General features: G+C 44.8%; 53 protein-coding genes and 1 other annotated feature (1 of these 54 running past the window's edge). Of the genes, 39 read left to right on the forward strand and 14 right to left on the reverse strand.

What is annotated here, in order from left to right; genetic code table 11:
• Positions 1–355: 355 nt before the first annotated feature.
• From MZO41_RS06305 to MZO41_RS06315, 3 genes are all read right to left on the reverse strand, one after another.
• Positions 356–1672 (reverse strand): MFS transporter, encoded by a 1317-nt coding sequence (locus MZO41_RS06305; protein ID WP_003643745.1) that lies wholly within the window; start codon positions 1670–1672, stop codon positions 356–358.
• 169 nt (positions 1673–1841) lie between these two features.
• Positions 1842–2744, reverse strand: coding sequence for an SPFH domain-containing protein (locus MZO41_RS06310; protein WP_003643746.1), 903 nt, complete (start codon positions 2742–2744; stop codon positions 1842–1844).
• A 12-nt stretch (positions 2745–2756) separates the two neighbouring features.
• Positions 2757–2957: a hypothetical protein gene (locus MZO41_RS06315; protein WP_013355164.1), complete on the reverse strand. Its 201-nt coding sequence runs from the start codon at positions 2955–2957 to the stop codon at positions 2757–2759.
• Between the two features lie 682 nt (positions 2958–3639).
• Here MZO41_RS06315 and MZO41_RS06320 point away from each other — a divergent pair.
• The 6 genes from MZO41_RS06320 (at position 3640) to MZO41_RS06345 (ending at position 8711) form a co-directional block, all read left to right on the forward strand.
• Positions 3640–5052 carry a C69 family dipeptidase gene (locus tag MZO41_RS06320; RefSeq protein WP_013355165.1) on the forward strand — a complete coding sequence of 471 codons (1413 nt, stop codon included), beginning with the start codon at positions 3640–3642 and terminating at the stop codon, positions 5050–5052.
• 65 nt (positions 5053–5117) lie between these two features.
• Entirely contained in the window at positions 5118–5363 is a 246-nt protein-coding gene (locus tag MZO41_RS06325) for a hypothetical protein (protein ID WP_003641910.1), read from the forward strand.
• Positions 5364–5491: 128 nt separating this feature from the next.
• On the forward strand, positions 5492–6055 hold the full coding sequence (locus tag MZO41_RS06330) for a biotin transporter BioY (protein WP_003643749.1): 564 nt from the start codon (positions 5492–5494) through the stop codon (positions 6053–6055).
• Between the two features lie 37 nt (positions 6056–6092).
• Complete coding sequence (locus tag MZO41_RS06335; RefSeq protein WP_013355166.1) at positions 6093–7064, forward strand: biotin--[acetyl-CoA-carboxylase] ligase; 972 nt, start codon at positions 6093–6095, stop codon at positions 7062–7064.
• Positions 7061–7375 (forward strand): CHY zinc finger protein, encoded by a 315-nt coding sequence (locus tag MZO41_RS06340; protein WP_027821525.1) that lies wholly within the window; start codon positions 7061–7063, stop codon positions 7373–7375. The genes MZO41_RS06335 and MZO41_RS06340 overlap by 4 nt, the downstream gene beginning before the upstream one ends.
• A 160-nt stretch (positions 7376–7535) precedes the next feature.
• The gene (locus tag MZO41_RS06345; protein WP_013355168.1) at positions 7536–8711 is read left to right on the forward strand and encodes a pyridoxal phosphate-dependent aminotransferase; all 1176 of its coding nucleotides are present in this window, start codon (positions 7536–7538) and stop codon (positions 8709–8711) included.
• 175 nt (positions 8712–8886) lie between these two features.
• Here MZO41_RS06345 and MZO41_RS06350 read toward each other — a convergent pair whose 3' ends face one another.
• Entirely contained in the window at positions 8887–10053 is a 1167-nt protein-coding gene (locus tag MZO41_RS06350) for a hypothetical protein (protein WP_011100969.1), read from the reverse strand.
• Between the two features lie 594 nt (positions 10054–10647).
• Between MZO41_RS06350 and MZO41_RS06355 the strand changes: the two genes are divergently transcribed.
• From MZO41_RS06355 to MZO41_RS06375, 5 genes are all read left to right on the forward strand, one after another.
• Positions 10648–11463 carry an ABC transporter permease gene (locus tag MZO41_RS06355; protein ID WP_003641920.1) on the forward strand — a complete coding sequence of 272 codons (816 nt, stop codon included), beginning with the start codon at positions 10648–10650 and terminating at the stop codon, positions 11461–11463.
• Between the two features lie 12 nt (positions 11464–11475).
• The gene (locus MZO41_RS06360; RefSeq protein ID WP_003641921.1) at positions 11476–12567 is read left to right on the forward strand and encodes an ABC transporter ATP-binding protein; all 1092 of its coding nucleotides are present in this window, start codon (positions 11476–11478) and stop codon (positions 12565–12567) included.
• Between the two features lie 378 nt (positions 12568–12945).
• Positions 12946–13218 (forward strand): hypothetical protein, encoded by a 273-nt coding sequence (locus tag MZO41_RS06365; RefSeq protein ID WP_003641922.1) that lies wholly within the window; start codon positions 12946–12948, stop codon positions 13216–13218.
• A gap of 226 nt (positions 13219–13444) precedes the next feature.
• Positions 13445–13987 (forward strand): PadR family transcriptional regulator, encoded by a 543-nt coding sequence (locus MZO41_RS06370; protein WP_011100970.1) that lies wholly within the window; start codon positions 13445–13447, stop codon positions 13985–13987.
• A complete protein-coding gene (locus MZO41_RS06375; RefSeq protein ID WP_252129653.1) occupies positions 13984–15429 on the forward strand; it encodes an MFS transporter in 1446 nt (481 codons plus the stop codon). Before MZO41_RS06370 ends, MZO41_RS06375 begins: the two co-directional genes overlap by 4 nt.
• A 329-nt stretch (positions 15430–15758) precedes the next feature.
• On the opposite strand, the gene MZO41_RS06380 is transcribed toward MZO41_RS06375, so the two are convergent.
• On the reverse strand, positions 15759–17075 hold the full coding sequence (locus tag MZO41_RS06380) for an ammonium transporter (protein WP_011100972.1): 1317 nt from the start codon (positions 17073–17075) through the stop codon (positions 15759–15761).
• 494 nt (positions 17076–17569) lie between these two features.
• Here MZO41_RS06380 and MZO41_RS06385 point away from each other — a divergent pair, with 494 nt between their 5' ends.
• A complete protein-coding gene (locus MZO41_RS06385) occupies positions 17570–18529 on the forward strand; it encodes an L-lactate dehydrogenase (protein WP_011100973.1) in 960 nt (319 codons plus the stop codon).
• 102 nt (positions 18530–18631) lie between these two features.
• Positions 18632–18901, forward strand: a complete 270-nt coding sequence (locus MZO41_RS06390) for a hypothetical protein (RefSeq protein ID WP_003641927.1) — start codon at positions 18632–18634, stop codon at positions 18899–18901.
• Positions 18902–19131: 230 nt separating this feature from the next.
• Here MZO41_RS06390 and MZO41_RS06395 read toward each other — a convergent pair whose 3' ends face one another.
• Complete coding sequence (locus MZO41_RS06395; RefSeq protein WP_003643762.1) at positions 19132–19695, reverse strand: M57 family metalloprotease; 564 nt, start codon at positions 19693–19695, stop codon at positions 19132–19134.
• A gap of 193 nt (positions 19696–19888) precedes the next feature.
• Here MZO41_RS06395 and rpiA point away from each other — a divergent pair, with 193 nt between their 5' ends.
• The 3 genes from rpiA to MZO41_RS06410 all read left to right on the forward strand — a co-directional run bounded on the left by rpiA (position 19889) and on the right by MZO41_RS06410 (position 22853).
• Positions 19889–20557 carry a ribose 5-phosphate isomerase A gene (rpiA, locus tag MZO41_RS06400; RefSeq protein ID WP_013355171.1) on the forward strand — a complete coding sequence of 223 codons (669 nt, stop codon included), beginning with the start codon at positions 19889–19891 and terminating at the stop codon, positions 20555–20557.
• A gap of 157 nt (positions 20558–20714) precedes the next feature.
• Positions 20715–22220 (forward strand): multicopper oxidase family protein, encoded by a 1506-nt coding sequence (locus tag MZO41_RS06405; protein ID WP_013355172.1) that lies wholly within the window; start codon positions 20715–20717, stop codon positions 22218–22220.
• A 264-nt stretch (positions 22221–22484) separates the two neighbouring features.
• On the forward strand, positions 22485–22853 hold the full coding sequence (locus tag MZO41_RS06410) for a DUF1304 domain-containing protein (RefSeq protein ID WP_013355173.1): 369 nt from the start codon (positions 22485–22487) through the stop codon (positions 22851–22853).
• Between the two features lie 112 nt (positions 22854–22965).
• Here the strand turns inward: MZO41_RS06410 and MZO41_RS06415 are convergent, their stop codons facing one another.
• Together MZO41_RS06415 and MZO41_RS06420 are read right to left on the reverse strand one after the other, a co-directional pair.
• Complete coding sequence (locus tag MZO41_RS06415; protein WP_003641932.1) at positions 22966–23475, reverse strand: YbhB/YbcL family Raf kinase inhibitor-like protein; 510 nt, start codon at positions 23473–23475, stop codon at positions 22966–22968.
• A gap of 30 nt (positions 23476–23505) precedes the next feature.
• On the reverse strand, positions 23506–24702 hold the full coding sequence (locus tag MZO41_RS06420) for a DUF2075 domain-containing protein (RefSeq protein WP_013355174.1): 1197 nt from the start codon (positions 24700–24702) through the stop codon (positions 23506–23508).
• Between the two features lie 109 nt (positions 24703–24811).
• Here MZO41_RS06420 and MZO41_RS06425 point away from each other — a divergent pair, with 109 nt between their 5' ends.
• From MZO41_RS06425 to MZO41_RS06435, 3 genes are all read left to right on the forward strand, one after another.
• Positions 24812–25282 carry an RrF2 family transcriptional regulator gene (locus MZO41_RS06425; RefSeq protein WP_003646440.1) on the forward strand — a complete coding sequence of 157 codons (471 nt, stop codon included), beginning with the start codon at positions 24812–24814 and terminating at the stop codon, positions 25280–25282.
• Positions 25283–25435: 153 nt separating this feature from the next.
• Positions 25436–25756, forward strand: coding sequence for a hypothetical protein (locus tag MZO41_RS06430; RefSeq protein WP_225867872.1), 321 nt, complete (start codon positions 25436–25438; stop codon positions 25754–25756).
• Between the two features lie 103 nt (positions 25757–25859).
• Positions 25860–26432, forward strand: coding sequence for an acetyl-CoA carboxylase biotin carboxyl carrier protein (locus MZO41_RS06435; RefSeq protein ID WP_013355176.1), 573 nt, complete (start codon positions 25860–25862; stop codon positions 26430–26432).
• 165 nt (positions 26433–26597) lie between these two features.
• Here MZO41_RS06435 and rihC read toward each other — a convergent pair whose 3' ends face one another.
• Positions 26598–27518, reverse strand: coding sequence for a ribonucleoside hydrolase RihC (gene rihC, locus MZO41_RS06440; RefSeq protein ID WP_013355177.1), 921 nt, complete (start codon positions 27516–27518; stop codon positions 26598–26600).
• Between the two features lie 136 nt (positions 27519–27654).
• On the opposite strand from rihC, the gene MZO41_RS06445 reads away from it, so the two are divergent.
• Positions 27655–28566: an oxidoreductase gene (locus tag MZO41_RS06445; RefSeq protein WP_013355178.1), complete on the forward strand. Its 912-nt coding sequence runs from the start codon at positions 27655–27657 to the stop codon at positions 28564–28566.
• 746 nt (positions 28567–29312) lie between these two features.
• Here the strand turns inward: MZO41_RS06445 and MZO41_RS06450 are convergent.
• Complete coding sequence (locus MZO41_RS06450; RefSeq protein ID WP_003646442.1) at positions 29313–29759, reverse strand: ribonuclease H; 447 nt, start codon at positions 29757–29759, stop codon at positions 29313–29315.
• A 237-nt stretch (positions 29760–29996) separates the two neighbouring features.
• On the opposite strand from MZO41_RS06450, the gene MZO41_RS06455 reads away from it, so the two are divergent.
• The 16 genes from MZO41_RS06455 to MZO41_RS06525 all read left to right on the forward strand — a co-directional run bounded on the left by MZO41_RS06455 (position 29997) and on the right by MZO41_RS06525 (position 49932).
• Positions 29997–31523: an ABC transporter permease/substrate-binding protein gene (locus tag MZO41_RS06455; protein ID WP_003641940.1), complete on the forward strand. Its 1527-nt coding sequence runs from the start codon at positions 29997–29999 to the stop codon at positions 31521–31523.
• Positions 31524–32495, forward strand: coding sequence for an ABC transporter ATP-binding protein (locus tag MZO41_RS06460; protein WP_003641941.1), 972 nt, complete (start codon positions 31524–31526; stop codon positions 32493–32495).
• A gap of 77 nt (positions 32496–32572) precedes the next feature.
• Positions 32573–33904, forward strand: coding sequence for a dihydrolipoyl dehydrogenase family protein (locus MZO41_RS06465; protein WP_003646444.1), 1332 nt, complete (start codon positions 32573–32575; stop codon positions 33902–33904).
• A gap of 465 nt (positions 33905–34369) precedes the next feature.
• Positions 34370–35887, forward strand: a complete 1518-nt coding sequence (glpK, locus tag MZO41_RS06470) for a glycerol kinase GlpK (protein WP_003643773.1) — start codon at positions 34370–34372, stop codon at positions 35885–35887.
• 14 nt (positions 35888–35901) lie between these two features.
• Positions 35902–37731 carry a type 1 glycerol-3-phosphate oxidase gene (gene glpO, locus MZO41_RS06475; RefSeq protein ID WP_003641944.1) on the forward strand — a complete coding sequence of 610 codons (1830 nt, stop codon included), beginning with the start codon at positions 35902–35904 and terminating at the stop codon, positions 37729–37731.
• A gap of 14 nt (positions 37732–37745) precedes the next feature.
• Positions 37746–38468 carry an MIP/aquaporin family protein gene (locus MZO41_RS06480; protein ID WP_003641945.1) on the forward strand — a complete coding sequence of 241 codons (723 nt, stop codon included), beginning with the start codon at positions 37746–37748 and terminating at the stop codon, positions 38466–38468.
• A 582-nt stretch (positions 38469–39050) separates the two neighbouring features.
• On the forward strand, positions 39051–42734 hold the full coding sequence (locus MZO41_RS06485) for a MucBP domain-containing protein (protein WP_003641946.1): 3684 nt from the start codon (positions 39051–39053) through the stop codon (positions 42732–42734).
• A 1-nt stretch (position 42735) separates the two neighbouring features.
• Positions 42736–44535, forward strand: coding sequence for a pre-toxin TG domain-containing protein (locus MZO41_RS06490; RefSeq protein ID WP_041161944.1), 1800 nt, complete (start codon positions 42736–42738; stop codon positions 44533–44535).
• The gene (locus tag MZO41_RS06495) at positions 44532–45449 is read left to right on the forward strand and encodes a hypothetical protein (RefSeq protein WP_003641948.1); all 918 of its coding nucleotides are present in this window, start codon (positions 44532–44534) and stop codon (positions 45447–45449) included. The genes MZO41_RS06490 and MZO41_RS06495 overlap by 4 nt, the downstream gene beginning before the upstream one ends.
• A gap of 43 nt (positions 45450–45492) precedes the next feature.
• Positions 45493–45756: a hypothetical protein gene (locus MZO41_RS06500; protein ID WP_003641949.1), complete on the forward strand. Its 264-nt coding sequence runs from the start codon at positions 45493–45495 to the stop codon at positions 45754–45756.
• 111 nt (positions 45757–45867) lie between these two features.
• Positions 45868–46146 (forward strand): hypothetical protein, encoded by a 279-nt coding sequence (locus tag MZO41_RS06505; protein WP_003641950.1) that lies wholly within the window; start codon positions 45868–45870, stop codon positions 46144–46146.
• Between the two features lie 379 nt (positions 46147–46525).
• A complete protein-coding gene (locus MZO41_RS06510; RefSeq protein WP_003641952.1) occupies positions 46526–46912 on the forward strand; it encodes a hypothetical protein in 387 nt (128 codons plus the stop codon).
• 407 nt (positions 46913–47319) lie between these two features.
• Entirely contained in the window at positions 47320–47553 is a 234-nt protein-coding gene (locus MZO41_RS06515) for a hypothetical protein (RefSeq protein ID WP_134795243.1), read from the forward strand.
• A 202-nt stretch (positions 47554–47755) separates the two neighbouring features.
• Complete coding sequence (locus tag MZO41_RS16975; protein WP_114071742.1) at positions 47756–47902, forward strand: glycohydrolase toxin TNT-related protein; 147 nt, start codon at positions 47756–47758, stop codon at positions 47900–47902.
• Positions 47903–47978: 76 nt separating this feature from the next.
• The gene (locus MZO41_RS06520; protein ID WP_003641956.1) at positions 47979–48386 is read left to right on the forward strand and encodes an immunity 63 family protein; all 408 of its coding nucleotides are present in this window, start codon (positions 47979–47981) and stop codon (positions 48384–48386) included.
• Positions 48387–49656: 1270 nt separating this feature from the next.
• Complete coding sequence (locus MZO41_RS06525) at positions 49657–49932, forward strand: hypothetical protein (protein WP_003641960.1); 276 nt, start codon at positions 49657–49659, stop codon at positions 49930–49932.
• Positions 49933–50313: 381 nt separating this feature from the next.
• Here the strand turns inward: MZO41_RS06525 and MZO41_RS06530 are convergent, their stop codons facing one another.
• From MZO41_RS06530 to MZO41_RS06545, 4 genes are all read right to left on the reverse strand, one after another.
• On the reverse strand, positions 50314–50931 hold the full coding sequence (locus tag MZO41_RS06530; protein ID WP_003641962.1) for a sugar O-acetyltransferase: 618 nt from the start codon (positions 50929–50931) through the stop codon (positions 50314–50316).
• Between the two features lie 3 nt (positions 50932–50934).
• Positions 50935–52089, reverse strand: coding sequence for an MFS transporter (locus MZO41_RS06535; RefSeq protein ID WP_003641963.1), 1155 nt, complete (start codon positions 52087–52089; stop codon positions 50935–50937).
• Between the two features lie 3 nt (positions 52090–52092).
• The gene (locus MZO41_RS06540; RefSeq protein WP_011100993.1) at positions 52093–52884 is read right to left on the reverse strand and encodes a Cof-type HAD-IIB family hydrolase; all 792 of its coding nucleotides are present in this window, start codon (positions 52882–52884) and stop codon (positions 52093–52095) included.
• 70 nt (positions 52885–52954) lie between these two features.
• On the reverse strand, positions 52955–53827 hold the full coding sequence (locus MZO41_RS06545) for a helix-turn-helix domain-containing protein (protein WP_058906758.1): 873 nt from the start codon (positions 53825–53827) through the stop codon (positions 52955–52957).
• A gap of 159 nt (positions 53828–53986) precedes the next feature.
• Between MZO41_RS06545 and MZO41_RS06550 the strand changes: the two genes are divergently transcribed.
• From MZO41_RS06550 to MZO41_RS06560, 3 genes are all read left to right on the forward strand, one after another.
• Positions 53987–54802: a Cof-type HAD-IIB family hydrolase gene (locus MZO41_RS06550; RefSeq protein ID WP_003641966.1), complete on the forward strand. Its 816-nt coding sequence runs from the start codon at positions 53987–53989 to the stop codon at positions 54800–54802.
• 80 nt (positions 54803–54882) lie between these two features.
• Positions 54883–55162: a binding site (T-box leader), on the forward strand.
• A gap of 165 nt (positions 55163–55327) precedes the next feature.
• The gene (gene brnQ, locus MZO41_RS06555) at positions 55328–56704 is read left to right on the forward strand and encodes a branched-chain amino acid transport system II carrier protein (protein WP_011100994.1); all 1377 of its coding nucleotides are present in this window, start codon (positions 55328–55330) and stop codon (positions 56702–56704) included.
• 44 nt (positions 56705–56748) lie between these two features.
• On the forward strand, positions 56749–57671 hold the 5' portion of the coding sequence (locus MZO41_RS06560) for a cation:proton antiporter (protein WP_011100995.1). The gene runs 262 nt beyond the window's last position; only the first 923 of its 1185 coding nucleotides appear in the window; its start codon is at positions 56749–56751; the stop codon falls past the right edge of the window.

Genomic DNA, 57671 nt, shown 5'->3' on the forward strand with positions numbered 1-57671 from the left:
AAAACTTTATTTATCGAATTCAAATTGAGTTCAAAATCAAAATCGAAAAAAAGAACCCAATTCGTAAATGAATTGGATTCTAAATATAACTTCATCAACACCGGTTGACAGAGACCCCTTTTTTGGGGAACTTGGGACTGACTTACCACCTGGGAGTGCCAGTGTTAGTGTGCCCTTTTCTGGTTGCTATTATCGGGGAACCGATTATAGCGTGATTTTTAATTTTGCGGTTTGTTAAAATAATCGTAACTTAATGGGATGCTGTTGGTATCCAATTGAATGAAGGAAAAAATGAGGTCAGTGATTCTCGCATGCCGAGGGTCACTGACCTCATTTTGGTGTTAAGAACGGATAACTAAACATTAATCGCGTCTTGCAATTGCTGCTCATTGTAAAAAATTAATACGATAAACATCACCACGTAAAGTAATAATGGTAACCACGCATAGTTCAGGGTAATCATATGCTGAGTGGCGATATTTTGCGCATGATTGGCGGTGTAGCCACTTAGATGAAAGAGTCCGGCGGTGACTAGGCCACCAAGTCCTAAGCCGACATTGACGCCGAAGTCATCAGTAGAGGCTAAAATACCTTCAGCTTGAATGCCAAGCGCCGTGCCATAACGGATCGTATCAGCAATCATAATTGAGACCAAACCAATGATGAGACCGTTACCGACAGCGTTGATCAACGTACCACCGAAGACGAAGGCCAGTTGATTGATGGCTGTCCCGAGACCGAGGATCAGTTGTCCCACAGCGGCGATTGCGATACCCGCCAACATGGTATTCTTTTTCCCGTGGTGGTTGGCTAAGCGGACAATCAAAATGACACCAATCAGTGACGCAAACGTAAAGCCGTTAACGACTGGCACTAAGTCCTCACGCTGAATCAAATATTTAAAGTAGTAGATGGTCGTTTGATTCTTGATGGCGGTTGTTAGCCAATACAGTAAAATCACGCTGGATAAAATAAACCATGGCTGGTTTTGCTTGAGCATGCCCCACACCGCACTGAGTGATTGGTGCGGACGCTCAGGTTGACTAAAGCGTTCCTTGACTTGGAAGAAGGTGTTGAGGATCAGTACCAACGAAATAATGCCAAATAGAACGATTGTCAGTAAAAACCCTCGTTGCTGATCACCCTGACCAAATAAAGCAACTAGTGGCAAGGTGAAGACAGCGACGATAATTTGAACGCTACTACCGAAGAATTGACGAATCACGCCTAGTAAGGTTAATTCACGTTCATTCTGGGAGAGTGCTGGTAAAATCGATGTGATTGGTAGGTTGACGGCGGTATAGAAGAATCCTAACCCTAAATAGGTCACATAAGCCCAGACGAGTTTACCAGTTGCTCCGAAATTCGGGGTCACAAAGGTCAAAACGGCGAACAAGACGTAGGGTAACGCGTACCATAAGAAAAACGGGCGGCTTTTACCGAAGCGCGAATGGGTATGGTCAATCATGACGCCGATAATCAGACTTTCAACGACATCGGCTAAGCGCGCAACGACAAATAAAATCGCCGCTGCACTCGTGGATAGGCCGTAAACATCGGTATAGAAGAATAATAAGTATGTGGTCATCATCTGAAAGACTAAGTTATCCGCGGCATCACTGAGCCCATAACTAATTCGTTCCGGCCAAGCTGTTTGCCAAGGTTGTTTCAATATTAACACCTCTAAGTATGGTTTTGCACAATCTAATTCTAACCTAGTTGCACGCTTAAACCTAACGGAAAGGTTTACAAAATTGATTAGGTCTTAGATTGATCAGAAAAAAGCCTGCAGGTGGCGTTCGTCAACCTGCAGGCTGTGCATTGTTTGTCCTGATTAAAAGCTACTTAGTTGTTAATTTGCTGACCTTGGTGAGTGCTGGGATTAAGCCCAAGCTATCTAACGTTTGGTTTGGTAAAACAACGGTGTTGGCATTGCCGTCCGCTAAGGCTTTGACAGCTTCCGTGTTTTGGAAGATAAAGTAGTTTTCGGATGATTGTGCCAAGGCTTCGTTTAAGATCCGCGTACGGTAAGCATCAGCATCTGCTTCAGTTTGAACGGCTGTTGCTTTCGCCTTTGCACTATTCACTAAAGCTTCGTTTTGGGCTTTATTGGTGGCTAATAAGGCCCGGTTATTGGCTTCATTTTCCAGTGTGATTGACTTACTCTTACCTTCAGCAGTTGCGATGGTGGCATCCCGTTCCCGCGTAGCTTGCAGGAGTTTATTCATGGAAGCCTGAATATCTGCCGAAGGGTTAACGGAATCAATATTGACCCGGTCAACGTTTAAACCGTAGCCCGCCGTAACGGAGGAGATCTCCTTGAAGAGGGCGGCATTGATTTCTTGCGTCCCATTCAGGACTTCGTTTAATTCTTTGTTCCCAATGATACCACGTAGTGCCGCGCGGGTATCTTGAATCATACTACGAACGGAGTCTTCGTTTTTAAAAACGAAGTCTTCAATATTAGTGACGTGGTACTTAAGCGAAATCTTAACTGAGATTTCAGCGTTATCTTTGGTGATAACGACTTGTTGATTAAGATCAACGGGTGTCTGAGCCGTGTTAACGGTGATGACACGTGAGATGAACGGTTTAATAAAGTGAAAGCCGGAACTAATGACGCGCTCGAACTTTCCAAATGTTAAGACGACACCTTGGTTCGGTTGGGTGATGATGCGGATGGAAGCGATTAGGACTAAAACGACCAGTAGAATGACAATAATTGCAACGATGATACCTACCATAATAATTTCCCCCTATTGTTGTGGTGCGATAATCGTTACCGTTAGACCATGAGCACTGACGGCCGTGATTTCAACGGTATCGCCGGTGTGCAATGGTGTTGCGGCGTGCAAATGGTACAAGATGCCATAGAATGCGACGCCGTCAGTTAGATCGGTCGGTTTGATAATTAAGCGCTGACCGATTAAGCGCTGATCTAAGTATCCCTCTTGCATAGATGACCCACCTTTAATGTGATAATAATTAAATTATATGCTGTTTTTGGTTAGATTGATAGGGCCGTTATAAAATAGTGGGTGAGTTTTGGATTGTTGATAAAGTATGGCGATAAATGGTGAATTCATGCTGCATATCGCTCAGTAACTATTTGGATAAGCTCGTTTTAGAGGGCGGTTCAGTAATACGGAGTTAAAGGAGCGCTTGAAGTATTTAAGCCGACAAAAAAACCTTCGTACGGGAATACGAAGGTCAAAAGGAGTAGGTCAGCATATGACGGGGAATCATATGCTGATAACTTGATGAGCGTTTATTCATATAAGCGGGGGGACGTTCACATGCCGCTCATCAAGCTGTCAAAGTTGTTACGCTTTGACGGATTTCATTACTTTGGAGGAGTAAATGAAAAGAATGTTAATTATTATAGTAGCAATCTTGGAGGGGGATCCTTAATTGCTATAGATACATATTAACAACGAATTGTGAAGAAAATGTGACGATGATTTTTCAAATTTAAGAATTATTGATTAGATTACGAAAAGATTTATGACTATTGATAAATTTATCGGCAATTAAAATTGCGTAAGAATTATCTGTCAGCGCTTTCGCAATGGTGGCTTTTTAAATTAGAGCGTGTATCATTAATAATGATCACGGAAATTAAAGACAGGAGATGCTTGCATGTACGAACAAGCTTGTACCACAATTTTAGTTGGGAAGAAGGCGACCGTTGATGGTTCAACGATGATTGCCCGCAATGATGATACGTTTATGCCGATTACACCGCAAAAATTTATCGTCCATCCCGCCGTTCATGGTCGCAACGAAACGTTAACTTCTGGGAAGAATGGCTTTACCGCACCACTTCCAGCGGATGGCTACCGTTACCAAGCTGTACCAAACATTGAAGTCGCTGAAAAGGGTGTTTTTGAAGAAAATGGCTTTAACGAAAAAAACGTTGGTGTTTCTTCAACTGAAAGTGTTTATGGTAATGAACATACGCTGACTTTTGATCCCTTCGTGCCGAATGGGCTCGCAGAAGATTCATTGCCAACCATGCTCACGCCGTTCATTGATTCTGCCCGTGGTGGGGTTAAATACTTGGGCCAGTTGATCGCTAAATATGGTTCGCCAGAAGGTAACGGTGTTTTGTTCAATGATAAAGATGATGTGTGGTACATGGAGATCGTCACTGGTCACCACTGGGTTGCACAACGGATTCCGGATGATGCTTACGCGGTGGCTGCCAACCAAGTTGCGATTCAATGGGTTGATTTTGATGATCCCGATAACTTTATGTGGTCTGATGGTATTCAAGAATTTGTTGCGGAACACCATTTGAACCCTGACAAGGAAGGTTTTAACTTCCGTCATATCTTCGGTACTGATAATGAAAAAGACCGGCATTATAATACTCCCCGGGTCTGGTACGGCCAACGTTATTTCAATCCAGAGATCGAACAAGATCCACAGTCGAGTGAGCTACCGTTCATTTGTCACGCAGCCAAGAAGATTTCAGTTGCCGACGTTGAATTTGTACTGGGTTCTCATTATAACGAAACGAAGTACGATCCCTTCTTGAATACACCAGAAGCTAAAAAGTTTCGGCCAATTTCAATGAATCGGACGCAGAATTCACACGTTATGCAAGTGCGGAATGACGTACCAGCAGAACAAAGCGCGATTATGTGGATGACATTTGGGGTACCAGCTTTTGCGCCATACCTCCCATTCCATGCGAACGTTTCTGAAACTGATCCTAGTTTTGCGAACACACCACTAAAACATGATATGAATAGTGCTTACTGGCTCTACCGGACACTATCAATGATTGTTGAATCACACTATGCTGATTTCGTTCAGGATGATATTGATTATTTGAAAGAATGTCGAATCGAACTGGGTCAATTTGTGGCTGCGACCGATGAACAAGCGGCGAAGTTATCTGGTGACGAGTTAACGGCTTTCTTGACTGAACAAGATAAAGTGATGGTCGCAAAGATGCGTGATAAAGCCCAAGCTTTGATTGGTCAATTAGTCACCAAAGGTTTAACGCTCTCGAAACTAACCTATAATGTTGATATCAATCTTTAAACTTTCGTTATGACGGTATCAGCGTGTATAATTAAGTTATTAAGAGGACAAGGAGCTGATGGCAAATGGATGAAAATGTCTTATTTAATCCTGGTGACGCAATTTCAGAATCGCATGACTACAATGAAGCGCTCCGTAGTGCGGATATTTATAATGCGCGTCACGGACGTAAGCGCGGACTCATGATTGCGCGGCCGCTAGAACAGGATCACGGTTATTCGGTTTTTTACGCGGATGACTTACTGACAGCCGATACGCCAAGACCAGAAGCACGTCAATATCACGTTGAAAAGCGTATTCCAAAAGAATAGTGCAATCATCCCATGATCAGTAACAAGGGTCATGGGATTTTTTATTTTCTAAACAGTAACCCATGATATTGATATTGGGTTACTGTTGTTTTATAATAGCGTTTAAATTGATTAACAGGGGTGCGATGATGACGAATCGACAGACGATTAAACACCTGACCCAGACGGCGATGGTGACCGCTTTGATTATTGTATTAGGTTTCTTTCCGGGAATTCCAGTGGGCTTTATTCCCGTCCCGATTGTGTTGCAGAATATGGGCATCTTTTTAGCCGCCGAGTTACTTGGCCGCAAATATGGGACGATCGCAGTTGGATTGTTCTTAGGATTAGTGGCACTGGGACTACCCCTATTATCTGGGGGGCGTGGGGGTGCCGCGATTTTTCTCGGGCCAACGGGTGGCTATCTCGTTGCTTGGTTGCTGGCACCAATGCTGATTGGAACGTTGATCAAAATAACCCGGGCGATGACAAGTGGTTATTGGTGGCTAGAAGTTGGCATTGTCTGGTTGGCTGGTATCTTATTTGTTGATGTAATCGGTGCTAGTTGGCTAGCTGTTCAGTCTCATATGACTTTGACGGCCGCCTTGCTGTCGAACGTGGCCTTTCTTCCTGGTGACATCATTAAAGGGACTTTGGCCGTATTTATTGCCCGGCGTGTGCGGGCCATCGTTGATTTTGGATTGCCAGCTTAGTAAATAGCTAATGTGATTGGCAGGTCAGGAGGTCATAATGACAACTAAAGAACAAGTCTTAACAATTTTATTGCGTCATCATGGTGAGTGGCAATCGGGGGACCAGCTTGCCCAATCAGTTGGCTGTAGTCGTGAGAGCATTTGGAAGGCAATCAATGCTTTGAGAAAGCAAGGACACCAGATTGAGAGTCGTAAAAACCGGGGCTACTGTTATCTGGGAAGTCGTAATTTGGATGCCAAAGCCATTCAAATCTATGGGCAACGTCAATTTACGGGGCCCCTTGAAGTGGTCGCCCAGACGCCGTCCACTCAGATTCTAGCTAAGAGCTTTTTAAGTCATCATCAGCCACAGTTTGCCGCCTTCTTCGCGGACGAACAGACGGCTGGCTATGGCCGTTTGGGCCGGGACTTCTATTCACCGGCCAAAACTGGACTGTATTTTAGCTTGGTTGTTCCTAATCCCACGAATGCATTGGTCAATGTGGGTTTACTGACAACTGGTGTCGCGGTGAGTGTCTTGAATGTTTTACAGCAATTTTATCCTAATAAGAACTTTGGGTTGAAATGGGTCAATGATATTTATCTTGATCAGTATAAGGTCGGGGGCATTATCACGGAAGCAAGTTTGGAATTAGAATCGACTTCCGCAGCGGCCTTTATTGTCGGTGTGGGGCTCAATTTAACGACCACCGATTTTCCACGGGAATTGCAAGCCCGTGCCCAAGCGGTCGACCCGAGCATGTCAGTGGATCGCAATCGGTTAGCAGCGGCCTTATTATCAGCACTAGTAGCGCTATCAAAACGCTACGCTACGGCCGACTTTTTGCCAGCATATCGGGCTAAATCATTAGTGTTGGGTCAACAAGTGACACTTCAAGTGGGCGATTCCGTGGTGAATGGGGTGGCTGAAGATATCGATGAACATGGTGGCTTAGTGGTCCGCATGTTGACCGGGGAGCGGCGGACATTTACGAGTGGTGAAGTGATCAGGGTAGGGTTACCAGTATGACTGAGTGGGTACCAGTGATTTACGGCATCGGTTTAGACGCTGCCGGTCGGTGCCAACATTATCACCTTGAAACTGATATTGCGGCATTGTGGTGTCGGCGATGTCAAAGCTATTACGCGTGTTACCGGTGCCATGATACGTTGTGCCAGCATACTTTTGTGGCCAGCGCTCCGACGGATTTAGCCGTGATGTGTGGTGCTTGTCGTTATCGAATGCCGGTTGATCGGTATCATGAGGGGCAATGCCCGCACTGTCACCGGCCATTTAACCCGCGGTGTCGGTTGCATGACCAGGTTTACTTTGAAAAGTAAAATTGAGACGTATTTTTGGTAGTTTTGGCTTAATTCAGTGATTAATCGAAAAACAATTAAAAAATTGACATATTCTAATTGAAAACTCATAATTAGGCTTGAGATTATGGTTGATTGTAAATTAGTACTGACAACCATTGACAGAAGGGAAGCACTAATTTTGAAATTTGAAGAGTCCAAAATTTTGCAGCAATTACCAAAACAGTTCTTTGCGAATCTGGTCAAAAAGGTCAATGCCAAAGCGGCGGCCGGTGCGGATGTGATTAATTTAGGTCAAGGCAATCCTGACCAACCCACCCCTGAGTTTGTTGTTAAAGCAATGCAGACTGCAACTGCCAATCCCGCGGATCACAAGTATTCGTTGTTTCGAGGTTTGCCGCGATTCAAACAAGCCGCGGCTGATTTTTACGAACGCGAGTACGGTGTGAAATTAGACCCGGAGACTGAGATTGCCGTATTGGGTGGCAGTAAGATTGGGTTGGTCGAGTTACCCTTTGCCTTACTAAATCCGGGCGATACAATGATCTTACCTGACCCCGGTTACCCAGACTATTTATCTGGTATTACGTTGGCACAGGTGAAGTTGGCTTTACTACGGTTAACAGCGGACAATCATTTCTTACCGGATTATCAGCAGGTTGATCCACAAGTGGCTGCGGCGGCCAAGCTGTTGTACCTGAATTACCCGAATAATCCCACTGGTGCTGTTGCAACGTCGCAGTTTTTTCAAGACACGGTGGATTTTGCAAATGAACATCAGATTGGTATCGTTCATGACTTTGCTTATGGTGCAATTGGGTTCGATGGTCAGCGACCAGTGAGCTTCCTACAGACATCGGGGGCTAAAGACGTTGGAATTGAGATGTACACGTTATCTAAGTCCTTTAACATGGCAGGTTGGCGCGTTGGTTTTGCCGCTGGTAATGCTGACATGATTGAAGCCTTAAATTTGATTCAGGATCATCTGTTTGTCAGCGTCTTTCCGGCCATTCAAGATGCAGCGATTGCAGCCTTGAACAGTGACCAACAGACGGTCCACGAACTGGTTAGACTGTATGAACGACGCCGTAATCAGTTCTTTACGGCAGCCCGCAAGATTGGGTGGGAGCCCTACCCATCAGGGGGCTCATTTTACGCTTGGATGCCAGTCCCTGAAGGGTATACCAGTGAAGCATTTGCCGATTTGCTGTTGGATAAAGCGGCGGTTGCGGTGGCGCCAGGCAACGGCTTTGGTGCGGGTGGCGAAGGCTATGTGCGCGTTGGACTCTTGATTGATGAACCCCGCTTCACGGAAGCCTGTCAGCGAATTGCAAAACTGCACTTATTCGATCGTTAGGATGACCTCTTAGCATTAATGATGATAGCCAATCACTTACTGAGCATAATTCATGCAACGGGGGCGCAACTCGTTCTTGATTGCTCGGAAATATTGAGCTGTAATAACGGTATCAAAATAACGCAACTGGCATTCACATGCCAGTTGCGTTATTTTGATTCGAGGTATTGAATTATTATAAATTACCGGTGCTCTTTAACCGCTTCTCTAACAGGTACGCGTCCATGTACCCAAAGGATAATTCAACGACCTGATCGAGTTCGATCATCGTGCCAACATGATTAATTTGATTATCATCATCCACGTTATAGAAGATGAAGTGCCCGTTCGTTAACGTTCCCGGATAGCCAGTCATTGCTGGCAACATGGGGTTTTCTGTCGTGATGTGAACGAGGTTATTGAAAGTTGCGGCTTGTCGCAAAATTGAATCAAAAAGATCAGTTGTGGCGTCAAATAACCGTTCGTCGTTTAAGACGGGTTGAACATTTAACTCATACTGGCGATTTAATTCAATAAAGCCACGCATCGTTTGTAAATAGTCGGACTGGGTTGTCACCGATTCAATTAGTGAACGGCGACAAAGAGTGTAGCCCCCAAATTGGCCCGTCATATCGATCAGATTGAGCAGGACACTATCAGCGTTCAATGCGTTAATGAAGCCAACAAAGAACATGTCAGACCCGTCCGCTGACCGAATTGCAATCAGTTGGTGCTCATTTAAGGCGTTGTTTAAAGTATGATCAACGTCGTCAAACTCGCTAACTTTGATGGTTGCTCGATGCGTATGGATGGTCTTGACAAAGGCGCTTTCCAATAAGAGCTCATTGCCGCAGAACTCTAAGATCTGAATAGCAGCCAATGGAATTTCCTGTTGCCCGTTGTTTTTAAAGTTAAATTTGTCAAAAGTTTTAAAGGTAATCGTTTGGTCAGTGACTTGTTGGACCTGACCTTCTAAATAATTTTCGTTGTCTTCGAGGACTAGTAGCACAACTTGATGATCGGTTTGGGCTTGGGTGACTAACTGTGTTAGGACTGGCCGTTGATCGTCTAAAGCTACGGTTGGTTGTGGCACACTGTTCAAACCTTCAGTAGTTGCATTTTCAAGGCGAAAGGCCATGTTATCAAGGTCTTCACTCATCATTTCAACTTCATCAATGACGTCGTAGCGCATGAAGACGGCGCCGTCCTGGAGCCCAGCATCATCGTAAGTATTCACGACAACGCCATCAGGTGCCAGACGGTCGATGTAGCCGGTGTAAACCACTTCGCTATTGGCTTGATATAGGTTGATGAGGTGAACCTGTTGTGCGGCTAATTGTAAATTCTCAATAATTGAACTCATCGTGTCTAACCCCCTTAGTTAATGTTCCCTCATCATAGCACTTTTTGAGGTGAAGACGCCATTATAAGTCATTATTCAGCTGGTTTGGTAAGTGTGTTATGACTAGGTAAGTAAACGGATGCTCACGTGCTATTCAGGTCGCTCATCTCATTAGAAGGGCCTTGTTCTGCAAATTTAAAACCGTTTTCGCTTGCACCCGGACGCTGTCACCGGCATTGAGTGCGGCTGTTTGGTATGTGTGCAACACAACACGGTGCTGGTCATCGCTACGTAAAAAATAGTGTTCCGATGATGCGTTCACGGCTAGTGATCTTAAAGTGCAATTCGATATTCAAATGATGATTGCCAAAATAAACGCATACGGTTTTTTTAAAACACAACGTATGTAAGGGCTTTCTTTGCTTGTGAAATAGGAGTATCGGTCAATAAGTATCTATTGATAATAGGTAAATATTTAATAAAAAATGTTATTTTCGGTGCTATTAACGAGGTTTATCGTTATAATGTAGTCTGCGGTTTATCTTGACCGTAAATCTGTCATGACCTTTCAAGAGGCGCTTGATCGTGTTGCGACATACATTTAAGGAGTGCACTATGTTTACGATGTTTAAGACGATTGGCGATCAGTTCGCCAATTTCAAGATTATTCGGCGAATGGCGAAGTATGATGATCGGGCCACATACCAAAGCCATTACCTTGGGTTAGCGTGGGAATTTTTAAACCCACTGATTCAAATCGGAATTTATTACTTAGTATTCGGGGTCGCGTTAAAACGTGGCGATCCGATGCCAGGAATCCCGTATTTACCATGGATGGTTGTCGGGATTGCACCATGGTTATACATGAACAAAACGACGCTGGACGCGTCTTCTAGCATTTATCGTCAGGTTGGGTTAGTTTCAAAGATGAAATTCCCAGTCAACGTATTACCGTCAATTAAAATTTATGGTAACTTATATAGTTTCTGGACGATGATTGCTTTTGGAATCTTCCTGATGTTCGTTAATGGCATTTGGCCCTCAGTTTCTTGGATTCAATTTATCTACTACTTTGGTTGTATGATCGTATTAATGTATTCACTTGGGATTTTTAATGCCACGGTCAGTGTTCTGATTCGTGACTGGCATATCACGCTTCAATCCGTATTGCGGATGCTGTTCTATATGAGTGGGGTGCTATTTAACTTTACAACGTCTAACTTCCCCGCAGTTTTTGTGCGCCTACTAGAACTAAATCCGTTCTACTACGTGCTCAACGGAATGCGGGAATCGTTGCTTAATCGTGGTTGGATCTGGCAACAGCCTAATATCACGTTGACGATTGTCTTTTGGCTCTTCAATCTCGTTGTGATTCTGACTGGAACGTATCTCTATAACAAGTTCCGTTCGAACTTTGTGGATTTGATTTAGGAGGCGGAACTGATGGAAAATCAATATAAGGTTGAATTGCATAATGTCACTAAAGAATATGATTTATATCGTAGTAACAACGATAAGTTAAAACACTTTTTTAACATTGGTAATGTTGATGTCCCGCGGTTTTGGTCGCTAAAAGGGGTCAGCTTAAACGTTAAACCAGGTGAAGCGTTGGGTATTATCGGAATCAACGGTTCTGGTAAGTCAACGATTTCGAATATCATTTCGGGAATCATTCCTCAAACGACTGGGACAGTGGATGTGCACGGTGATACGTCCATTATTTCAATCGGAGCCGGCTTAAAGTGGAATTTGACCGGTGATGAAAACATTCGGTTGAAAGGACTCATGCAAGGGTTGAGTATTAAAGAGATCCAAGCGGTTCGTGATGATATTGTTGATTTCGCGGATATTGGTGATTTTATTGGTCAACCAGTTAAGGACTATTCGACCGGGATGCGGTCACGATTGGGATTTGCGATTGCGGTGCATATCAATCCCGACATCATGATTATTGATGAAGCACTATCGGTTGGTGATGACACCTTCTATCAAAAATGTGTGGATAAGATTATGGAATTCAAGAAGCAAGGGAAGACCATTATCTTTGTCAGCCATAATTTACGGCAAGTAGAATTGCTTTGTGACCGGGTCGCTTGGATGCACTTTGGGGATCTTTTAGAAGTCGGCGAGACCAAGGAAACTGTTGATCATTACCGGAAATTTTCTAAGGATTTCAAAGCGCAAACGGCGGCTTATCGTAAGAAGTATCAGGTCGGTAAGAAGAAGGAACAAGCGGACTTTGACATTGTCGCTTATGAACGACAATTAGTCGAAGAAAAGGCTAAGGATAGCGATAAGAGTAAGCAGGCAGTTAGCCGTCAAGTTCATCGGACGCTATACAAGCAAATCTTGCCAGAAAAGATGACGATTGCCACCAAGCTCGTCATGTTAGTGGCAATTGTCCTGTTCGTCTTCTTTGCGTTAGTGAATGTTTCAGGTCACTCGGTTACTTCGGCGATTGAGAATCCGACAGTACTGTTACATCCAGTCAATCATTATATTAAAAGTCAGTCAGTCTTATTCAATAGTAAGTGACGGCGGCTGGTTAGTGGTTGCATTAAATTAACATTAATATCGATGGGTGATTGCGATGGCAATCACCCATTTTTTGTGTGCATTCAAGACGGCTTTGGTTGGAATAAAGTACAATACAACGTCGCACATTATTCGGACTGGGGGCCGCTGATGCTTTTATTCGAGGGGACGAGCTTGGGCTGACCGTACTACCGATTTGAAAGGAAAATGTCTAAACTTCAATGCACAATTTATGAGTTGGTTTCGGGTTAAATTAAGCTTGATTTTTTGTAATGCTTCAGCAATCTAGTTATATTCGTTATAAGCATTAGATTATTTTCCGCCTGGAATACCATTTGGTGGGTTATCTTAATACTAGAGCATAAAGGGGGTCATATCATGGATACGCCACTATTCTTAAATGTTGTCGCCTATGTGCTATTAATATTGGTATTACAATATATCAAATTCAAATTTCCAGACAGTACCTTTATCCGTTTCTTTCAAAAATACGGGTGGTGGTTAATTGGGCTATGTTTTGTCGCAATATTGGTGATTTTGGCCGCACCGCAATTTCAGAACCCCTTTAATGCGTTAGATGTACCGGCTATTGGGGTCATGTTAGTATTCGGGTACTTCTTTATTAAGGATAAAAAATCGAAACATAAGTGATGATTAAATGAGATAGCACCTCGAACGATGATGTCGTCCTGAGAGGTGCTATTTTTTTGCCTAAAAATCGATTTGAGAAGCACTGATGTTTAGCCGTTTTAATCTAGCATTAAACGTGAACTGGGTTATTCGGTAACGGAAGGGCATAATTAAAAAATCAGTTTGGAACCTTGCAATATATCTAAAAGATATATATACTTAACAGCGCGAAGGATTGGTGAATTTAATGTATGAATTGTTTATTTTAGGACAGTTGATGGATCATCCGATGACGGGCTACCAGTTGCGTAAAGCGCTGGTAAACGTAGTTGGTTCAGAATTAACCATTAGTTTTGGTGCGTTGTACCCGTTGCTAGATAAGTTAGCCGCGGCTGAAGAATTAACACTGGCGTTTAAGCGGACCACTAATAAACGGCCACAAAAGTTAGCCACGATAACAGCGGCTGGTCGCACGCAATTTTGGCAGTTAGTTATGACGCCAGTCGCGCTCAATAAGCAAACGCAGTTAACGTTTCAAATAAAGCTGAATTTTTTACATTTATTAAGTTGTGATCAGCAGCAAGTAATCTTGTTGGATTTTCAGCAATTTGCACAGGGACAGGTCGCACGCTTAACGGCGCAGCACAAACGGGTGATGACGAATACCCACATGCTTGCCGCTGATATTCAAGATGCGTTGATGGTCAATGAGTTACAACGGGTACGAGCCCAAGCACAATTAGACTGGCTTGACCGCCAGTTGCGCAATGGAGGGGAAGTTAAGGGATGAAAACAATGTCGTTTGCGACTGATCCACAAATTCAAAAGCATCGCTGGTGGATATTGGTTGCGGTATGTTTATTTACGTTCATGTCAACGTTAGATGGGAGTATTGTGAACATTGTCTTGCCAGTAATGAGTAAGGATTTAGCGATTCCAATGAATCAGGCAGAATGGGTCGTCTCAATTTATTTGATTGTGATTTGTGCGTTATTGTTATTATTTGGTAAATTAGGTGATATTTACGGTAAGATTCGGGTGTTTAAAATCGGGTCCTTACTATTCATTATTGGCTCGTTATTGTCAGGATTCAGTGTGGGGTTGCCATTTCTACTCATTGCACGCAGTATTCAAGCAGTCGGAGCGGCAATGACGATGAGTACGAACAACGGGATTATTACCGAAGTTTTCCCGTTTAAGGAACGGGGCCGGGCGCTAGGTATGATTGGCTCATTCGTTGCATTGGGGAGTATTGCTGGCCCCGGTATCGGTGGTTTGATCCTAGCTCATTTGAGCTGGGGCTATATTTTCTGGATCAACGTTCCGGTGGGAATCTTGGCGATGATTTTAGGCGCAATGATTTTGCCAAAAGACGTCACGACGACGCAACAACCATTGGATAAGACCGGGGCGGGGTTATTTGCCGTACTCATGGTTGCACTATTTGCAGGTGTGTTTATCGGGCAACAGATTGGGTTCTTGCAGCCGGTTATCTTAGCCTTGTTTGCAGTGGCAATTGTGACGCTGATTATTTTTGTTCGCGTCGAGTTACGTCATGAAAATCCGCTGCTAGCGCTACAATTATTTAAGAATGCCCGTTTTAGCATTAGTATCTTATGTGCGTTATTAATTTTTATTGCGAACTTTTTCTTTAACGTGATTGCCCCGTTTTATTTAGAAAATGCTCGGGGGCTAGCGGCAAACTATGCGGGCTACGCCTTGATGGTATTCCCAATCGTACAAGTGGTGGTCGCCCCGATTGCTGGGACGATTTCTGACAAGATCGGACCAGAATTGTTAACGTTCGTGGGATTGGTCCTGATTTCAATCAGTCAAGTGGGTTACATGGTTGTGGGGCTAGCAACGCCACTTTGGTTCTTCTTATTATTCGTCGGATTAGTTGGATTTGGCAATGGTATCTTCATGGCACCCAATAATTCGATCGTGATGAGTTCAGTGGCGGTCAAAGACTTGGGCGTTGCTGGCGGGATTAACGCGTTGGCACGTGAATTAGGCATGATTGTTGGAATTTCGGTTGCCACGACCGTACTATATTCGGCAATGAGTCAATCAGCGGGGTATAAGGTTACGTCATACCTGCCAGCTCACCCGGAGATCTTTATTGATGGTATGCACATTGCGTTCGTGGTCTCGTTAGGGATTTGTTTAGTTGCGACGGTCATTACTGGCGGGCGGTTACTAAAACATCGACGCACGGCACCTGCCAAGTAAACATTAGCAAATCAAAAAACGTGTTGCGAGAAATCTGAGATGATTTCTTGCGACACGTTTTTATATTCTTGCATCCTTGATGTTGCTGAAAGGGGGTCTGGTTAAATCAGGCTTGTTTTAAAGATCCAGGGCATAAGCTCACTGAAAAAAACTCGGATTAGCGCCGTTATGACGCCAAACTCGTCGTTTAATTCCCTAGTTAGGCTAATCCTCAGTCTTCTCCCGTCTGATTTATGCCCGCTTGTGATACTGAGCATTGATAGAAATGTGCCATGCGACTGCTTTCTCGAACGCACTGAAACCTGTGCATATTACGCCCATGATTCCGATTATCGGAATCGTTGTTGCTTATCTAGCAGTTGCGCTAACTGACCACGAAATTCATCGCTATGGTGTTGAATGTTCGTCAAGTCGTGACTCATTTGAACGGTGTAGTCAGCGACTTCGCCGTGTTCGCCTTGATCGAGTCCGAGTTCTTCCTCTCGCTCGTCAACGCGCATTCTGATGACTCGTTTCAATAGTACGATAATGACGATGCAAACGATGGTAGTAAAGCCAATGGTAAAGATCGTTGCTAATAGTTGTAATCCGAATAATTTAAAGCCGCCACCATAGAAAAGACCGTTTAGAGAAATTGTGCGATTAACGGCTTTGCTAGCGAATAGCCCAGTCATGATACTGCCGACCATGCCGGAAACACCGTGGCATCCAAAGGCATCGAGTGCATCATCGATACCTAAGCGTGGTTTGATGAACGTAATGAAGCCGTAACTGGTTAATGTGGCGATAAGGCCAATCCAAAAGGCGCCAGAAATGGTGACGTAGCCACAAGCAGGTGTAATCGCAACGAGACCACAAAGGGTACCGGTGCAGACACCGACTAGGGTTGGTTTGCCCTTGGTTAGCATATCAACGACCATCCACGTCATCATGGAAGTGGCGGTGGCAACGGTCGTGGTTAAGAAGGCTTGGATGGCGATGTCGTTCATGGCAAGCGCCGAACCGGCATTGAAACCGTACCAGCCGATCCATAAAATAGCGGTCCCCAGCAATACCCATAAGATGTTATAGTGCTGGGTCATATCCTTGCCATACTTGTGGCGGGCACCTAAGAAGGCTGATAAGACTAAAGCGGTGATACCGGCATTGATGTGGACGACGGTGCCACCAGCGAAGTCGATGACGCCAAGTTTAGCTAATAAACCGTTATCCCAAACCATATGAACCATTGGATAGTAGATGAGGAGTGACCAGAAGATGATGAAGGTTAATAAGAATTTAAAACGGATACGGCCGACCACCGCGCCAACAAATAGTGCTGGCGTGATAATGGCAAACATCATTTGAAAGATGAGATATAAACCGTTGGGAATCTTTGTCGCGGTAAGCGCGGTCAAGTCCACACCATGCAACCAAGTGGCTTTGAGATTACCGACAAAGCCACCTAAATCACCGGAAAAAGATAGTGAATAACCGAATGCGAGCCATAACAAGATTGCTAAGCCACAAATCATGAAGACGGATAACATGGTGTTAACGACATTCCGTTTGGAAACTAAGCCACCGTAGAAAAATGCTAATCCGGGCGTCATGAATAATACCAATATACTAGATAACACTAAAAACGTTGAATTTGCAGCGTTCATACTCCCAACCCCTATCCATACCATTTGATGTTAGAAATTATAACATTGATTATTGAGCGACGCACTCTTTTTTTGTGTTTAGGTTAAATATTAAACTTACAAACGGGCTTTGGTGTCATTATGGAACTGTTGATGTCAGATTTTGTGACGCAAACTATTGAAAACATGAGTGGACTCCTTGTAAATTCTTAGCAAAAGCCGGTCAAGGTTGCTTATTGGCAGAAATGTAGGAAGTGACTTCCAAGAGTGGTCGCGATTAGTTCGGTAATGAAAATAATTAGGCAATGGGGGGCAAGTGATTAATTATCTTAAACTAATTAGGGGAATTGGTAACTATAGTGCGTGCTATTGCTTAAGAAAATGATGATATGAAAGGTGAGGCGCTTTCAGCAATTGACCATTACTAACTAGAGCAGTAAGGTTATCACCACATAAATTAAAAGACGATGAGATTATTACATAACGTCTTAATAATTAAAACGGGGGTTCAGCTTATGCGAAAATATGCGATTATTGGGGTCGGCCACGTTGGGGCGACCATTGCTTATACATTAGTTTGTAAAGGAATTGCGGATGAATTAGTCTTGATTGATACTAATGCGGCTAAAGCTCGCGCAGAGCAATTAGATTTACAAGACGCTCAAGCCCGTTTAGATAGTCGAACGATTATTAAAATCAATGACTATCATGAATTAGACGACACGGATATTTTATTTGTTACTAGCGGCAACATTCACGCGTTAGACCATGCTTCCGGTAACCGATGGGCTGAATTTGAATATACGAAGCAAATCGTTCAAGATATCGCTCCGAAAGTTAAAGCAACCAAATTTAATGGCGTGGTCATCGATACAATGAATCCGTGCGACGCAATTACTCACTATTTCCAACGCGCAACGGGATTATCACGCCAACAGGTCTTTGGGACTGGGACTTTCTTGGATACGGCGCGCATGCAAAAGGTTGTCGCAGAAGCCTTCGACTGTGATCCAAAAAACATTAGCGGGTATGTTTACGGTGAACACGGCGAATCACAATTCAGCGCGTGGTCAACGGTTCAGGTTAATGGTATTCCAATTACATCCTTGGTTGATAAGTATCATTTGGACTTAGATGCACTTGAGGCAGCTGCACGCCATGGTGGCTGGGCGGTTCATTCTGGTAAGGGTTATACCAGTTTTGCCATTGCCACTTGCGCGGTTAAATTAAGTGAAGCAGTCTTTGCAAATGCTCGCTTAGCATGCCCGGTCTCTGCGTATAGTGAGACCTTTGAGACGTATGTTGGTCAGCCAGCAATCATTGGCAAAGATGGGGTCGAGAGTGTGACGACGCTTGCTCTGACTGCTGATGAACAAGCTAAGTTCCGTAATTCAGCGGACACGATTATCGAGAAATTCCACGCCTTTGATGACGTCTTAAGCGATCAATCAGTAAAAAAACGTCAACAAGCCTAAAAAGTGACGGTTGTTAATTGTCTTGTTTGGCAAACTTCTACCAAAATGTTAAAATTTTACTAAGCAGAACGTTGACTGCATTAACTATATGGTGGGATGAATATGCGCCGACAATTAACAAACCGGCAACGGTGGTTCGTGATTGTGATCGCGACGATTTTGGGAGTAGGCTGTGCCTTGCTTGGTCAATGGGGCCAGTTCTTCGGAGTCATCGCAGCAACGTTTGCGCTAATGTTGTTAACCAGTGGCTGTTTGACTTTTTGTCATCGCCGCGGGTGGCAACCTGGAAGCGGCATGTTGCTAGCATTAGTCACGGCTACAGGGTATGTACTAGTTATTTTAGGAAGCTATGGTTATTTACTGCACAGCTAAGCGCAGCACTTTGATACGAGGAATCGACCGTATCAAAGTGCTTTTTGTCTGCAATCATTTTTAGCGTGCTAATTTAAGTTATGTTTCAACGATGATTACGGCCATCGGTGCTCATAAAAAAGGTCGCGACTCATCATCGCGGCCTTCCTGGGTGCGGTATTGATTGTAAACATCAAAGTGGGGTCACCGCACCCAAGGTATTAATGGCAGACCTAGTTGGATAGCTTTACCTAAAGCCTGCCAACAGGTAAGCGGTAACGCAGACGCACCGCCGCGCTATCGGCTGCACTAATACCGTTATAGCGATTATCAGCTAACATGACACTGTGGCGATCACGGCTGTGTTCCAAACCAATAGTATGTCCTAACTCGTGTTCAGCCACGTGGACTTGATCCGTATAAGAATAGTGGTAGCGTACAAAATTACGTGTTAACAAGTACACTTGCGCTTTTGTGTAATAACCATTGGTATAACCGGTCGAAAAAGTAATACCGGCTAAGCGATAATACTGCCCACTGGTGGCATTACTGGTCCCCAAAGTAATTTGATGATGAGCAGTGGTTCCCGGTACGAATTTAAAGTGACCAGTCGCATTCCAGGCTTGGATGGCCGCTTGATAGACGTGCCGCTCGTATGATGATGCTTGAATGACGTAGGTCACTTGAGCGTGTGGCCAGCGACTCCGTGAATATGGTGTCGCAATCGATTTTGCGTTGGCAATTGGTGTCAGCCCAAGACCAAAAATCACGGTTAATGTGGTTAAACCTAACTTAGCACTGTACTTATTCTTCATTGTTGTAACCCTCTTTCCCCCAAAAACGAAGGTCGCTATCAATAATTGTATTTTAAAACGTTGTTGAGATAGGAGCCCCATCCTAGACTCAAATTTGACCTAGAATCGCATGGTTTGATCGCGATTAAAGTTAGTTAAATAGGTTATCGCGTGCTATGATGAGAATATCTTATGATGATGGAAGGAAATTGATATGACGATTAAACAGGCAATTGTTCAACAAGCCTTGACGTTAATAAAACCGCAAATGGTTGTTGGTTTTGGGGGTGGCTCGACGGTTGGTGAACTGGTCAAGGAGGCAGCCAATCATGTGAATGATATTACGGTCGTCACCCCATCACCGACGACCTGCCAACTTGCGACCGTTCTCGGGTATACCGTTGTAGATACTGCATATTGTGACCGCGTCGATATTGCTTTTGACGGCTGCGATCAGTTAGATCATCACGGTAACGCGCTCAAAAGTGGCGGTGGAATTCATGCTAATGAGAAGATTATTGCCAGTTTGGCGGATGAATATTGGTTACTAACGATGCAGGACCGGTTAGTTGATCAATTTGATATCAAGACGCCACTAGTCTTAGAAGTGCTACCAGCGGCCTTATCGTTAGTCATGCGGACGGTGAGTGATCTTGGCGGTCAGGCAACCATTCGAACTGCTAATAATCGGGACGGCTTCACGTTAACCGATAGCGGCAATTTATTGATCGATTGTCATTTTCCAACGTATGCCAAGCTCACGGACCTGAATGTTGAATTAGCAACTTTGGCTGGCGTTGTTGAAACGAGCTATTTCGATCACTTGGTGACGAATGCTTGGTTGGGCGATGCGGCCACGAATACGGTCAAAGCGCTATTTTAAGTGTCATCAGGGACGACAGCATGACCTTAATGATTAGCAATTGAGCGCTGAAATTCGTTTGACACTTTTTTAAAATAATTCTAAACTGAAGGTGACGTATAAAAGCGCCACCATTTTTTGAATCTATGTTATTTTAAATATCTAAGGGGATGTCAACATGGCAAAAAAAGTCTATACTGATTATTTTTTTGATGAACCTGCTTACAACACACATGACGGTGGCTATATTCCACTAGTTACACCGAAAGTCGATCCACAACCGTTAGCGATTCCACCGTTATTGAAGCCGGACCGCCAGACGGATACGGATGATTACTATACCGTCACGGCACAAGAAAGCGAAACTCAGTTTTTACCTGGTAAGAAGACTAAAACGTGGGGCTATAATGCGGGCTTCCTAGGCCAAACTATCGTCTTTCGTAATGGTAAGCAGACCCATATTGACTTGGAAAATAAACTCCCAGAATTGACGACTTTCCATTGGCACGGCTTGAATGTCCCAGGGCCCATTACCGATGGTGGCTGCCACGCACCGGTCTATCCCGGTGAAACGAATCACATTGACTTTAAAGTACATCAACCAGCTGCGACTACGTGGTTACATGCTCATCCGTGCCCATCGACTGCGACGCAGGTCTGGAAAGGCCTAGCAACGATGGTGATTATTAAGGATGACGTTGAAGATCAGTTACCGTTACCACGTAATTATGGTGTGGATGATATTCCGTTGGTATTACAAGACCGTGAATTTCACGATGATAACCAATTTGATTACCGGGCGGACTACGATCCAGATGGCGTTCAAGGGCATACGGCGTTAGTTAACGGGACGGTCAACCCATATTTTGATGTGACGACGCAGCGGGTGCGGCTACGAATCTTGGATGGATCGAACCGGCGCGAATGGCGTCTGCACTTCAATGACGATTTGGAATTTGCACAAGTCGCTTCCGATGGTGGCATTTTGCCGGCACCGGTTTATATGACCAAAGTGATGATGACCTGTGCGGAACGGGACGAAATTGTCGTTGATTTCGGTCAGTATCAGCCGGGCGATGAAGTCACGCTGATGACGGATGATACGCCGCTATGTCGCTTCCGAATCAAGTCGTTCGTACCGGATGACACCAAACTACCAGAACATTTAGTTGATATTCCTGATGAAACACCAACACCTGACTTACCTGTTCGCACAATCACGATGGATGGGATGGATGATGAAGTCGCGCTTGATGGTAAGAAATTCGATATGAGTCGCATCGACGCTCGGCAAAAAGTTGGGGATGTCGCCATTTGGGAAATCCGCAACACCAACAGTACTGAAAACGGCATGGTTCATCCATTCCACGTTCATGGGACTCAGTTTAGAGTTTTGGCACGGAATGATGGTCCAGTTTATCCTAATGAACATGGGCTGAAGGATACGGTCGGTGTCAACCCTGGTGAAACGGTGCGGATCAAGGTCAAATTTGAGCTGACAGGAGTTTACATGTATCACTGCCATATCATCGAACATGAAGATGGTGGTATGATGGCCCAAATTGAATCATATGATCCCCAACACCCACAAACTTATCATTTAATGGATATGGACACCTTACGGAATGCTTTTGCGAAGGAACAAGGCATCAAGCCCGAAGATGTTTGGATGCCCGGTATGTAAGTGTAGATTAAGCTAATTTAGTGATGAGATGTGAATAAAGTCCGGTTGCAACCAGCAAGTTATCTGCTTGGTCGTAGCCGGGCTTTATCATTTAAAAGCACCTCGGGGTCAAAACGGTGGCGGTTTTGACCCCGGATTTACCATGTTTTAATCATGATTTGTGACGAATTAGCTCGTATAAAGACAAGTAAGTCTGTATTTCTACAGTTTAGGCGCAGTAACTGGTACAATTCAAGTAAGGACCGAAAAAAGGAGGGGATTAGGATGCACGTTGCAGCAATGATTATGGCGATCTTGGTTGCCGTTGAACATTTATTTATTTTGTGGCTGGAAATGTTTAATGCGGATAGTGAAATGGCCGCAAAAGCGTTTGGGATTCCACGGCAAACGCTACAGTCGCCGTCAGTGCAATTATTGTTTAAAAATCAAGGGTTATATAACGGTTTCTTGGCCGTCGGTATTTTATACAGCTTGTTTGTGATTCCGGCCGTCGCGAGCGTCGGGGCAACCCTGTTTTTCTTAGCCTGTGTGATGGTTGCCGCGGTTTATGGTAGTATTACTGTCAGTCGCGCGATCGTCGTGATTCAGGGGCTACCGGCATTAATTGCGTTTATTCTGATGTATTTTGCTTAGCCGGTTCTTTGAAGTAATGCAATTATATTAGTGTTAATAAAAAACGTTGCTACGTGATTCTGTAGCAACGTTTTTGGTTGTTTAAGCTATCCATATTATATGGCAGATTGGATTACACTTTGCCAATGACCGTCGTTTTAGCAGTTGCTAGCACGTGACCGGCAATGGCATCATGAAATTCGTTGAGCCAGTATCCAGGTTGGAGGTCTAACTCAGTATCAAGTGCAAATAGTTTAAATGAATAACGATGATCCTTGTCAGGCGGATACGGGCCGACGTAGTGTTGGCTAACTTTCGGATCAGTCTCGTGAACATAGGCGCCCGCTGTGGAATTATTACCTTGGACCATCGGAATAGCACCGGTCTGACTGGCATTTTCAGGGATGTGAGTCGTGGTTGCCGGTAAATTGGCGGCAATCCAATGAATCCAGGTGAAGCCACCTACTGGAATCGCATCGTGGTCAACGAAAGTGAACGCCAGTGAATGGGTGCCAGCTGGCACATCACTAATGTCAACGGGAAACGAGATGATGGGGTGGCCCTTATACGTTTGGGCAACGGCCGCTTGTTTGGAATAGGTGGCTGCAAGGGCGCCATTGATGGTCGGAATTGATAGTTGCATTGCAAATCCCTCCTCGTGTAATTAGTCTTATTATAACGCTAATAGTCGCTGGCGTAGTGCTGGGTCAACCGCATAAATATAAAGCCCATAACGACCACGTTTCATCAAGACATTGATTGAGTTGAAGATAATCTGCTGTTTAAGGGGACGCAGATCGCCTAAGTCTGTCCGGTTTTTGAACGCTTCTTGATCTTCATAGCGTTCAGGGCGAACGACAATCTGATCATGGTCTTCATCATAGCCCACAGAAGGGCCAAGAATGACCCCCGCATAATTCAAATCAAACCCTTGAATGGTATAAATAGAACCAACTTCATTCAGTGTCTCAGGTCGTAAGGCCCAAGGATCATCAGTTAAGTTGACTTTATCCCACGGAAGCTTCAATTGTCCGGCCGTCACGTACCAAGTGCCATGATTAACGACGTACGGGAAGTCAGCGGTTGCCACCATCCGAGCGAGTCCATACTGCTGGTCGCGTTGTTTGATCAGGTCGTATAAGGGTTGCCCATCATCAAAAAAGCGTAGATCAAAGTTATCGCTAACGGGTTTTGGTTGTAATTGCCCGCGGGTAAAACCATCGATCCAGTCGACAACATCGGCGCCGCCAGTGACCCGAAATTGCTCGTCTAAGTTGTAGTTCGCGTGCGGGTACTGGTCTAAAAATGGCTTGAGATCGTTGCTGTGCCAGTAGCTCTTTAACTTCAAGACTTGACGGGTGTCGAAGACGAGGACAACGACGCGACTATGATTGATCAGTTCCGTTAACTGGTTGTGACCTGTAAAGCGGTTATAGCGGTCTGGTTGCGTGAGTAATAGGTGCGCTTCGTCAATAAAAACAACGTCTGCTTGCCGGTGGTCTTTTGCCAACCGGTTGATCAACGGAGTGGGTTTTTGAAAGTCTTTTTTGCGCAAGACGGGATCTTCACCAGCTAAGCGCTTATAAATTTTGAGCATTTCATTGTGGTTGACGACGAGATAGTTGTCAGTGGCCTGCAAATCGTTTGGTGTCAAGCTACGATTGAGGGCTTGTAGCCGAGCAAACGCGGCGGCTAATACGGCACTCTTGCCAGTTCCTGCATCACCATGAATAACAAAGAGGCTGGGCTGTTTTTGCTGGCGATGGGTACGGATAAAAGTTAATAGTTGGTGCTCTAATGATTGTTGTGCCGGTGACAACGCAGCTTGATCATTTAGCTTGAACGTTGCGGCACTGATTGTAGATGACATATTTTTTCACTCCCAAACACATTATACCTGCATATTGGGGCTAATTGAAATGAGAGTCATTACAGTTGGTGGTAGAATAGAATTATGACAAAGTGTGGGAGGAAGTAACATGAAACTTGATTTTTCGGTGGCGGTGCATAGTATCCTGTACCTTGATGCACACCGTGATAGTAAGGTCGCTAGTCGGGAACTCGCGCAGTCACTGCATCTTAACCCGGTGATGATTCGCAATATTTTATCAGTTCTACATAAGCATGGATATTTAACGGGGACGGTTGGTAAAAATGGGGGCTACCAATTAGACTTGGCGTTGGCCGATATGAACCTCGGCGATCTATATGATTTGACCATCCCCCCAACAATTAGCTATGCGCGCTTCATTACGGGACCATCCAAAACGGATGAACAGGCTGATCAATCCCCGATTGCGGCCAATATTAGTGAAACGTTGACGGATTTATTTACAGTAGCTGACCGTCAATATCGGGCTTACTATCATCAGTTTACAATGGCTGATTTACAAGCCGACCTGAACCACCACGGTACGTTTTTACAACACGAACAAGATTCAGAATCTTAAGTAAAAAGCGTCACTTGATTGAAAAATAAGGCGATTTTCGTTAATAACCTTAATTTGAAACGGGTTTGCCATTCAGGATTGTCAGGGCTAATTATCGGTGCTATCTTAGATGTCATTATGAAAGTGGCATTGAGATTGAAAGGGGCCTTGGCAATGACAGCACGGTTAGTGTTAATTCATGAAGTTGGTCGTTATCGAGAATTATCGGAACAACGGTACTGGTTAGAATCCGCCGATTTTTGGGGTGTCGATGGGCGTGGCGCGACGGTCAATGAGGCCGTCGGTAACTTTTTGACCAACCTCGTGCAATATTGCCGCGACTATTACCAACGCGGCTTGTGGCAACTTGATGATCGGTTGTTACAGCTAGACCACGTTGATACAGTGTTAGCGTACGCGCAGGCAGGTAAGTCACCAGCACCATTATTTTTGTTTAAATTAGTTCCGGCGGATCATGAGTTGGCGTCTGCTTAAACGAAATATTGACGAATTCTTAAAGAAGCGTTCATACTTCCACCACACTCCTGCGCTAAACTATGCGTTATAATCAAAGCGTAAATTAATTGGAGGGTGTTGTATGGAATTAGATAAGATTTATCAGTTAATGGACAAGTTTGAACAAAGCAGTTTAACTAGTTTTGAGTATCGGGACCAAGATTTTGAAATTCAAATGGGTAAGAAGGGACACGGCAAGACGACGGTGACCCCGCAGCCGGCGCCACTTCCCAATCAGCCGGTGATTGACCCAACGCCGGTCACACCGACACCGGTCTCAACAGTTAGTACCCCAGTTGTTGCGGAGGCGGAACCAACCCCAGTGGCGACCAGTATGGCTAGCAATCCGACGAGCGTTGTAACACCTGATCCTGAACCAGAACCAGCGCCGATTGATCCTAAGGAATGCGTGACGGCACCGGTCGTCGGAATCTATTACCCAGCGCATTCTTCAGAAGAAGCGCCATACGTTAAGTTAGGCGACCACGTTAGCGTTGGTCAACAAGTCGGCCTCATTCAAGCGATGCAGATGATGCGGCCAGTGGTTGCTAAGCAAGCGGGGACGGTCAAAGCCTTCCTAGTGAAGAATGGTGAAGAAGTCAACTTCGGTCAACCATTGATTCAATTAATCCCAGATACGCCGGATGACATTTAATCAGGTACGGTCAGTGGTTGCTGAGCGTATTAAGCACTTTGAGTAGCGCTATGTCTTGATAAAAGCGTGACACAAACTAAAAATGAACCACTTCAAGCGCACATGATAATTGTGCAAGCTGAAGTGGTTCATTTTTTAGCTTAATTAATGACGATTGGTAGTGGTTTATTTAGGTTGGTCAATGGCTGCCACGGTTTCTAGGAACCACTTGTTGAAAGCAGCCGCATCAATATCGACACAAACGGTCGCGTTGGTTTTGCCGTCATGGTAAGCACCACGAATATCGCCAACGGTCTCGCCATTAGCGGGGCCCTCCGTCTGGACATCAATCCACATCTTTTCAGTCGTGAAGGCTTCTGGATGTAGTAAGTAGAAGAGCGTATTGACATCATGCATCGCAACGCCAGTCTGGTTGCGGTCGTTGTAATGACCAAAGAGGGCGTGGAGCATTTCGCCAGTTTTACCGAGGGTCGGTAACTGTTCAATCGATTCGCGCGTTAAAAGGGCCTTCATCGTCACGTCTAAGCCGACCATGGTAATTGGAACGCCGGATTGGTACATGATTTCAGCCGCGTGCGGGTCGGTAAAGACGTTGAACTCTGCGGCGCTGGTCATATTACCTTTGCCTAAGGCCCCACCCATCGCAACGATTTCTTTAATGTGTGGCATTACTTCGGGGTAGGTCTTAAATAAGAGCGCAATGTTGGTATAGGCTCCCGTTGGCACTAACGTAATCGGTTGTTCAGCAGCCATGATGTAGTCACGGAGCGCTTCAACGGCTGTTTCTGGTAATGGTTTCGCAAGGTCAGTCGGGAAGTCGTAACCCGGCATTCCTGAAACACCGTGAATTCGGACGGCATCTTCAAACGGTTTGATCAGCGGTTGGGCAGCCCCACCCGCTACGGGAACGTCACTGTTAAAGAAGCGCGTTAGTTTGAGCGCATTCAGCGTCGTTTTGTCGACCGTCACATTGCCGGCGACCGTTGTAATTAATTGTAAGTCCAAGTCAGGATGATTTAACGCAAAGGTAATTGCGGCGGCATCATCAATACCAGGGTCAGTGTCCATGATAATCTTTGTTGACATGTTCATTCCTCCAATTAAATTGACGTGCTTGAAATTAGTTCTATTTTAGCATACTACGGGCAATGAATTCGATTGCAATTGTGAAGGGTTTGACGTAGCATGACAGTAAATACAGTTAACGATGGAGGAACGGATTATGAGTCAACCACGGGTCATCTTAATTACGGGCGCATCTTCGGGGATCGGTAAAGCAACTGCTTTGAAGTTACAAGCTCAGGGGAACATTGTGTACGGAGCCGCACGGCGGATTGAAAAAATGACGGATTTAGCAGCGGCTGGAGTGCACGTTTTAAAAGTCGACGTGACGGATGAAGCGACGTTAATCGCGGCTGTCAAAACGATTCAGGTCGAACAGGGGCGCATTGATGTCCTAATCAACAATGCGGGGTATGGCTCATACGGTTCCTTGGAAGACGTTCCGGTCGCAGAAGGCGAGTACCAATTCAAGGTCAATGTCTTTGGTGTGATGCGGTTGACACAATTAGTTTTACCGTTGATGCGGGCACAACATCGTGGTCGGATCATTAATGTTTCTTCAATTGGGGGTAAGATCTATCAGCCTTTAAGTGCTTGGTATATGGGGACCAAACACGCAATTGAAGGGATGAGCGATTCGTTACGGATGGAAGTCGCACCATTTGGTATAGATGTTGTCATCGTTGAACCTGGTGGAATCAAGACTGAATGGGCTGGAATTGCGGAAAAAAAGTTGTTGGCAGTTTCCGGTGAGACAGCCTATCATGAACAAGCTGTTAAGGTCGGTGCGATGCTGTCATTGTTCGATCAGTTTGCTTCCAATCCGGGAGTGATTGCTAAACTGATGGTTCACGCTGTCAATGATGTGAAGCCCAAGACTCGTTATCACGCAGGTATGGGCGCGGGGGTCTCATTAACGGCTCGTCAGTGGTTGAGTGATCGTCAGTTTGACCGCATGATGAACTCAGCCGTCAATGGTGCGGCTAAGCTGTCAAAAGTTACGCGGCGTAAGGACCGGCGAACCGGGAGTCGGCATTATCGGCATGGAAAAATACCCGCTAATAATAATTAATCTGAATAATGATGCTAAGAAGCGAGCCCAACGATCACAGTTGTTATTGTGGTAGGGGTTCGCTTCTTTATTTCAAGTCTAAGCTTTAAGCTTCCCCCATGTAGCATGGGAGAGATAGGGTCTCGTTAGTTATTATTTTAGATGGTGCTTGGATGATGACAAGCAGGTGGATTCTTGTTCGGCAGCAATGATCGTCCTATTCCGACCTCCGGGGCTGGGTGACAATTGCCGGAACGTAAGCCGACATCGATTTGAGCCCGTGCACAAACCCGCCCGGTCTCAAATACGAGTCTTATTCTAAGCCGGAAGTAGCCCACTTCCGACTAAGAATAATTTGGCTACTGAGCATTGTCACCCAGCCCCTCCGGTCGGTAAGCCGCTCGAATGGCTGATGAACGGCCACTTAACTTGGTATAATTGGTCGCTGACTATTTTGATAATGGAGCCTTAAACGAGAGGTTAGGATTACATTAACCACTTTGTTGAAACGTTTGATTATTACTATGGTGATTCCGAAATAGTAAGCTATCACAATGTTACTTTCTGCCTGACAGTTGCTCGACAAAATTACTGTTTATGAAGAACAATGATGAGTCCAATAAAAGTTGGGTGCCTCACCGTCAGCCATTCGAATACTATCCCGACTGGAAGTCGGTGTAGGACGAACTAACCAAACATGTTTACGCTAACCCGAACTTTTCCAGCGGGCCTAAGCTGGCTGCTTTGGACTTAGGTTTGCACCGCCATTATAGCTTCGTCATCACCGCCGTTAGCGTAGTCGTTGCGGTGGTCATCGCGGGATCGTCCACGGGGTGGTAGGTGATGGTGAGGTTGGGAAATTCTTCGATAATGGGAATCAGCGTTTGCCATTGGGGTAGGTCTGGTTGGTCGGCTTCGGGAACGTCCCAGTTGTTTTGCCGCCAGCTTAAATAACGTTGTTCGCTAATAACCGCCGCCACTTGTTCAGTTGTGGTGTGAACATGAACGGGTAAATCATGACGTTTCAACGTGGCGAGTGCGGTGGTCAGAGCACTCAAGGCCAGTGAAGTTTCGGTATGTCCGTAGCCACCGTCGTTTAGCGCCTTTTGATGGTCAGCGTATCGCAGAATGACGACCCAGGCAGCGGGGGTTGTTGCGGTGATGTTGGTCGATTGGTGGTTGGTACTTGCAAGGTAAAGATGAATCGTAGCTATTGTTGGGGCCTCCTTAGTTGTAATGATAATCCATTGAGTGGTTCATCTAATAGTTTCGTAAAAACTAGCCAGCTTCATTTTAAATTAATGAATAATTTTAACATGAAACTACAATAGTTACAAAATTTGGTGAATTGTCAGTGCGTATTACTATGATTTTTGGCGGATTATGCTACGATTAAATACATGGATAATTAAGAAGTTATTAAGTAATAAAGGTGAGCACTGGAGGTTAGCATGCAGACATTAATACAGACGTTTATGGATCGACGCGGGGATTTGCTGACTGCGCTATGGCAACACTTGGGGATTTCATTAGCATCATTAGTCATCGCAATGGTAATTGCGATTCCGTTGGCTATTTGGGTCGTTCGACGACCACGGTGGGCCGAGGGATTGTTACAACTCACGAGTGTCTTACAGACGATTCCGTCTTTGGCACTGTTAGGGTTATTGATTCCGTTAGTTGGGATTGGAACGGTGCCAGCAGTAATTGCGCTGGTGATCTATGCTTTACTGCCAATTTTTCAAAATACTTATTTGGGTATCTCAGAAATTGACGCCTCAATTGAAGAGGCCGCCGATGCCTTTGGGATGTCACGAATGCGTAAGTTGTTTAAAGTTGAACTACCCATTGCCCTACCACAGATCATTGCTGGGATTCGGACCGCGCTCGTCTTAATTATTGGGACGGCTACTTTGGCCGCTTTGATTGGTGCTGGGGGTCTCGGGACCTTTATCATGCTCGGTATTGACCGTAATGATACCTCGTTATTATTGATTGGGGCTATCTCATCAGCATTGTTAGCAATTCTGCTGAGTGCGCTCGTTCGGTGGTTTCAAACGGCTAAACCACGCCACGCCTTAATCGTCTTTGTCGGTATTTTAGCTTTACTAGGTGGTGGCGGGGCTTATAGTGTTTATGCCAATCGAGTTGAAACAATTACGATTGCAGGTAAACTCGGTTCTGAACCAGAAATCTTGATTAATATGTATAAGCAGCTGATTGAAGCTGAAGATGAGCATGTTCATGTGACGCTCAAGCCTAACTTTGGCAAGACCACGTTCTTATTCAGCGCGTTAAAGAATAATCAGGTTGATATTTATCCTGAATTTACTGGCTCGGTGCTGGAGACCTTAGTTAAGGGAAATAACCCAGCTGGTCAAACAGCTAACCAGACCTATCAGCTCGCCAAACAGCGCCTCGCTAAGCAGGAACAGATGACTTACTTGAAGCCGATGCAGTATAACAATACGTACGCATTGGCAGTGACTAAGAAATTTCAACAAGAACATCATTTGAAGACAATCAGTGACTTAACGCAAGTTGAATCGATTCTGAAACCCGGAATGACCCTAGAGTTTATTGATCGTAATGATGGCTTAAAAGGAATCAAGAAGACTTATGGGTTAGACGTGACTGCCAAGTCGATGGAGCCGGCGCTACGCTATGAAGCCATCAGTAAGGGGAAAATCAACTTGGTAGATGCCTATGCGACGGATAGTGAATTACGGCAGTATCACTTGGCCTTATTGAAGGATAATAAGCACTTTTTCCCAACGTATCAAGGGGCACCGTTGATGAAGACGAGTTTTGCCAACAAACATCCTAAGGTCGTTAAAGCGTTGAATAAGTTAGCAGGAAAGATTTCAGAAACTGATATGCAAGAAATGAACTATGAAGTCAATGTTAAGAAGCAGTCCGCTTCGACGGTTGCACATCGCTATCTTGTGAAGCACGGTTTATTGAAGGAGGGACGTTAAATGACAACGGCAATTGAATTTCAACACGTCCAGAAAGACTTTAATGGGCAGACCGTGATTCCCGACCTTAATTTAACGATTGACCAGGGTGAGCTATTTGTTTTGGTAGGGACTTCTGGGAGTGGCAAAACGACGTCACTTAAAATGATCAACTGCTTAGAGCCACTGACGGCTGGTAAAATTCTAGTTAATGGTACTGATACAACCACGATACCAGTCCGAAGTCTACGGTGGCAAATGGGGTATGTCTTACAGCAAATTGCCTTGTTCCCAACGATGACGGTGGCGCAAAATATCGCCGTGATTCCGGAAATGAAAGGGACAGCTAAGAAGGAAATTAATCAAACGATTGATGAGCTATTGGCGGAAGTTGGCCTCGATCCAAAGGAATACCGTGACCGGATGCCGTCAGAATTATCCGGTGGTGAGCAGCAACGCATCGGTATCTTACGGGCGATTGCGGCGCAACCAGATATTGTTTTGATGGATGAACCATTTAGTGCGTTAGACCCCATCTCGCGGCAACAATTGCAAGACTTGGTCTTACGGCTACACGCCCGCTATCACAACACGATCGTCTTCGTGACGCATGATATGAATGAGGCGTTGAAGTTGGGTGACCGGATCGGTGTCATGCAACACGGTCAGTTAATACAAGTCGATACGCCGGCTGCTCTGGCTCAGCATCCAGTGAACGACTTTGTGCGGAACTTCTTTGGTGCGAGCCGAGCTAAAAATGTCTATGATGTCTACGTTGGGCGTGTAGGGCTTATTCAGGGTTATCTCACAGAAGAACCCAGTGTTGCGAGTGGTCGGATTCAATCGTTAGACGTTCAAGCCACGTTACGCACCGCCTTTACGGCATTGACAGATCACGATTATGTGGCGGTCACGGAAGAAAATCGGGTTGTTGGCTATTTGGATCGCCAACGAATCGTGGCTTACTTGAGTCAACATGAAGAAGTATCTTAATCGTCAATTAAGGATGAATCAGTTACACTAGGTTGTGATAATTGATGGTCGCTAATGAATTTAAGGAGGAATTTCGAATGGCGGAACAGTACGATGTTGTTGTGATTGGTGGCGGACCAGCCGGCAATGCCATGGCTAGCGGATTAAAGGCCCAGGGCAAGACAGTGTTGATCGTTGAAGCGGATCTGTGGGGCGGCACTTGTCCTAACCGCGGTTGTGACCCTAAGAAAATCCTGTTAAGCGCCGTCGAAGCGCGACAAGCGGCGCAACATTTACAAGGGCAGGGCCTGATTGGCGCGCCCAAAATTGATTGGCCAGCACTGATGGCGCATAAACGAGGCTATACGGATGGCATCAACGATGGGACGTTGAACGGACTAACGGGGCAAGATATTGCGACGTTACATGGCCAAGCACACTTTCAATCCGACAATCAGTTAGCGGTCGGGGATCGAGTAGTCAGTGCGACTGATTACGTGATTGCTACTGGTCAGCGTCCAGCGATTCTACCGATTACCGGGCACGAATACTTTAAGACGAGCACTGACTTCTTAGATTTGGACCAGATGCCTAAACGCGTGACATTTGTAGGTGGTGGCTACGTAGGCTTTGAATTGGCGACGATTGCGAATGCCGCTGGCGCTGATGTGCACGTGATTCATCATAATGACCGCCCGTTAAAAGCTTTTGATGCAGATTTGGTTAAGGATTTGATGGCCGCAATGACGGCTGATGGAATCACGTTTGACTTGAATACGGATGTCCAAGCAATTACTAAAACGGCGACCGGTCTACAATTGACAGCTGATAATTTCGAGCTGACAACGGATCTGGTCATCAGCTCAGCGGGACGGATTCCGAACGCGGACCAGTTAGGTCTAGCCAACGTGGGCGTTACCTTTGATCGGCATGGGATTCAAGTCAACGATCATTTGCAGACGGCCAACCCGCACATTTATGCCATTGGGGATGTCAGCGATACACCGGTACCGAAGTTAACGCCAGTTGCAGGTTTTGAAGCGCGTTATCTGGTCGGTGAGTTGACGCATCCTGGCGCAGCCATAAAGTATCCCGTTGTGCCAACGCAGGTTTTTGCAGCGCCCAAGTTAGCGCAAGTCGGGATCAGCGCGGCCGTGGCGACTGAGCATCCAGATGAGTATCGTGTCAATACACTTGATATGACGAAGTGGTTCACTTATTACCGCTTTGGCGCACAACAAGCCCAAGCTAAAGTAGTGGTTGCTAAAGCGAGTGGGCAGGTTGTGGGTGCTACCCTTCTAAGTGATGTTGCCGACGAGATGATTAACTACTTCACGTTGTTAATTGAAAAACACGTGACTTTACCAGATTTACAACGGTTGGTATTGGCTTACCCAACGCCGGCTAGTGACTTACAATATTTGTATTAATGTGTGGTTGAATTAAATCAAAGTCCAGCTATTCAGCTTAACTGAATATGTCAGCACTAACGGAGTGACCAGGAATGACCGGCCACTCTTTTTTTGTTTGACCGGCGTTTGGAGTGGAATACGGAGGCCAAATGATGTCGCAAACAGACGGTCGTCATTTTCGTTGTGCGACTATCTTGGCGTGTAAGTACTGTGAAAAAATGTCAAAATTGTAGCTCGTCGCGGTGGCACTAATGTTAGTAAATTAATTATTTTATAGAACTAGAAGCGATTGCTTAAATGCTACGATGCTTGCTATGGCAGTATCGAACTGTGACATAGTACAAACTAGTTTTAAAGTAAATTCAATTGTGCAAAATTTAATTTATGCAAATCTATTCACAAAACGGTCGCGACATGGTATGATTCAATCATCAATTATGATAGCGTTTTCATAAAACTGTTATGACTAAGGAGTGACACACCATGACCGACAAGTACATTATGGCAATTGACGAAGGGACAACCAGTACCCGCGCCATTATCTTTGACCATGCGGGCCATAAAGTGGCCGACTCACAACGGGAATTTCCACAGTATTTCCCGCAGCCGGGCTGGGTCGAACATAATGCCAATGAAATCTGGAATGCTGTCTTGTCTACTATTGCGAATGCCTTCATTGAATCGGGAATCAAACCCGCTCAAATTAGTGGTATTGGAATTACGAATCAACGGGAAACAACCATCGTTTGGGACAAGCAAACTGGCTTGCCAATCTATAACGCAATCGTGTGGCAATCACGGCAAACCGCGCCGATTGCTGAGAAGCTGGTTAAAGATGGCTATGGTGATTTGATTCATCAACATACGGGACTCGTCACAGACGCTTACTTCTCGGCAACTAAAATTCGCTGGATCTTAGACCACGTGAAGGGGGCCCAAGAACGAGCCGAAAAGGGTGAATTACTCTTTGGAACGATCGATACGTGGCTCCTATGGAAACTTACCGGTGGGGCCACCCACGTGACGGATTATTCCAATGCCAGTCGGACGATGCTCTTCAATATTCATGATTTGAAGTGGGACGACCAGATTTTGCAATTATTAAATATTCCAGCGGCGATGTTGCCAGAAGTTCGCACTAATTCTGAAGTTTATGGCAAGACCAAGGACTATCATTTCTTTGGGTCGGAAGTTCCAATTAGTGGGATGGCTGGTGATCAACAAGCGGCCTTGTTTGGTCAACTGGCGTTTGAACCGGGAACCGTGAAGAATACTTACGGGACTGGGGCTTTTATCGTGATGAACACCGGTGAAAAACCCCAATTATCCGATAATAATCTATTGACCACGATCGGTTACGGCATCAACGGTAAAGTGTACTACGCCTTGGAAGGGTCAATTTTCGTTGCCGGTTCAGCGATTCAGTGGTTGCGTGATGGGATTCGCCTAGTTGAAAGCGCTCCCGATTCTGAACGGGCGGCGCGCGAATCGCATAATGAAAATGAAGTCTATGTGGTTCCGGCCTTTACTGGTTTAGGGGCACCATATTGGGACTCTGAAGCACGTGGCTCAGTCTTTGGCTTGACGCGTGGCACGACTCGTGAAGATTTTATTAAAGCAACCTTGCAAGCATTGGCTTACCAAACGCGGGACGTGGTTGAAACAATGAAGAAAGATTCCGGTATTGAGATTCCAGTATTAAAAGTTGACGGTGGCGCTGCTCGTAATGACTGGTTGATGCAATTTCAGGCGGATATCTTGGATACGCAAATTATGCGGGCTGCTAATCTGGAAACGACAGCGCTTGGTGCCGCCTTCTTGGCCGGGCTTAGCGTTGGTTATTGGCAGGATTTGGAAGAATTAAAAGCGTCATATAAGCCCGGCACGAGTTTTGACCCTGAGATGGGGCCAGCTGAACGGACGAACTTATACGAGGGATGGCAGGCAGCGGTTAAAGCGACCCAAGTCTTTAAGCACACCCCATACCACGCAGGAAAATAGAGGAGGACAACAACATGGCATTTTCAGCAACGACGCGTCAACAAAATATTGAACGCTTACAAAATGAAACGTTAGATTTACTCGTTATCGGTGGTGGGATTACCGGTGCCGGTGTCGCCATTCAATCAACCGCAATGAACATGAAGACCGGGTTGATCGATATGCAAGACTTTGCAGAAGGGACTTCATCACGGTCGACGAAACTGGTCCATGGGGGCATTCGCTACTTAAAGACATTTGACGTGGGGGTAGTCGCCGATACCGTTAAAGAACGGGCGGTCGTCCAGGGGATTGCGCCACACATTCCTAAGCCCGACCCAATGTTATTACCGATTTATGATGAGACGGGAGCGACCTTCGACCTCTTTTCTGTTAAAGTGGCGATGGATCTGTATGATAAGCTCGCCGAAGTTAAAGATCCTAAATTCACCAATTATACCCTTTCACGCGAGGAAGTCTTACAACGGGAACCACAGCTGAACCCTAAACATTTAGTTGGTGGCGGTGTTTACCTTGATTTTCGGAATAATGATGCGCGCCTAGTGATTGAAAACATTAAGAAGGCTCACGAAAATGGTGGGATTATGGCAAGCCATGTGAAGGCGACCGGCCTCTTACATGATGATGATGGCCGGATCAATGGTATCACCGCTGAAGACTTATTGACTGGTGCATCGTTCGAGATTCATGCCCGAATCGTCATCAATACGACCGGTCCATGGTCAGACACGATTCGTAAGATGGACCATACTGAAAAGTATCAATCCCAGATGCGGCCAACCAAGGGTGTACATTTAGTCGTTGATGCTGAGAAACTCCCAGTGCCACAACCAACCTATTTTGATTCTGGTGATCAAGATGGCCGGATGATTTTCGTGGTGCCACGTGAAAACAAGACGTATTTCGGAACGACTGATACGGATTATCATGGTGATCTGAAACACCCGACCGTTACGCAAGAAGATGTTGATTACTTGTTGGAAATCGTCAACCGTCGTTTTCCAACTGCCAAAATCACCTTAGATGATATTGAGGCTAGTTGGGCCGGATTGCGGCCACTGATCGCCGCTAACGGTAGTTCCGATTATAACGGTGGTAATTCAGGGAAAATCAGTGATAAGAGCTTCAAGGAAGTTATCAAGGTTGTTGATCAGTTTGAAAGTCAGGAAGCCAGTCGTGAAGATGTCGAAAGTGTCCTGAATGACTTGGAAACTTCCTTGGCAGAGGACAAACTCAGTCCGTCAGCGGTTTCACGCGGTAGTTCGTTGACTAGTAGTCCAGACGGGCTGTTGACCCTTGCTGGTGGGAAGATTACTGATTACCGTAAAATGGCTGCGGGTGCCATGGCGCTGATTGCCAAGATTTTAGCAGATAAGTATGACGCCCACTTTAATGAAATCAATTCGAAGAACCTCCCCGTTTCTGGTGGCGATATTGATCCGCACAACGTGGATGCAACGATTGCATTTTATGCTAAACAAGGGACGGATAATGGTTTGACGAATGATGAAGCGTTGCGGATTGCAAATATGTACGGTTCCAATGCTGCGCGGGTCTTTAGTTTGATTGGTAAAGTTGAACCGACGCATGGTCTGAGTTTAGCCGAAACGATTAGCTTACGTTATGCTTTGGATGAAGAAATGACCCTGACGCCAGTCGACTACTTGCTGCGGCGCACTAACCACTTGTTATTCATGCGAGATACGCTGGATAGCTTAAAGGATGGCGTCATAGCGACAATGGCCGATTACCTTGGTTGGGATACTGCAACGGTCAAAGCACAAACCGAATTATTGAATCAGACGATTGCTGAATCGGACTTAACAGCACTGAAGCAGGGCTAAGGAATGGGGTGGTCATGATGAAAGATCCATTAGCACTACAATTGTTGGGGGAATTTCTCGGGACCTTTATCTTGATTCTGTTAGGTGATGGGGTTGTAGCTGGGGTAACACTCAATAAATCCAAAGCGCAAAATGCGGGCTGGGTCGCGATTACCTTAGGTTGGGGATTTGCAGTCACGATGGGCGTCTATGCGTCCAGCTTTATGAGCCCCGCACATCTTAATCCGGCGGTCTCACTAGGAATGGCAGTGGCCGGTAAGTTCCCATGGGCCTACGTGATTCCATATAGTGCGGCTCAGATTGCTGGTGGGGTGATTGGTGGCCTCGTGGTTTGGTTGCACTACTACCCACACTGGCAAGCAACTAAGGATGCTGGCGCGATTCTCGGCATTTTTGCAACCGGTCCTGGTATCCGGCGGTATTTCTGGAACTTTATCAGTGAAGTGATTGGAACGTTCGTCCTAGTTTTTGGCTTGTTAGCCTTCACGAAAGGCCAATTTACGGCGGGATTGAACCCGATTGTTGTCGGAATTCTGATTATCGCTATCGGGCTGTCTCTGGGTGGAACGACCGGGTATGCAATTAACCCGGCCCGGGATTTAGGGCCCCGCATTGCGCACGCGGTATTGCCCATCGCCAATAAAGGAACTTCTGATTGGGCCTACAGTTGGGTGCCAATCGCTGGACCATTGGTTGGTGGTGCGTTAGGCGCACTGTTGTTTAATGTATTGCCATAATTTTATGACTGATTTGATATAAACCGTGAGGACTGTTGGAATTGACAACAGTCCTCACGGTTTTATTTGTGAGTAATGGGTGAAATGAATGCTTTCATTAACTGAGCAAAAGACATCTGCTAATTAAAATTTTATGGTTTGGCAACATATAAAATACCTTTCAGTTGGGTAGTCTTCGATTAGCAGAAAAAAGGCTTAATATTTGATAGACTAGGTGCTATTTTGCATTAATTATGATTAAAACGTACCAATTTAGTTGAATTACTGATTATCAGTAAATGCGGACCTTATTCTAAACCGGAAGAAAGCCATAGCTAAATAAGCAAGTTTATACAAAATTGTACTTTTCCAACTGATCTAAGCTGATTGCTCTTGTGCTTAGTATGGCAAGCTTTAACCATGGTTTAGGGTAGAAAAATCAGCATGATACGTAAAGAATTTATACAATTGAAAATGTCAATGTATATTGATATTAATATAAAAATATTTATTGTTTTTTAACAAAATACATGTTAACCTGCTATGAGTAGTTAGTTGGGTCGCTTTACTATATAAGTGATAGTTAGATAAAAGGGGTTAAACATGTATACGGAAAACACGGGGAAACATCATCGTAATGGCCTGCCAGTTTGGTTGTTGCCATTACTGGTCGTCATCTCTTTCTGGGGTGTGTCACAAAATATCATGGTGGTTGATGCTTCATCATCGGTCACGGTCTTACCAGGCAACGGGGGCACGCTCCCACTGGTCAATCAGCTAGTCATCAAGCAAAATGACACGGCCTTACAAGGAATCACGAATAATGCTGGAGATCGTGGCAGTCTAACACCTAAGAACGGTGCGCAACGTGTGCTCATACATAAGGTGAAAGACAGTGATACGATTACTTCAACCTATGGGACAGTGGGAACTTTCCATGGTCAGGAAGTCACTGCTAAAGTAACAATCTCACATATTAAAGTTCACGACGACAGCCACAAGGCACCGTCGGGAATGAAACAGACTGACGGGGCGTTTCAAATTGGTCCGGGCTTTTCTTCGGACACGACCATGTCAAATGTGGCCCAATTCAATGTGAGCTATGAATTTTATTACGCTGATACGCATGCCGCGGTCAATATTCAAAACGCGTTCATTACGCTATCTAGTCTGGATGGTCCGGTAGCGGGGACGTCAACCGGCTTTGAATATACGGCTTACTTAGGGGCTGGTAAGATTTATACTGTTGAAAACTCGATTGTTAAGCAAATTGCGAATCCCCTCGGTGGAGGACAACTCGTCATGGCTGGGCAAACAGCGCGTGATGCGAGCTGGCCATATACCTCGTCAACGGCTGCAACTTTTGGGGTCAGTGGGACGAAGCTGGAATTTATCTACGGGACGACCCGTGTTAATAGTGGTAATTCATGGTTACAACCAGTCTACAACGTTAGTACGATCACGCTGGGGACGCCCGCCATTGCGACGCCCACTTTGAGTGCCACACAAAGTGCCACTGACAAGCAAAACCGGACGTTAACGTATGACTTACAACAAAAAGTCAATGTTTTGGATCAGGATTTAATGACCAAGTATAAAGATTGGTCAGAAAATATTACGATTCCGGCTAACGCTAAGTACGCTAAAGGCGAAGTCGTTAATGATGCTGGCCAAGCATTACCTAGTACTGCCTACCAAGTCAGCTATGATGAAAAAACACATCAAGTGAAATGGCATCTGACGGACGCGGGCATTAAATCGCTACCGTTTAAAGGTGAGACCTATCACTTTAAGGCTCAAGTCCAGTTCAGTGATGATGTTGATGACCAGGCCAAAGTAACGGCAACTGGTCAAACGGCAATAGATAAGCAGATTAAGACGTCGAATACCGTCACCAATACCATTGACAATCAAGCGACCATCACGGTACATCATTACATGACCGATTCTACTGATAAGGTTGCTCCTGATGAAACAGTCAAAGTTGGTTACGGGAAAGCTTATGATGTTACTAAGCAGGTCAAAACGATAACTGGATATAAGCGTAATGCCACATTGGATGAACATACCCGTGGCACTGCTAGCAAGACTACCAAAGAAGCCGTGATGTATTATGATCCGTTGCCATACAACATTCATGTCAATTACTTGTTAACGGATGGGCAGAAGCTGGACGAATTGGATGTCACTGGTCTATATGGTGATACTTACACGACCGAGGCAACTGATTTCGAAGATTTGTACACAGTTGATACTGATCGCTTACCGACGAATGCCCAGGGAACGGTAACGGAAAAGCCAACAACGGTCAATTATTATTACCAACCAACGACTGGGCAGTGGGTTGACGTTGGTAATCAAAGTAGTGTTTTAGTACGACAAGATACGAAGCATAATGTCCGTTCTGTCTCGCAGATTTATGCCAACGATAGTGGTTTTACGGTCAAATATAATCAGGATGCGGCTCAAGTTGCGATTGCGGCTAGTGATACGAACGGTACCCAAGATAACAGCTTAGTCTTTGATTATAATTCGAAGTATACGTTTGAATTATCTAAGAATGAGACTGTCACTTTTAAGGTTGATGATCAAGGCCAAGTGACTGCGACTAGAGTGTTAGGCGCAGAGCAAACGGTCACGACTTTTGATAAAAGTGGTCAGCTCAAGACAGTGACCACGGTGACTAACGCGAATGGCACTAAGAGCCAGCAGACCAACACGGTTGACGGGTTGAAATCAATGGTGACTGGCGAACAATACGACTTAGGATTATTGAATGGGTTGAAAGTTACCGCACAAAAAGAAATTAATCCGAGTCAAGCAGCAACGACTGAGTCCAAGACAACGACTGATACTAGTCAGTCTGGTAGTAATCAGTCGACAAGTACGACAGCGACTGACCAAACTGGGACTAATGAATCAACTGCTGGTAGTTCGACCAACGCAACGAACGCGTCCAGTAGTGTCGATGCAAGTTCAGCGAATAGTCAAGGTGACACTGAGGCTACAAGCCAGTCGGGTACTAGTGCAAGTGCTGATTCAAAGACGGATAGTAGTGTGGCATCAAGCACTAGTCAAACTACTGACGGTGAAACAACCAATACCGGTGATACGACCACTGGAACAACTACTGGCAGTGGGCTGGGTTTCAAGTCACCATTTACTGAGGATCAAAACACAAGTAGTGCACTAGGCAGCGCTCAAACTTCGAGCAGTCTCAATAGTGATACGAGTGCAGCGGTACAAGCATTGATTGCAGAACCCAATTCGACGCCAGTTGTCTTGGATGAGGATGCTTCTTTTGAGGAAGGCGTGCCAGTCAATGATCCGGTATTCAGTAATGATGAAGGTGTTTCGCCGAACAATAATCCAAGCAGCGCGGCGACGCCCCTTGCGCAAGCCACGAATACCCGGGCGCGTCTGACTCAAAATGGCAAACTATTATATGAAGGAACGCTGAAGGCTGATCAAGGGGAACAAAATCTCTATGTGTCGCCAGATACAACTGTAGAAGTTGATGGTGGGGCCGATGGTGACGGTTTTTACCTAGATACTTATGATGGTGATAAAGGAATGGCCTATACATTGGGTTCAGGTTATGCGTGGGCAGCCGAAAACAATGATGTGACTGCGGCACCAGCAAGTAGTGCGACGACCAGCTCTGAGAGTGCTGCTAGTGAGCCGAGCGTTAATAGTAGTGATAGTAGCCGTACAGCATCAAGTGCAGTCGACCATTCGACTAGTTCGGCAAGTACCAGTGATGCGAGCCAATCAAGTCATTCAACTAGCTCGGGTGAAAGTAGTCATCCAGAAAGTTCATCAGGCTCAAGTACGACCAGTGATTCGGCTGACGTGGATAAACAGGCCGCAGCTCGTTCCAGCCAAACTCAGTCGAATAGTGTTAATGGTAGCAGTCAAGCAGTGAGCTCTAGCACGGTCACTAGTCAATCGTCAGTACCAACTAAAGCTAATACGAAGCAGGCTTCATCCACGCCAACGACCAAGGCTAACCGAGCAACTGTCGCAGCCGCTACCAGTTCTACAGCGCCACGGCAGTCGCGGGCTACGACGGCAAGTGCGTCAGTTCCAAGTGTAACCTCAGCAAGTGCTGCAGCGGCAAGTCGTGATAAGCAACGATCGGCGTTCAAGAAGCAACATCCAATCTTGAACCAAATTTTGCCTAAAACGAACTCCGCGGTCGCGACCTGGTTGGTCTGGCTAGGAGTGGGTTTGTTGCTACTCACTGTAGCGATTACGATGGTTATTAAGAAACGAGGGCGTGACTAATATGATAAAATTACGCCAGGTTCTTAAAAAAATCCTCATTGGCCTAATGGTGTTTGTTCTAGTTTTCACGGCTTTTTCCAGCTCGGTCGACACAGTCTCCGCACATCGCCGTGGTGTGACCCACACTCGGAAGCATAAGGTGCGACATAGCGCTAGTGGTCACGCCAAGAAGTCTCATCGTGCACATCGCAAAGCTAAGCGCAGAGTCGTCCACCGTAAAGCACCGCATCGGCGGAAAGTTGCGGTAAGGCATAAGAAAAAAACGCCAAAGCGTCATAAAAAGTCGCATAAGAAGAAGGCCGCTAAGAAACATAAGAAGGCCCATAAAAAGAAAGCGGTCAAGAAGCACAAAAAGTCACACAAGAAGAAAGCGGCCAAGAAACATAAGAAGTCGCACAAGAAGAAAGCGGCCAAGAAACATAAGAAGTCGCACAAGAAGAAAGCGGCCAAGAAACATAAGAAGTCGCACAAGAAGAAAGCGGCCAAGAAACATAAGAAGCCGCACAAGAAGAAAGCGGCCAAGAAGCATGGCAAGTCGCACAAGAAGAAGTCTTCTAAGAAGCATGGCAAGTCCAATAAGAAGAAGTCTTCCAAGAAGCACGGCAAGTCCAATAAGAAGAAGTCTTCCAAGAAACACGGCAAGTCGCACAAGAAGAAGTCTTCTAAGAAGTATGGTAAGTCCAATAAGAAAAAGTCTTCCAAGAAACATGGCAAGTCGCACAAGAAGAAATCTTCCAAGAAGCACGGCAAGTCCAATAAGAAGAAATCTTCCAAGAAGCATGGTAAATCCAGTAAGAAGAAATCATCTAAGAAGCACGGCAAGTCTAACAAGAAAAAATCTTCGAAAAAGCATGCATCCAAAGGTAGTGCTGTAATTGCCACGCTTAGTCGTAAGACCGGTATCAGTAAAGGCATCATTTCGCTTTTGACGGATCTAGTTGGGTATAATGATATTTATACCATGATTACGGGAAAAGATGCCGCTACCGGTAAGAAGCGCTCGCGGTTAGTAGGAGCGGCTTGGACAGCCTTGAACTTTGTGCCTGTCTCGAAAGTCGCTAAGTTAGCAAAGGCCGCGAAGGTTCTGGCAACTGCTAAGAAGGCCGAGAAAGTTGCGAAGAATGGTGGCCGGATCAAACGGGCCGCTCGAGCAACTAAACTGGCGATGAAGCGGGCGGCTGAGAAGCTAGCTAAACGAAAGCCCGCCAAAAAGGCTGCGAAAAAGGCAGCTGAGAAGGCTCGTAAAACTAAAAAAGTCAAACATGCAAAAAATGTCCGAGCAACAGGTCAAGCAAAGCATGAGGCAACCCATCGCGCTGGCACACAGTTATCCAAAGCAAAAGCTAAGCTTGAGCGAGAGAAGGCAGCCAAGCATGTGAAAAATGTCCGAGCAACAGGTCAAGCAAAGCATGAGGCAACCCATCGTGCCGGTACAAAATTATCTAAAGCAAAAGCTAAGTTAAAAAATAGAATTGGAAAAGTTCACTTTGACAAAGACGATGAAAGTAAGACTATAAGGAACCATATTTACAAAAATACAGAGGGGCATTTTCCAAACTGGTCACAGGAACATGATGATACTTTGCTTAGGGTAGCGCAGCGTAAATCTAATTTTAAACGTATGGATATCCATGGTAATGACTGGTATGCAGAGACTATCAAAGATAATAAGCAAATTTGGGTTAGAGTCCGTGATGGTAAAATAACTGATGGTGGTATTAACAGCCGACCAGTTCCTGTTATGAAAGATGGAATGCATAAAGTTTCTTGGTATATCAAGAATGGAGTGAAATTACCTTGACAAAAAGATTGAGTGAACAGGAAAGTTACTTTTCAATGTCTGAGTTTTTGGACTCTTATTATTGGGCAAGCAAAGATGATGATCTTGGAAGTCTATTGGGGAGTGTCACACTTTGGAGTGACGATGGTGAATTGTTTGATCAAGCAATTGCGGAAGACTGGCACGCGTTCTTTAGCGACGTGAGCAACGAAAATCACACTGTGTTTGAGAGTTTTCAAGCTGTCAAGCAGTTTGTGAATGAGTATTTGCCGGATATCGCAGCAACGACACCAGTATCAGGAAGCTTGACGTATAACATTAGAATAATTTGTGAGATGACAGAATCTCAACGAAATCAGGAACCCGTGTGGCAAAATTGGGTCGCAGCTGTTAATTGGATTACGAATCCTAATGTTGTGCCAGTCAATGAATCGCCCTTTCTTAAAACGGGGCAATCATTGCCTAATCCAAAGGAAAAGGGTTTTCGGCAAAATCAATTTCCAATTGCCAAGGTTTTGCCAGCGCCACGACCAGAAATTCCGATGGGGCCCAGTCTGGAAAAGGTGGACTTGACACAGTCGTATTATGCGTTTGTGAAATTTTTACAGCATTATTATCAGGTTAGTGATGATAGTGAATTGGGTAATTTTTTGCAGCAAAATAGAGCTATCAGTGAAAATAATGAAGAATATCGCTATTGGAAGGGGAAGTTTTTGAGATGCTCTGGTAATAAAAAGCTATTAGATATTTTGAAGGCCTTCTTAATGGTAAGGGATTACTTTGAAATTGAATTTCCGGACAATGCACTGCATACGCATCCTGTACGTAAATTGAGTTGTAATCTCTGGAAGGCAGCGTATCTGCCACACAGCCAACGTGTTCAGACTGAGGTTTGGCAGAATTGGTTAACGGCAGTTCATCAAGTAATGGAGTAAGTATCAATGTCATTAAAAGACAATCATTTTGGAGGGTAAGTTAGTGCTAGTTATTGTGGTTATTGGATTATTTTTGTTGGCGGTTACCCTAGGTTTGGGATACTGGAGTTATTTACTGGGAAAAAGGAATCAATCTAATCTTGTTGGCACCATTATTCCAGTAGCTTATTTTGTCGTTCGAGCAATCTTAGCTTGGATGACACAAACTACAACACATGGCCTAGTATCGTCATTAGTCGGTAGCTTGTTATTCAGTTTGATTTACTATGGTTTATTTGTTTGGGGGAAGCACCGGGCTAATAAGTAACATAAATTAGTCAGATTGAGATGACCGATATTCGACAAGGATTAAATGCCGAGTATCGGTTATTTTATAGAAAATCTTAGACAAGTTGAGTTATGAGAGAGGAAATAATACATGCTGGTATTTATTGTAATTGGATTGATTACGGCGGTAATCACAATTGGCTTGGGTTATTGGAGCTATATTTTAGGGAAGCGTAACAAGTCGAATTTAGTTGGTAGTGTCATACCAGTTGGTTATTTTATCGTCCGGTTAGTTTTTGTGCTAGTACTGGGTGAAGGTGTTCGAGAACTGATAACTAGTTTAGTTGGTAATTTAGTGATTACCGTTATCTATGTCCTGTTGTTTGTTTGGGGACGACAACGACTCAATAGGCAAAAGCAAACAAAATAGTTCGGTTGAAGATCCAGAACGTTGATGAAGCATGCGTTCTGGACTTTTTAGACTGTTACCGGTATTAATAAAGGCATCATTTCGTTTTTGACGAATCTAGTTAGGTATAATGATATTTATACCATGATTACGGGGAAAGTTGCCGTTACCGGTAAGAAGTGTTTATGCTTAGCAGGTGTGGCTTGGACATCCCTGAACTCTGTGCCTGTCTCAGGAAAGCAAAGAAGTGAGGTAGAACATATGGATGTTGATGAGAATTGGTGGTATGAGAGCGTACTAAATAAAGTTCAATAAAGGTGGTAGTCTAGTTCAGATTTAATCCTAAAGCTGCTAAGAATACCCATATCCCTGTCGGTAAATAGAGAAAGAGTAGAGAAATATGAATATAGAAGAAATCAATTCAGAAATATTAAAGGTTAACAATTATTTAAAAAAATGTTTATGGATGGATTTTGAATTTGCTAGTGTGGATGGTGGAGATATTGTTGTAGCAGGTAGAATAGATACTTCATATGATGAGTTTGCCATTAACATTGATTTCGGGAAAACTTATTATCTGTCTAGTTTGCTGTATTGGAACTTAAATAATTCTAAGCCATTTATAGAGTTGGCGGCAGGTAAAGAAATGTGGGAAATTATCGATAAATACCAAGTAGAAGGAGGAAATTATATATTTAAGATTAATGCTGAAGATTTTGACACAGCACCAATAATTATTGCTAGTAAAGGTCTTAAAGTTGAAATAATAAATAAAGATCCATTTTAAAAACAGGAATCACTGAGTTATTAAATCAAGTACAATACTTTCAACTCGTTCTTAATCAGGATTTTAGCTGATTAGCCCATTCCAGATGGTTTTGGATAACTTGAAGACCAGTGATGGTTCAGGAGCGCATCGATTGGTCCTTGGGTATGAGTTTCTGGTTCAACTGTGGCTTTGGTTAGTCCCGTGTTTCACGATTAGTATGGTATACCATTGTGCTAATCACTTATGACAAGTCTGAAAATTCTTAGCTATTATCGAAATTTGCAGCTTTTAAATGTTCTGGACCATATCCATGATTTGCTGGATAAGACAGTGATGGGTATGGCAATGGAAAAGGTGATGTTGGACCTCGTAAAGGTATTCGAAAATAGTAAAAAATGACAATGATTATCATTTTTTGAGCAGTCATCATAGGAATTACGCTGGGATTAGGATTATGGAGTTATTGGTTGAGAAAAAGGACCCAAACTAATTTAGTAGATGTCATTATTCCAGTAGCTTACTTTGCCGTTCGAGCAATCTTAGCTGTGATGATACAAACTACGACACATGGCCTAGTATCGTCATTAGTTGGTAGCTTGTTATTCAGTTTGGCTTACTATGGTTTATCTGCTTGGGGGAAGTGCCTGGCTAATAAGTAATGTGGACTAAACCGATATTCGACGAGGACTAATTACCGAGTATCGGTTATTTTATAGAAAAGTTTAGATTGGTTGAGTTGTGTGGGAGAAAACAACACGTGTTGGTATTTTATCGTTCGGTTAGTCTTTGCACTGGTACTCGATGACGGCATTCGAGAACTGATAACCAGTTTAGTCGGTAATTTAGTGATTACCGTTATCTATGTCGGGGACGACTGGGACGCCTTCAGAAAAACTTTCTCTGAAACCTGGGACAGATACCTCTGTATATAGAGTAATTAAGAAAATTCCAAATGTTGAACGAGCAAAAGTTGTGCCTTGGTTTGGTATGCCAAGTGGGGGAATTTAAAGCAAACTTTCTATGTCTATTGAAGAACTTGTTAAGGGAGGATATATTGAGTTAATAACAAAATAGGAGTGGTGTAATGTTTAAACTATCAACGGAAGATTTGAAAATTTATATATTAGAAAGAGTTTCCAGGCTGGGAAATATTAATATTAAAGAATACAATTTCTTGGAAAACAAGCATGGAAGTGAAGATGGTTTTTATATTTATTCGGATGGTCAGCGATACCATTTTGTGTATAGTGAGCGAGGAACAGAAAATAAGCATAATGTGACCGATAATCTTTTTGAAATAACATATTGGGTTATTAGTTCTATTACAGATACGTTAGCAATAAGATATATGAGAACGCATATTTTACCAAATCAAAGTCAAAGAAAAATTATTTTTGATAAAAAATTAAGTCTGTTAAGTATAGTAGGTGAAAACTATAAGAAAGCTGGAGAAATAGAAATTAGTGAAATATTGAAAACATCCCCTTTATAGGTATTCTGAACTGCCAGATCAAGTACAACACTTTCAGACTAAGCAAGTAATCTAGTTAATCAAAGTCTGGTAGCAATCTTATTGCTAATTAGTAACTAAGAATTTGATGTAGCTACTGGCTCGAGGTGTTTAGGATAGCTTGAGAACTAATAATGGTCAGAAAACAACGAATAATCTTTGAGTATGAGCTCCCCAATTAATTGATTCTAGTTCTCGTTGGTACCATATTCTTGTGTTGAGTAAGAGCGCACAAAGTGGATGATTGCTGAATATTGGTTACTTCTTAAGTAAAGTCGCGAAAAATAAAATAATGGTAGAAGATTTAGTATGAATCCTCCAGAAGAAATTAAAGGAAGCTCAAGGTATATTCAATATCACCCTGGTGGTCACCATGGCGTTTCACCTTATTATAAAGTTTCTTCTCCAGAACATGGAATTATTAGGATTTATACGAATGGGAAGGTTGTGAAATGATGACTGAAGACGTAGAAAAGTTGACAATGTTATATGACAGGGTTATCGAGAATCTTCAATAGTTTTCAATGTCTCCAGAGAATCAGATAAAACAATTAAAAGGTTTTTCGGTCGCTGATGAACTAGCTTCGGATTTTTCTGATATTACATTAAATTATGCAAAGAAATTATTTGAAAATGCTTGGATAACTACAAAACAGTATTAGCAGTTCCTGAGCATTGATGAAAAATTAGAGGATATGAGTAAGAATAAGGCGCTTTGGTGTGAAGAAGCACTTAAAGATGCTAGTGAATGGAACAAATGTAGGAAAGCTGGAACAAAACTGCTAGCATCTTTGGAGGGCGAACGCTCGACCTATTCTTAAACAATGATCGATTTAATCAAGACTTGGTAGAATATCTATGCCTGCTTGATAACCAGATATTTGCTGTGGTTGGTGATTCAAAGCATCTTGAATAGATTTATTAATAAGGAATAATCTTTTTATTGAAATTAAAATCAATTCAGTTAGTAGGAACATTGTAAATGTAACAGTTACTTCTATACAATGATATTCAAAACGGTGATTTTATTTTTATATGGAAGCATATCCAAAGCTAACCCTATTATTAACATATATGAGTTCGAATATGAGGCTGTCATTACTAGCAATAGTAGTTTTGAATTTTATATGGGGAGAAGAAAATATTCTTTATACTTGATAATGAAGAATAAAACAATCAAGAATCAGACAGTAGGTTCGGTTATTTTATAGAAAATCTTAGACAAGTTGAGTTATGAGAGAGGAAATAATACATGCTGGTATTTATTGTAATTGGATTGATTACGGCGGTAATCACAATTGGCTTGGGTTATTGGAGCTATATTTTAGGGAAGCGTAACAAGTCGAATATAGTCGGTAGTGTTATACCAGTTGGGTATTTTATCGTCCGATTAGTCTTTGTGTTAGTACTGGGTGAAGGCGTTCGAGAACTGATAACCAGTTTAGTTGGTAATTTGGTGATTACCGTTATCTATGTCCTGTTGTTTGTTTGGGGACGACAACGATTTAATAGGCAGAAAACAAAATAAGTTGGTTAAAGGTTCAGAACGCTGATGAAGCACGCGTTTTGGGCTTCTTAGGTACTTACAAGTGATGGGTACCAAAATCTATCTAATTAATGCAGCAATCAAGGCTTTTCAAAAAAACATCTAAGAGCAGTGCTGAAATTGCCACGAATGCCGGAAAACAGAGCGAGGCAGCGTAATGGCAGTTCTAAACTTAAGGCTATGTTGTTGAGGATAGCAGTTATCAAATGAATACCCAACTGTGGCGTTGCCAACGATCAACGTTGCTAAGGTGTTGGCAAAAAATGAACGAGAATTAATTATTTTGATGCATATTAAAAATCAGTCCGTCGTATTCTGCCGTGATAAAGGCAGAGAATGCGATGGACTGATTTTTTGAAACCACTAATTTAACAAGCTAGGATCAATCTGGCGGTCTTTAAAGTAGTACAGACGGTCGTGATCATTAATGTGTCGCAAGATATGGGCGGGATTCCCCACGGCGACGACGTTATCAGGTAAGTCTTTGGTCACGATGCTACCAGCGCCAACGACGACATTGTCGCCAATCGTAATACCGGGTAGTACGATGGCACCTGCGCCGAACCAACAGTTACGGCCGATATGAACTGGCATATTGTACTGATAAGCTTGTTCGCGCAATGATGGCAAAATCGGATGGCCCGCGGTTGCAATTGTCACGTTGGGGCCGAACATCGTATAGTCGCCAACGTAAATATGGGTATCATCTACCAGTGTTAGGTTAAAATTGGCGTAAACCCCCTTGCCAAAGTGGACATGGTGCCCACCAAAGTTACTGTGAAACGGTGGTTCGATGTAACACTTCGGGCCGATTTCTGCGAACATCTTGCTAAGTAGAATTTGGCGCTTGGTTAGTTCGCTGGGCCGAGTTTGGTTGAAATCATAGAGCTGATCGAGATAGCCAAATTGGCGTTTTTCAAGTTCAGGGTCGTTAGGTAAGTAGAGTTCGCCAGTATGAAGACGATCGTTATTATTGGTCATTAATTAAACTTCCTTTCGTGGATGATGGCTGCCGGTAATCAAGGCTAAGCCACCTAAAATGAGCATAATCCAAATGAGAACGTTGGCGGTGAGCGTCTGCGGCCCAAGTTGGCCGAGACTGTTCCAGACCAGTGGCGCAAAGAAAGCGCTGATAATGGTGGCAATCGTCAGGTAGCTACTCAGGACGTTGACTTGAATGGTATCCAGGCCAGTATTGCTAGTGAAGACCAAATATGGCCCGGTGTACGAGTAAATAAAGTTGAAAAATACGGCAGCGCCAATAGCCACAGTTGCATTGGATGCCAACCATAATACTAAGACTGAAATAGCTGCTCCGGCATAGCCTAAGGTTAAGGTGAACCGGTGTAAATAGCGGTATAGATAGCCAAAGGTGAGACCAGCCAGCAAGCCACCGATGTTCATGGCTGCTAAGGTTAAGTTGATAGTGGCAGCGTTACCAAAATGACGGGCGCTAAAGTAACTCGGCAGCTTTAATTGAACGCCCCAGATGAGTAGATAGGTGATAAAGGTAAGTCCTAGTAACGTCCACTGGTGCCGTGGTAGTTGTGTCTTTTCAGTGCGTGCGTGATTAGTCGTTGTTGATGGAACAGTGGGTTCCGGTACGAACCACGCCACGCCCCCAGCAACAATCACCAGTAGCCCGTATAGCCAAAAGACGGCATGCCAACTGAGACTGATCAGCAGGCCTGCTAATCCTAGCAATATCGCGTTACCTAGGGCTGAGAGGCCCGTCTGGTAACCTAACAGTCGGGCCCGTAAATCACCTGTAAAGCTGTGGGTCAACAAACTGATGGCATGTGGTGAAAAGAGGCCGACGCCTAATCCTAATCCGAGCCGACTGACCATGATTACGGTAAAGTTAGTCGTGATAGCGGGAATCAGTCCCATGATGGCGCTGATCAAGAGTCCACTAATCACGATTGGCCGTAATCCCCACCGGCTTGTTAATCGGGGGTTGAGTAACAAAGTAATCAATGCGCTACAGTTGGCGATGGTGACGAGCCATTCAATCAGCGTAGTCGGGACGGTGGGAAAGGTCCGTTTGAGCTGGGGAATGATTCCTGTAATAACGGTAGTGATGCCTGTTACAGTGGAGAGGCTAAGAATACTGATGGTGGTGGTCAACCGTGGCTGCATGGCTTACGCCTCCAACCAGTTTTTGATCCACTGTAAGACGCCTTGTTCTTGGTTTGTACCTGTCGTGGCGTTGGCTACGGCTGTCACGGCTGGTTGAGCATTCGCCATGGCAACGCCGCAGCCGACCTCCCGGAGCATTTCTAGGTCATTGCCCCCATCGCCAAATGCAGCCATGTCTGCGAGGTCGATTCCGAGAACCTGTCCGAGTTGCGCTAAGCCAGCCGCCTTATTCATGCCGGGTTGGATAATGTCGATGTCGCCATGACCACTGCTGGTTGGTTCGGCGATACCCGTCAGTAACTCGCGTAGTTGCGTCACAATCGCTGTGGTGCGTTCTGGTGGACATGTGATGGCGAACTTCATAATGTCATCATCAAGCTGGTCGTAACTTTCAACGACGGCTAAGTGATGATAATAATGTCGCATTTGCGCCACGTGCTCAGGATTAGTGGTCGTTAGGGTGTAGGCACTTTTGGCACCGCAAACCAGTAGCTTTAAATCCGGGATGGTTTGAATCTTATTCAGAATCGTCTGGATTGCGTCTGGCTGAAAGGCGTTAAGTGCGTAAACGTGGTCGGCATCGCGGATATAAGCCCCATTTTCAGCAAGGTAGATCATCTCAGGATAGTCCTTGAAGAAGGACTTGAGTTGGAAATATTGATTGCCGCTTGCAATCACGAACCGTACGCCCCGTAGTTGTAATTGTTGATAAAGCAGTGCAAATTGAGCTTCGTCGTAAGTCATGTCGTCACGCAAAAAGCTGCCATCCATATCAGTTGCCATTAATTTAATCATGGTTAAAATCTCCCGTCGTTTAATTGATAGCCGTAGCTTACCACGAAATTCAGATCACGAAGGGACATTTTTAGAGGCAACTAGTATCAATTCGGTGATACCGGGCATAGGCTTGACGATAGTCAGTAGGCGTCATACCCTTCCAAGATTTAAAATTCCGATTGAACGTCTTACTATTCGGAAAGCCGCATTGCATGGCAATATATTCAATCTTATGGTCGGTCTCTAACAGGAGGCGACGGGCGTTCATCAATCGGATCAGTCGTAAGTATCGGTTAACGGATAGTTGAACGTTTGCATTGAATTGCTGATTCAAAGTGGTCAACGAAACGTGAAATTGCTCGGCAAGGGTATTACCATCGATGGGCTCAGCGTAATGTTGATTGATGGCAGTCATGACCGTATCCGTTAATGTCAAGTTAGGGCTGACCGTTGTTGCAGTCAGAGGAACGGTAAACGTTTGACCCAGAGTGACAAGTAACTGGTAAAAGTGGCTGAGAATTTGTAATCTCAGCAGATCGGTCGTGGGGGTCGTCAACAGGTCGTGAATCGTGACTAATTGTTGGCGGACATCGGCGTAGGCTTGTGGGTGAGTTTTCGATGAGGCCGCGCCGTTCAATGTCAATTGCCAGTTCGCACTTGCCGGAATTTGAGTTTGTAAGAAATCGTCGTCAATGATGATGCCGAACTCTACCCAGTCAACTTCGGTGGGCCCACTAGCGCTGTGAACCACGCGTCGATTAGTAGTCCAAAGGTCACCAGGCCGATATTCATTCGTCTGTCCATCGGTGACGAATTTTAAGGTCGTACCGCTGACGAGATAATTTAACTCAATCCCTTGGTGCCAGTGTGGGGCAACGTTGATATCAGTCAATGGATCATGTTCGTAATATTTAAAGGGGAGGCGGAGAATTGTCTGGACCGTCTCGTGTAAGATTTTCATCACTAAACCTCGCTTCAAGATTTTGTAAAATCGCACCGCTTCCTTTCAAAAATCAACCTTGATGGCTGACGCGCTATGCTATATTAGAATTATAGTTCGCGATGAGCGGTGGCATGACTTAATTGTAACCGTATTCGCAGTTGAAAGGAACGAAAACCCATGACAATTAAATTAATTGCGATTGATATTGATGACACGCTTCTGGATTCAAAGGGGCAATTATTACCAAGTACGATTGCGGCAGTTAAGGAAGCCCACGACCAAGGGATTAAGGTGGTTTTGTGTACCGGCCGGCCACTTGCTGGGGCGCAACATTATTTAGATGCGTTAGGCCTTGCTGGTGATGACCAGTACGTGATTACGTATAACGGTGCTGTAATCGAGAGCATTGCTGGCCGGATCGTCGCCAAACATTTAGTGGATAATGCGCACTATCGGCAATTAACCGCGTTTGGAAAACAACATCACGTGCCCTTTAACGTGCTCGATGCGGACAGTACGATCTATACAGCTGACCGCGATGTTAACTGGGTCACAGTTGTACAGGCGTGGGAAAACAAAGCTGGGCTGTTGATTCGAGACCCTGACGATTTACCAGCTGATTTTCAAATTGCCAAGGGGGTCTTTGTAGGTGAAGGCCCGCAACTCGATGCCGTAGAAGCGCAAGTTAAGACGACTTTTGGTCGGGACCTGTACGTGGTACGTGCGGCAACTAACTTCTTGGAACTGATGCATACTGGTGTCAACAAGGGGCAGGCAGTTCAGGATTTAGCGGCAGCTCTGGAAATACAACCGGACGAAGTGATGGCACTGGGAGACGAACAGAATGATCTGCCAATGTTTGCTTTCGCCGGAACAGCTGTCGCGATGGGCAATGGCAGTGATATTGCTAAGGCACACGCTGATCACGTGACGGCTACTAATGATGCGAACGGGGTCGCAGCTGCGATTCGGCAGTGGGCATTATCGGATTAACTCGGATGATTATTTTTAGCGAAACAGTTGACAAGACTACGCAATGAGTTTATGATTGCAAATATTAAAAATAAATGAGACTAAACGTGATGATCAGGAGAGTAAAGTCAGGGTAATCTTAAGCGAGCCGCTGGATGGTGTGAAGCGGTGGTGAGCCTGGCTGGAAAGTAGCCTGAGAACTGCTAATGCGACGAGCTGGAGTGTTAGCTGGGTGCCCCCATTAACGGGCCAACGTATCGTCAGTTAACATTACTGTTTGGGGAAACCCGTCATCGGTGTTGGTAATTGGCCGTACGCGCAAAGGTGACGAGCTGCGGTTCGTGACGAATTAAGGTGGTACCACGCGTTAGCGTCCTTACAAAATCAATTGATGATTTTGTAAGGACGCTTTTTTAGTCCCATGGCAGTTGAGAGGATGGAGACAATGCGCTTAACAAGTAGTGATGGTGGTTTGTATCGAGTGCTCTTACTAGTGATTGTTCAAACTGGTTGATGAGAACGACGCTTAACGGAGGAGAGACGACTATGCAAATAACGCGAAAATTAACAATCAAACATTACATCATTATTGGATCAATGCTCTTTGGGATGTTTTTTGGGGCTGGCAACTTGATTTTCCCAATTCACTTAGGGCAGCTAGCGGGGGCCAATTGGTTGACAGCTGGTTGGGGATTCTTGCTGACAGGGACACTATTGCCACTGTTAGGAATTATCGCCATCAGTGTGACGCACAGTAGTGGGATTTATGAGCTAGCGCGGCCAATTGGTAAACGCTACGCGACGATTTTTATGGTACTGACTTGTGCGACTTTGGGACCCTTGTTCGCGACGCCGCGGACAGCCACTACGCCGTTTCAAATTGGCATCGCTAGCCATGTGAGTTCGGCACAGGCACAGTGGTATTTATTAGCTTACTCATTGATTTTCTTCAGTATCACTTACTGGGCAGCTCGTAGGCCCACCCGGATCGTCGATACGATCGGTAAATTGTTAAACCCAGCTTTTCTGATTTTGCTCGCCTTAATTTTTGGGATTGCCTTCAGCCGGCCGTTAGGGACCACGAATGCGACACCGACCGCGGCCTACCAACACGGCGCGTTCTTGAACGGCTTTTTGCAAGGGTATAATACGATGGATGCGTTAGCTGCCTTGTTGTTCGGAATTGCAGTTGTCACCACGATTCGGGGCCTTGGTCAACGGGATGCCGGAGCGATTGCTAAGACGGCCGCCAAGTCTAGTTTGTTGAGTATTAGTTTAGAAGCAGTCATTTATCTTGGCCTGATCTGGATTGGCGCGACGTCGTTATCGCAATTTAAGTTGTCTGCGGATGGTGGCATTGCCTTTGGTCAGATTGCCAATGCTTTTATGGGCACGCCGGGTGCGATTGTTTTAGCGATTATGGCGACCTTGACGTGTCTGACAACGGCAGTGGGTTTGGCGACGTCGTTTGCGGAAGCCTTGCACGCTAAATTTCCTAAAATCAGTTATCGCGCTTGGAACCGCTTGGCCTGTGGGGCCTCATTTCTCATCGCTAATATTGGGTTGGATCAAATTATTGCATGGTCGACGCCGATGCTGATGTTCCTGTATCCGTTGGCGATTACACTGATTATCTTAGCGATTGCCTCACCGCTATTTCATCGTGATCCGCTCGTTTATCGATGGACGACGGCGTTAACTTTGATTCCAGCGTTCATTGATGGTCTAGGTGCTGCACCAGCCCTGATTACTCGGTTAGGATGGGTTCAAACGATTCTTGCATGGGATCAACGCTACTTACCATTAGCTAAACTAGGATTTGATTGGGCACTTCCCGCCATTATTGGTCTACTGATCGGCTTGGGCTGGCACTATGCGCGCCGCTTCCAGAACGCCCATGCTTACAAGATGAGCCAGGACTAAAGGTGTATGATAGATGGTAAGACTTTTGATGGATGGGTGAGCACATGGATTTTTTGGGAATACTTTGTTTGTTGATTTTGGCGACAACCCTCGCTGGGCACTTTGCTCACCGTGCGGGGATTCCTGCCGTGATTGGTGAGATTCTGGTCGGGGTGATATTAGGGCCGGCACTACTTAACTGGGTCCATTTAACGACTTTAGTTCAAACGTTCTCAGATATTGGGGTCGTGGTACTGATGTTTATCGGTGGACTGGAAAGCAACTTAGCACTTTTACGTAAGTATTTACGCCCTGCCATTATCGTGGCTATTATTGGAGTGATCTTTCCAGTCGTTATTATGGGGCTTGCGAGTCGCTTCTTTCAGTTTAGCTGGTTTGAATCACTGTTTATCGGTGTCATCTTTTCAGCCACGTCGGTTTCGATTTCCGTGGAGGTACTAAAGGAATTTAAAGTGTTGGATACTAAGGAAGGAGCCACGATTCTAGGGGCAGCGGTCGCTGACGACATTATCGGGGTGATTCTGTTGAGTATCATGATTGCAATGATGGGTGGTCAGAGTGGCGTTGCCCAGACTAATCTCGGTATCGTGCTCTTGGAACAGGTTGGCTTCTTCATAGGGGTCTTCATCGTGATTAAGTGGGTTGCCCCGTATCTGATGCGCTTGAGTGATCATCTGTTGATGGCTGCCAGTCCAACTATTATGGCGATTATTATTTGTTTAGCGTTGGCATGGTTGGCAGAACTAGTGGGCTTGAGTGGTGCTATAGGTGCTTTCTTCGCCGGAGTCGCAATTGCACAAACTGATTACCAACACGTGGTGGACGTTAGTATTGAACCAGTGGGCTACACGACGTTTATTCCATTATTCTTCGTCAGTGTGGGTTTAAATATGACGTTCAAAGGGGTCTGGCAATCGCTACCGTTCATCGTGGTCATGACGGTGCTCGGTGTGTTAACTAAGTTGTG

The sequence above is a fragment of the Lactiplantibacillus sp. C232 genome (assembly GCF_023806725.1).
Taxonomy (GTDB): domain Bacteria; phylum Bacillota; class Bacilli; order Lactobacillales; family Lactobacillaceae; genus Lactiplantibacillus; species Lactiplantibacillus plantarum.

Excerpts from the sequence above, each read along its gene's own strand:
- MZO41_RS06545 (WP_058906758.1), bottom strand. The coding sequence starts at position 53,827 with ATGAAAATCTTACACGAGACGGTCCAGACAATTCTCCGCCTCCCCTTT.
- MZO41_RS06485 (WP_003641946.1), top strand. The coding sequence starts at position 39,051 with ATGTATACGGAAAACACGGGGAAACATCATCGTAATGGCCTGCCAGTT.
- MZO41_RS06445 (WP_013355178.1), top strand. The coding sequence starts at position 27,655 with ATGAGTCAACCACGGGTCATCTTAATTACGGGCGCATCTTCGGGGATC.
- MZO41_RS06420 (WP_013355174.1), bottom strand. The coding sequence starts at position 24,702 with ATGTCATCTACAATCAGTGCCGCAACGTTCAAGCTAAATGATCAAGCT.
- MZO41_RS06335 (WP_013355166.1), top strand. The coding sequence starts at position 6,093 with ATGACAACTAAAGAACAAGTCTTAACAATTTTATTGCGTCATCATGGT.
- MZO41_RS06320 (WP_013355165.1), top strand. The coding sequence starts at position 3,640 with ATGTACGAACAAGCTTGTACCACAATTTTAGTTGGGAAGAAGGCGACC.
- brnQ (WP_011100994.1), top strand. The coding sequence starts at position 55,328 with ATGCAAATAACGCGAAAATTAACAATCAAACATTACATCATTATTGGA.
- rihC (WP_013355177.1), bottom strand. The coding sequence starts at position 27,518 with ATGTCAACAAAGATTATCATGGACACTGACCCTGGTATTGATGATGCC.
- MZO41_RS06330 (WP_003643749.1), top strand. The coding sequence starts at position 5,492 with ATGACGAATCGACAGACGATTAAACACCTGACCCAGACGGCGATGGTG.
- MZO41_RS06460 (WP_003641941.1), top strand. The coding sequence starts at position 31,524 with ATGACAACGGCAATTGAATTTCAACACGTCCAGAAAGACTTTAATGGG.
- rpiA (WP_013355171.1), top strand. The coding sequence starts at position 19,889 with ATGACGATTAAACAGGCAATTGTTCAACAAGCCTTGACGTTAATAAAA.
- MZO41_RS06425 (WP_003646440.1), top strand. The coding sequence starts at position 24,812 with ATGAAACTTGATTTTTCGGTGGCGGTGCATAGTATCCTGTACCTTGAT.
- MZO41_RS06465 (WP_003646444.1), top strand. The coding sequence starts at position 32,573 with ATGGCGGAACAGTACGATGTTGTTGTGATTGGTGGCGGACCAGCCGGC.
- MZO41_RS06550 (WP_003641966.1), top strand. The coding sequence starts at position 53,987 with ATGACAATTAAATTAATTGCGATTGATATTGATGACACGCTTCTGGAT.
- MZO41_RS06395 (WP_003643762.1), bottom strand. The coding sequence starts at position 19,695 with ATGAAGAATAAGTACAGTGCTAAGTTAGGTTTAACCACATTAACCGTG.
- MZO41_RS06435 (WP_013355176.1), top strand. The coding sequence starts at position 25,860 with ATGGAATTAGATAAGATTTATCAGTTAATGGACAAGTTTGAACAAAGC.
- MZO41_RS16975 (WP_114071742.1), top strand. The coding sequence starts at position 47,756 with ATGTCGGGGACGACTGGGACGCCTTCAGAAAAACTTTCTCTGAAACCT.
- MZO41_RS06360 (WP_003641921.1), top strand. The coding sequence starts at position 11,476 with ATGGAAAATCAATATAAGGTTGAATTGCATAATGTCACTAAAGAATAT.
- MZO41_RS06365 (WP_003641922.1), top strand. The coding sequence starts at position 12,946 with ATGGATACGCCACTATTCTTAAATGTTGTCGCCTATGTGCTATTAATA.
- MZO41_RS06355 (WP_003641920.1), top strand. The coding sequence starts at position 10,648 with ATGTTTACGATGTTTAAGACGATTGGCGATCAGTTCGCCAATTTCAAG.
- MZO41_RS06370 (WP_011100970.1), top strand. The coding sequence starts at position 13,445 with ATGTATGAATTGTTTATTTTAGGACAGTTGATGGATCATCCGATGACG.
- MZO41_RS06325 (WP_003641910.1), top strand. The coding sequence starts at position 5,118 with ATGGATGAAAATGTCTTATTTAATCCTGGTGACGCAATTTCAGAATCG.
- MZO41_RS06505 (WP_003641950.1), top strand. The coding sequence starts at position 45,868 with ATGCTGGTATTTATTGTAATTGGATTGATTACGGCGGTAATCACAATT.
- MZO41_RS06520 (WP_003641956.1), top strand. The coding sequence starts at position 47,979 with ATGTTTAAACTATCAACGGAAGATTTGAAAATTTATATATTAGAAAGA.
- MZO41_RS06510 (WP_003641952.1), top strand. The coding sequence starts at position 46,526 with ATGAATATAGAAGAAATCAATTCAGAAATATTAAAGGTTAACAATTAT.
- MZO41_RS06340 (WP_027821525.1), top strand. The coding sequence starts at position 7,061 with ATGACTGAGTGGGTACCAGTGATTTACGGCATCGGTTTAGACGCTGCC.
- MZO41_RS06390 (WP_003641927.1), top strand. The coding sequence starts at position 18,632 with ATGCGCCGACAATTAACAAACCGGCAACGGTGGTTCGTGATTGTGATC.
- MZO41_RS06455 (WP_003641940.1), top strand. The coding sequence starts at position 29,997 with ATGCAGACATTAATACAGACGTTTATGGATCGACGCGGGGATTTGCTG.
- MZO41_RS06375 (WP_252129653.1), top strand. The coding sequence starts at position 13,984 with ATGAAAACAATGTCGTTTGCGACTGATCCACAAATTCAAAAGCATCGC.
- MZO41_RS06530 (WP_003641962.1), bottom strand. The coding sequence starts at position 50,931 with ATGACCAATAATAACGATCGTCTTCATACTGGCGAACTCTACTTACCT.
- MZO41_RS06315 (WP_013355164.1), bottom strand. The coding sequence starts at position 2,957 with ATGCAAGAGGGATACTTAGATCAGCGCTTAATCGGTCAGCGCTTAATT.
- MZO41_RS06310 (WP_003643746.1), bottom strand. The coding sequence starts at position 2,744 with ATGGTAGGTATCATCGTTGCAATTATTGTCATTCTACTGGTCGTTTTA.
- MZO41_RS06385 (WP_011100973.1), top strand. The coding sequence starts at position 17,570 with ATGCGAAAATATGCGATTATTGGGGTCGGCCACGTTGGGGCGACCATT.
- glpO (WP_003641944.1), top strand. The coding sequence starts at position 35,902 with ATGGCATTTTCAGCAACGACGCGTCAACAAAATATTGAACGCTTACAA.
- MZO41_RS06380 (WP_011100972.1), bottom strand. The coding sequence starts at position 17,075 with ATGAACGCTGCAAATTCAACGTTTTTAGTGTTATCTAGTATATTGGTA.
- MZO41_RS06430 (WP_225867872.1), top strand. The coding sequence starts at position 25,436 with ATGACAGCACGGTTAGTGTTAATTCATGAAGTTGGTCGTTATCGAGAA.
- MZO41_RS06535 (WP_003641963.1), bottom strand. The coding sequence starts at position 52,089 with ATGCAGCCACGGTTGACCACCACCATCAGTATTCTTAGCCTCTCCACT.
- MZO41_RS06540 (WP_011100993.1), bottom strand. The coding sequence starts at position 52,884 with ATGATTAAATTAATGGCAACTGATATGGATGGCAGCTTTTTGCGTGAC.
- MZO41_RS06350 (WP_011100969.1), bottom strand. The coding sequence starts at position 10,053 with ATGAGTTCAATTATTGAGAATTTACAATTAGCCGCACAACAGGTTCAC.
- MZO41_RS06525 (WP_003641960.1), top strand. The coding sequence starts at position 49,657 with ATGCTGGTATTTATTGTAATTGGATTGATTACGGCGGTAATCACAATT.
- MZO41_RS06480 (WP_003641945.1), top strand. The coding sequence starts at position 37,746 with ATGATGAAAGATCCATTAGCACTACAATTGTTGGGGGAATTTCTCGGG.
- MZO41_RS06405 (WP_013355172.1), top strand. The coding sequence starts at position 20,715 with ATGGCAAAAAAAGTCTATACTGATTATTTTTTTGATGAACCTGCTTAC.
- MZO41_RS06490 (WP_041161944.1), top strand. The coding sequence starts at position 42,736 with ATGATAAAATTACGCCAGGTTCTTAAAAAAATCCTCATTGGCCTAATG.
- MZO41_RS06415 (WP_003641932.1), bottom strand. The coding sequence starts at position 23,475 with ATGCAACTATCAATTCCGACCATCAATGGCGCCCTTGCAGCCACCTAT.
- MZO41_RS06410 (WP_013355173.1), top strand. The coding sequence starts at position 22,485 with ATGCACGTTGCAGCAATGATTATGGCGATCTTGGTTGCCGTTGAACAT.
- glpK (WP_003643773.1), top strand. The coding sequence starts at position 34,370 with ATGACCGACAAGTACATTATGGCAATTGACGAAGGGACAACCAGTACC.